Origin of the sequence: Streptomyces sp. NPDC096105 (assembly GCF_044763335.1) — a bacterium.
GTDB lineage: Bacteria > Actinomycetota > Actinomycetes > Streptomycetales > Streptomycetaceae > Streptomyces.
Genome location: NZ_JBIWGC010000023.1, coordinates 1 through 43336 on the forward strand (window position 1 = coordinate 1; position 43336 = coordinate 43336).

A 43336-nucleotide genomic window follows, 5' to 3' on the forward strand; every position below is an offset into this window, starting at 1 on the left:
ACGGCGTCGTTGACGTTGATCGCCGGGAAGAGCAGCGTGCCGTCACGCTGCATCTCGTACAGGCGGTGGACGCCCGTCGTGGTCTCCTCGGTCACGCCGCGGATCGCCGACGCGACGGCGGTCCAGTCGAGGCGACCGGCCTCCAGCAGGGAGCGCACCGCGACCAGTTCCTCGTTGTCCGCCGCGGGCAGCGCGCCGGTCTTCTGATATTCGACGCCCTTGTGGACCAGGAGGGTGGCGTCGCCGCCGTCGTCCAGGATCATGTTCGGGCCGCCCGTTGGGCTGTCCGGCCAGGTCAGCGCCTGCTCCGAGCACCACCAGTACTCCTCCAGGGTCTCGCCCTTCCAGGCGAAGACCGGTATCCCGGCGGCGGCGATGGCGGCGGCCGCGTGGTCCTGGGTGGAGTAGATGTTGCAGGACGCCCAGCGGACCCGCGCGCCGAGCGCGACGAGGGTCTCGATGAGGACGGCGGTCTGCACGGTCATGTGCAGGGAGCCGGTGATGCGGGCGCCCTTGAGGGGCTGGGCCTCGGCGTACTCCTTGCGGATCGCCATCAGGCCCGGCATCTCGTGTTCGGCGAGGGTGATCTCCTTGCGGCCGAACTCGGCGAGGGAGAGGTCGGCGACCTTGAAGTCCCTGGGATCAGCGGACACTGAGGCTCCTTGACGTCTGAAGGTTGCGGTGGATGTCGAGCGCGGCGGTGGAGCGGTTGAGCGTGATGTAGTGCAGCCCGGGAGCTCCCTCGGCGAGCAGCCGCTCCGCCATGGCGGTGGCGTGGTCGACGCCGATCCGGTGCCCGGCGGCGGGGTTGCCGCGTGCCTGCTCCAAGCGGTGCGCCAGCTCCTCGGGGAAGGCGGCACCGGAGAGTTCGGCGAAACGGCGGATCTGGCGGACATCCGTGGCAGGCATGATCTCCGGGATGATGGGAATGTCGCAGCCTGCGGCCGAGACCCGGTCGCGCAGCCGTAGGTAGTCCTCCACGTGGAAGAACATCTGCGTGATGGCGTAGTCGGCGCCGGCCCTGCACTTGTCGACGAAGTGCCGGATGTCGCTCTCCCAGTCGGGTGAGCGCGGATGCCGCTCCGGAAAAGCGGCCACCCCGATCGTGAAGTCACCCAGGGAACGGACCAGTTCCACCAGTTCGCGGGCGTAGGTGAACCCCTCCGGATGCGCGGTCCAGGGGCCGCGCGGATCACCGGGCGGGTCTCCGCGCAGTGCCAGCACGTCGCGGATCCCGGCGTCCGCGTACTGACCGATGATCCGGCGCAGTTCGGCGACCGAGTGGCCGACGGCGGTGAGGTGGGCCACCGGTCTCAGAGTGGTCTCGGCCGCGATGCACCGCGTGACGGCGACCGTGCGGTCACGCGACGAACCGCCCGCTCCGTAGGTGACGGAGACGAAGTCGGGGCGCAGCGCCTCCACTCGGCGGATCGCGTCCCAGAGGGTGCGCTCGCCTTGCTCGGTCTTCGGCGGAAAGAACTCGAAGGAGAAGGTCGTCATGCTCGCCCTCCCGCGTTGAAGTAGCCCGCTTCGGGGTGGTGGGTGACGATGGCGTCGGTGGACTGCTCGGGGTGCAGCTGGAACTCCTCCGACAGGTGCACGCCGATGCGTTCCGGCTGGAGCAGGTCGGCGATCTTGGCGCGGTCCTCCAGGTCGGGGCAGGCCGGGTAGCCGAGTGAGTACCGGCAGCCCTGGTACTCGGTGCGGAGCATGCCGTCGAGGGAGTCGGGGTCGGTGTGCCCGACACCCAGTTCGGAGCGGACCCGGGCGTGCCAGTACTCGGCCAGCGCCTCGGCCAACTGCACGGACAGGCCGTGCAGTTCAAGGTAGTCGCGGTAGGCGTTGGTCTCGAACAGCTTCGCGGTCTCCTCGCCGATGCGGGAGCCGACGGTGACGACCTGGAGCCCGACGACGTCCGTCTCGCCGGACTCCTCCGGGCGGAAGAAGTCGGCCAGACACAGCCGCCGGCCGCGGCGCTGGCGGGGGAAGGTGAACCGGGTGCGCTCGTTGCCGGACTCGTCGAGGATGATCAGGTCGTCGTTCTTCGATACGCACGGGAAGTAGCCGTAGACGACGGCCGCCTCCAGCAGGTTCTCCGACTGGAGCGTGTCCAGCAGGCCGCGCAGCCGCGGCCGGCCCTCGGTCTCGACGAGGTCCTTGGTCAGGCCCCACTGGCCGCGGAACAGTGCGGTCTCGTCGAGCCAGCTCGCGTACTCCTTGAGCTGGATGCCCTTGACGACGCGGGTGCCCCGGAACGGCGGGGTGGGCACGGGGTTGTCGGTGGCGACGTCGGAGCGGGCATGCCCCTCTTCAGAGGAGATCTCATCGGTCACGGTCCGGTCGACGGCCTTCACTCGCCGCTTTCTGAGCCCTGGAAGTGCGGCGCCCGGGACCCCGCGTTTGACGCCGATGAGGGCGTCCATCAGGCGCAGGCCCTCGAAGGCGTCGCGGGCGTAGCGGACCTCGCCCTCGTAGATCTCGTGGAGGTCCTGCTCGACGTAGGCGCGGGTGAGGGCGGCGCCGCCGAGGATGACCGGGTAGCGGGCGGCCAGGCCGCGGGCGTTCAGCTCCTCCAGGTTCTCCTTCATGATCACGGTGGACTTCACCAGGAGGCCGGACATGCCGATGACGTCGGCGCGGTGCTCCTCGGCGGCCTCCAGGATCGCGGAGACGGGCTGCTTGATGCCGAGGTTGACGACGTTGTAGCCGTTGTTGGACAGGATGATGTCGACGAGGTTCTTGCCGATGTCGTGGACGTCGCCGCGCACGGTGGCGAGGACGATGGTGCCCTTGCCGTCCTCGTCGGTCTTCTCCATGTGCGGCTCCAGATAGGCCACGGCGGTCTTCATGACCTCCGCGGACTGGAGCACGAACGGCAGCTGCATTTGGCCGGAGCCGAACAGCTCGCCGACGACCTTCATGCTGTCGAGCAGCGTCTCGTTGACGATCTCCAGCGCCGGGCGCTGGGTGAGCGCCTCGTCGAGGTCGGCTTCGAGCCCGTTGCGCTCGCCGTCGATGATGCGGCGCTTGAGACGCTCGTCCAGCGGCAGCGCGGCCAGCTCCTCGGCCTTGCCCGCCTTGAGCGACTTCGCCGTCGCGCCCTCGAAGAGCTGCATGAGCTTCTGGAGCGGGTCGTAACCCTCACGGCGGCGGTCGTAGATCAGGTCGAGGGCGGTGTTGACCTGCTCCTCGTCGAAGCGGGCGATGGGGAGGATCTTCGACGCGTGCACGATCGCCGAGTCCAGGCCGGCCTTGACGCACTCGTCGAGGAAGACGGAGTTCAGCAGGATGCGGGCGGCCGGGTTCAGACCGAAGGAGATGTTGGACAGACCGAGGGTGGTCTGCACGTCCGGGTGGCGGCGCTTGAGCTCTCGGATCGCCTCGATGGTGGCGATGCCGTCCTTGCGGGACTCCTCCTGACCGGTGCAGATGGTGAAGGTCAGGGTGTCGATGAGGATGTCCTCCTCGCGGATGCCCCAGTTGCCGGTCAGGTCGGCGATCAGGCGTTCGGCGATCTCGACCTTCTTCTCGGCGGTGCGGGCCTGGCCCTCCTCGTCGATGGTGAGGGCGATCAGTGCGGCGCCGTGTTCCCTCGCGAGCTGCGTGACCTTGGCGAACCGGGACTCGGGACCGTCGCCGTCCTCGTAGTTCACCGAGTTGATCACCGCGCGGCCGCCGAGCTTCTCCAGGCCCGCCCGGATCACGTCCACCTCGGTGGAGTCCAGCACGATCGGCAGGGTGGAGGCAGTGGCGAACCGGCCGGCCAGCTCCTCCATGTCGGCCACGCCGTCGCGGCCGACGTAGTCCACGCACAGGTCGAGCATGTGCGCGCCCTCGCGGATCTGCTCCCGGGCCATCTCCACGCAGTCGTCCCAGCGGCCCTCCAGCATGGCCTCGCGGAACTTCTTCGACCCGTTGGCGTTCGTCCGCTCGCCGATCGCCAGGTAGGAGGTGTCCTGGCGGAACGGCACCGACTGGTAGAGCGAGGCGGCGCCCGGCTCGGGGCGCGGGTCGCGCTCGACCGGGCGCAGGTCGCGGACGCGCTCGGCGACCTGGCGCAGGTGCTCGGGCGTGGTGCCGCAGCAGCCGCCGACCAGGGACAGGCCGTAGTCGCGGACGAAGTTCTCCTGCGCGTCCGCCAAGCCCTTGGGGCCGAGTGGGAAGTGGGCACCGTCCTGGGTGAGGATCGGCAGGCCGGCATTCGGCATGCACAGCAGGGGGACGCGGGCATGGCGGGACAGATGCCGCAGATGCTCGGTCATCTCGGCCGGGCCCGTGGAGCAGTTCAGGCCGATCATGTCGATGCCGAGCGGCTCCAGCGCGGTGAGCGCGGCGCCGATCTCCGAGCCGAGCAGCATCGTCCCGGTCGTCTCGAAGGCCATCGAGCACAGCAGCGGCACCTCGACTCCCATGGCGTGCATGGCGCGCCGCGCCCCGACGACGGAGGCCTTGGTCTGGAGAAGGTCCTGGGTGGTCTCGACGATCAGGGCGTCGGCGCCGCCGGCGAGCAGACCCTCTGCGTTGGCCTGGTAGCCGTCGCGGATCGTGGCGTACGAGATGTGGCCGAGCGTGGGCAGCTTGGTGCCGGGACCGATCGAGCCCAGCACCCAGCGTTGCCGTCCGGTCTTGCGGGTGAAGTCGTCGGCGACCTCGCGGGCGATCCGGGCGCCGGCCTCCGACAGCTCGTGCACCCGTTCGGCGATCTCGTACTCCGCCATGGCGGCGTGGTTGGCGCCGAAGGTGTTGGTCTCCACGCAGTCCACGCCGGCGTCGAAGTACGCGGCGTGCACCGAGCGGACGATGCCGGGGCGGGTGACGTTCAGGACCTCGTTGCAGCCCTCCAGGTTCTGGAAGTCCTCGAGCGTGGGGTCGTGGACCTGGAGCATCGTGCCCATCGCTCCGTCCGCGACCACCACCCGGGTCGCCAGCGCCTCACGGAAGGCTTCGACTCTCTGCTTCAGCCCGCTGCTCATGACGCGCTCGCCAGCAGAGGCTCGAGGTCGTCGGCCGCCGCCCGGCCGTAGGAGCGGTCGATGCGGGCCACCAGGTCGGCCGGCACCAGTTTGTACTCCTGGGTTCCGACCGACTCCAGGACCACCGTGGCGAACGCGCAGCCGAGCTGGGCCGCTCGCCGGTACGACAGTTCTCCCGCGATCCCCGCCAGAAAGCCGGCCCGGAAGGCGTCCCCGACTCCGGTGGGGTCGGCGATCGCCTCCGACGGCACCGCGGGGACGTCCACACGTGCGGTGTGGCCGGAGAACAGGGAGACCCCGTCCGCTCCACGGGTGACGATCCAGGTGCCCACGCGCCGCAGCACCTCCGCCTCGCTCCACCCGGTGCGCTCCTGGAGCAGGGCCGCCTCGTACTCATTGGTGAACAGCCAGCGTGCTCCGTCGACCAGGCGCTTGGTCTGCTCGGTGTCGAGGCGGGCGAGCTGCTGTGAGGGGTCGGCGGCGACGTCGATGTCGAGGTCGTGTGCCCTCCTGGTGTGCCGGAGCATGGCCTGCGGATCGTCCGCGCCGACCAGGACGAGGTCCAGACGGCCGACGGAGCGGCGGACCGCGCCGAGGTCGATGCGACGGGCCTCGGCCATGGCCCCCGCGTAGAAGGTGGCGATCTGGTTCTGGTCGGCGTCGGTCGTGCACACGAAGCGCGCCGTGTGCAGCGCCTCGCTGATCCGTACGGCCGATGTGTCGACACCGGCGGCGCGCAGCCGGTCGCCGTACTCGGTGAAATCCGCGCCTGCCGCGCCGACCAGCACGGGTCGCAGCCCGAGCCGGCCGAGAGCGAAGGCGATGTTGGCGCCCACACCGCCGCGCCGGATGTCGAGCCGGTCGGCGAGGAACGACAGGGACACCCGGTCGAGCTGTCCGGAGATGAGCTGGTCGGTGAAGCGGCCCGGGAAGACCATGAGATGGTCGGTCGCGATCGAGCCGGTCACGGCGATACGCACGGCGTTTCTCCCTGAGAGGTCGTGAGCCCGGAAGCGGGCCGGCGTCGGGCCGGCGCAGGGCGGCGTGGGGGGCCGCGTGGAGCGGCGTAGGGGCGGCCAGGGACCGCGTTGAGGGGTGACGGGGTGAAATCAGCCCGAAGGCTGCCATGTCGGACGTGGCGCGGACAGCCAGGCGCCCGCCGGGCGGTGGACTCCCTGGCGCAGTGCCCATCCGGCACCTGGCCGCTGGAGCGCGGTGCGCAGTGCGCCTTCGTCGCGGGCCGCGAGGGAGAGCAGGACCGCGGTGAGGGCGGCCAGTTCCTCCGGGCCGGGGTTGCCGCGCAGGACGCGGATGTCGGTGCTCATTGCGGCTGGTTCCCGTGCTTGCGGCTGGGCAGGGGTGCGTGCTTGGCCCGCAGGGCCGTGAGCGCGTCGATGAGGCGGGAGCGGGTCTCGGCGGGGTCGATGACGTCGTCGACGAGGCCGCGCTCCGCCGCGTAGTACGGGTGCATCAGCTCCCGCCGGTACTCGGCGATGCGTTCGGCGCGGATGCGGGCCGGGTCGTCGGAAGCGGCGATCTCACGGCGGAACACCACGTTGGCCGCGCCCTCGGCGCCCATGACGGCGATCTCGTTGGCCGGCCACGCCAAGGCCAGGTCCGTTCCGATGGAGCGGGAGTCCATCACGATGTAGGCGCCGCCGTAGGCCTTGCGGAGAACGACGGACACCCGGGGCACCGTCGCGTTGCAGTACGCGTACAGCAGCTTGGCGCCGTGCCGGATGACACCGCCGTGCTCCTGGTCGACGCCCGGCAGGAAGCCCGGGACATCCACCAGGGTCACCAGCGGTATGTTGAAGGCGTCGCACATCTGGACGAACCGTGCGGCCTTTTCCGACGCGTGGATGTCGAGCACGCCGGCCAGGCTCGACGGCTGGTTGGCGACCACACCGACCACCTCGCCGCCGAGCCGGGCCAAGGCGCAGACCACGTTCGTCGCCCAGCGCTCATGGACCTCGACGTACTCGCCGTCGTCGGTGATCTCCTCGATCACCCGCCGCATGTCGTACGACTGGTTCGGGTCGGCGGGGACGAGGTCGTACAGCGCCTCGCACCGCCGGTCCGAGGGATCGTCCGTCGGCGCGGGGGGCGGGAGTTCCCGGTTGTTCGACGGCAGCAGGGAGAGCAGGTACCGCACCTCGGCGAGACAACTCTCCTCGTCGTCGTGGACGAAGGAGGCCACACCGGAGGTGGCGGCGTGCACCTCGGCACCGCCTAGCCCGTCGTGGGAGATCCGCTCGCCGGTCACGGCCTGCACCACGTCCGGGCCGGTGATGAACATCTGGGAGGTGCCCCGGACCATGAAGACGAAGTCGGTCAGGGCGGGGGAGTAGGCCGCGCCGCCCGCGCACGGCCCCAGGACGACGCTGATCTGGGGGATCACCCCGGAGTTGCGGACGTTGCGCTGGAAGATGCCGCCGTATCCGGCGAGGGCGGTGACGCCTTCCTGGATCCGCGCGCCGGCCCCGTCGCACAGCCCCACCAGCGGTGCGCCGGCGGCCTCGGCCAGGTCCATGATCTTATGGATCTTCTGCGCGTGTGCCTCGCCCAGCGCTCCGCCGAAGACGCGGAAGTCATGCGCGTACGCGAAGACCCGGCGCCCGTCCACCAAGCCCCAGCCGGTGATCACACCATCCGTGTGCGGACGCTTCGCCTCCAGACCGAACCCGCTTGCCCGGTGCCGGCGCCAGGGCTCGATCTCCGTGAACGTCCCCCTGTCGAAAAGGAGTTCCAGGCGCTCGTGCGCCGTGAGTTTGCCCTTGGCGTGCTGGGCCGCGGTGGCCTCGGGGCTGGGGCCACGACGGATCCGTTCCCGCAGCCCGGTCAGTTCGGCGGTGCGCTCGCGCAGTGACGGCACGCGGGGCGGCTGCGACGAGGTCGCGGAACGCTGTCCCGGTACGGTGGCGGGCGCCGGTACGGCGGTGAAGCTGTGCAGAGGATGCGCCGAGTTCCTCTCCTCGACGATGCTCATCGGCTGTCCTTTCGGCGGTGGGGTGGACGTGACGGAGTGACGTCCTACAGCCCGGCCGCGGCGCGCAGCGCCTCCACGCGGTCGGTCGCCTCCCAGGTGAAGTCGGGCAGTTCACGGCCGAAGTGGCCGTAGGCGGCCGTCTGGGCGTAGACGGGGCGCAGCAGGTCGAGGTCGCGGATGATCGCGGCGGGGCGCAGGTCGAAGACCTCGGTGATGGCCCGCTCGATCAGGTGGTGGGCGATGGTGGCGGTGCCGAACGTCTCGACGAACAGACCGACGGGCTCGGCCTTGCCGATGGCGTAGGCGACCTGGACCTCGCAGCGTCGGGCGAGACCGGCGGCGACGACGTTCTTGGCGACCCAGCGCATGGCGTAGGCGGCGGAGCGGTCGACCTTGGAGGGGTCCTTGCCGGAGAAGGCGCCGCCGCCGTGGCGGGCCATGCCGCCGTAGGTGTCGATGATGATCTTGCGGCCGGTCAGGCCGGCGTCGCCCATCGGGCCGCCGATCTCGAAGCGGCCGGTCGGGTTGACCAGGAGTCGGTAGCCGTCCGTCTCCAGGTTGACACCGCTCTCGGCGAGCTCCTTCAGCGCGTACTCGACGACCTGCTCGCGGATGTCGGGGGTGAGCAACGAGTCGAGGGCGATGTCGCTCGCGTGCTGCGAGGAGACGACGACGGTGTCGAGGCGGACGGGCCTGCTGCCCTGGTACTCGATGGTGACCTGTGTCTTGCCGTCGGGGCGCAGATAGGGGACGTCGCCCTTCTTGCGCACCTCGGCCAGGCGGCGGGAGAGCCGGTGGGCGAGGCTGATGGGGAGCGGCATCAGCTCCGGGGTCTCGTCGGTGGCGTAACCGAACATCAGGCCCTGGTCGCCCGCGCCCTGCCGGCTCAGCTCGTCGTCCGTCCCCGCGGCGGCGTCGACACGGGCCTCGTAGGCGGTGTCGACGCCCTGGGCGATGTCGGGCGACTGGGCGCCGATCGAGACGGAGACACCGCAGGAGGCGCCGTCGAACCCCTTCGCGGAGGAGTCGTAGCCGATGTCGAGGACGGCCTCGCGGACCAGGGTGGGGATGTCCGCGTACGCGCTCGTCGTGACCTCCCCGGCCACGTGCACCTGGCCCGTGGTGATGAGGGTTTCCACCGCGACGCGCGCCGTGGGGTCTTGTGCCAGGAGTGCGTCGAGGACGGTGTCGCTGATCCGGTCGGCGATCTTGTCCGGATGGCCCTCGGTCACGGACTCCGAGGTGAAGAGCCGAGAAGACATGCGGTTCTCCCGTTCGGGCGTGGTTGGTTGCCGTCGCACTGATGGTCGAGAGGTCCACGGAAGCGGGGCAACGTACGACGGGTCCGCTGTCCCGAAAGGGGTACGCCACCCCCACCACCTTTGGCGTACATGCAGGTCAGGGCCGTATGGGCGGGGAATCGAGGCCCTAGCGTCGACGTCGCGCGCGATCCTGCGGAAGGTTTCGCACCCGCAGAATTGGTAGAACGGCTAGTACGTGCTGTTTGTTCAGTGTATTCTGAACAAACCAAAGGGGGTGAAGGTTGGTGACGGCAAGTACGGCCACCTCTCAGGAGCTGGAGTTCGTCGAGGCGGTCGCTCTGCAACTGGAGCAGCAGGGGCTGATCCGCATGTCCGGCCGGGCCATCGGCTGGCTGCTGATCTGCGATCCCGCCGAGCAGACACTCGGGCAGATCGCCGAGGCGCTGTCCGTCAGCGTCGGCTCGATCAGCACGGCGCTGCGGCACCTGGTGCCCAGCCAGCTGGTCGAACGCTTTCGCAGGCCGGGCGAGCGGGGTGACCGCTATCGCATCAACCCTCACGCCTGGATCGAGCACGCCATGACCCAGGCCTCGCGCTACGGCGAGTTCAAACGGGTCACCGCACGCGGGCTGGAGCTGCTGGCGGGCGAACCGCCGGTACGCAGCCGGCGGCTTCAGGAGATGTACGACTTCTACGAGTGGCTGGAACGCGAGATGCCCCTCGTCTGGAGTCGCTGGGAGCAAGAGAAGAAGGAGCGGATGCAGCATGACCCCTGTGGCGCTGGCCGAGGGACTCAGTAAGTCCTACGGGAAGCACAAAGCCCTGGAGGGACTGTCACTGAGTATCAACCAGGGGGAAGTCTTCGGTTATCTCGGCCCCAATGGTGCGGGCAAGACGACGACCATCCGGCTGCTGCTCGATCTCATCCGTCCCACGTCGGGCCGGATCGAACTCTTCGGCAAGAGTCCGCGCCAGGGCGGCAGCGAGCTGCGCCGGCGCGTCGGATACCTGCCGGGCGAACTGCCGCTCGCCGGGAGGGGCAGTGGCCTGGAGCTCCTGGAGTTCCTGGCCCGGGTCCGTGGCGGGGTGAAAAAGGCCACCATCCTGTCGCTCGCCGAACGGTTGAACGTGGACCTCAAGCGGCCCGTGCACAACCTGTCCAAGGGCAACAAGCAGAAGGTCGGCATCATCCAGGCCTTCATGCACAACCCCGACCTGCTCATCCTCGACGAGCCCACGACCGGACTCGACCCGCTGGTCCAGCAGGAGTTCCTGGCCATGGTCCGCGAGGCCAAGCGGAACGGGCAGACGGTCCTGATGTCCTCGCACATCCTGTCCGAGGTGCAGCACGTCGGCGACCGGGTGGCCATCATCCGAGGCGGAAAGCTCGTCTCCGTCTCGGATGTCGACACCCTGCTCGAACAGGCCCAGCGCCGGGTGGAGATCCGCTTCTCGGACCCGGTGGACCCCCGCCACTTCTCCGTCCTGCCCGGGGTACGCGACGTCAAGGTCCAGGCCAACACGCTCAGTTGCACGCTCGACGGCGCGGCCGACGCGCTCGTCAAGACGGCTGCTCAGCACACCGTGGTCAGCCTGGTGTGCGAGGAGCCGGATCTCGAAGAAATCTTCCTGCACGCCTACGCGCAGGAGCCCAAGGAGGAGATGCACGGTGTCCGCTGAACCACTCGCCGTCTTCGGACAGGCACTGCGCGACCAGCGTCGCGGCCTGGTCTTCTGGGCGGCCGGACTGGCTCTGGTCACCCTGATGTACACGTCGAGCTTCGACCCGGACAAGGCCACCGAGGACCCCAGCGGCTTCCAGAAGGCGCTCGCGTTCGACGACCTGGCGACCGGACCCGGCTTCCTGCGGGCCACCATCCTCGGCATGATCGTGCCGCTGCTGCTCCTGGTGTACGTCACGATCACCGGTTCGAAGTCGGTCGCCGGGGAGGAGGAGACGGGCCTGCTCGACCTCTACCTCGCCCAGCCGATCGAGCGTGGGCAGCTGCTGGTGCAGCGGTTCGCCGCGACCTGCGTCGCGGTCGCGGGCTTCTCGCTGATCGTCCTGCTCGAACTCGCGGTGCTCAACTCCGCGCTGGACATGCAGGTGGAGTTCGGCAACCTGCTCGTCACCGTCGTCGGACTTGCCTTTCTCGTCATCACCTTCGCGGCCGTGGCGTTCGCCACCGGTGCGATCACGGGCCGCCGCACACTCACCCTCGGAGTGACGGCCGGCTACGGGGCGTTCGCCTTCGTCGTCAACGCGCTGGCCAGCCAGTCGGATGCGATCGAGCCGCTGAAGTACCTGTCCGCCTTCCACTACTACCTGGGCGGCAACCCGCTCCGCGAGGGCTTCGACCCGGGGATGCTCGTGCTGCTGGTGGCTCCCGCGGTCCTCTTCGGCCTCGGGCTCGCCCGGTTCAGGAACCGCGACCTGAACGTCTGAGCGGCCCGACCACCGCTCACGACCATACGCCCATACGACCCTCCGCCGCGCCCCTGCCGGGCGCGGCGGAGTCACGGAGGGGGACGCCTTGACACACGGCACTGTGAGAAACGTCCCGGAGTCCGGAACCGCGACGAGGGGCTATCTGCCCGCCATGGACGGTCTGCGGGGGCTGGCCGCAGCGATGGTGTTCACCATCCACCTCGCCGGCTGGGCCGGAGTGGCCTTCGACCCCGACGGCAAGGGACCGCTCGCCACCCTGATCAACCGCTTCGGGGTGTCCGTGTACATCTTCTTCGTCATCTCCGGCTATCTGCTCTTCCGCCCGTTCGCGGCGGCTGCCCTGGACGGCCGCAAGGCACCGGACATGACGTCCTACTACCGGCACCGCTTCCTGCGCATCTATCCGGCGTTCTGGGTGCTCGCCCTCCTCTCGGTGCTCTTCTTCCACCGGAGCCTGGCCGAACAGCCGGCACGTCTGCTGCGCGTGCTCACGCTCCAGCACACCTACGCCGAGGGCGATTTCCCGCATACGCCGCAGTGGCCCTGGAGCGCCTTCTCCCAGACCTGGAGCCTGGCCACGGAGATCAGCTTCTATCTGCTGCTGCCGCTGCTGGCGCTCCTCTTCCGCCGGCTGCTCACAGGCGGCCGGGGACTCGGACCGGCACTGGCCTGCTTCGCTGTGCTGGAAGCGGTGAACGTGGTCTGGTGGGCCTCCCTGTGGGCGAGCGCGGACACCGCGGCCCATCCGACCCGATGGTGGTGGCTGCCGGGCTACATCGGCTTCTTCGCGGCGGGGATGGCTCTGGCGACGGTGTCCGTGTACGCCGCACGGCAGCCTGGTGAACCACCGGCGGTCGTACGGTTCGTCGTCCGCCGTCCCTGGCTGTGCTGGGCCGCCGCACTCGCGGCCTACGCCGTGATCTCCACACCGCTGGCCGGCGGGCACATGGAGCCGCCGACCCCGCGCACGGCCCTCATCGAGCACTTCGGCTACCTGGTGGTCTCCCTGGGACTCGCGCTCCCCGTGGCCCTCGCTCCCGGCAGCGGCCCGGAGCGGTTGCTGTCGGCCCGGGTGATGGCCTGGCTCGGCCGGATCTCGTACGGCATCTTCCTCTGGCACATGTTCGTGATGGCGGCTGCGCTGCGGGTCGCCGGCTGGGGCTGGGGCGAACCCGGCATGCGCGGCTTCCTGCTGCTGTTCCCGGTCACGGCCGCAGGGACCGTGCTTCTCGGATGGCTGAGTTACGTGCTGATCGAGCGACCGCTGCAACGGCGGTTCCGCCGAAGGGTCCGCCCGTCGGACCGGACGGACCGGGCGGATACGGGGACGAACGCCGACCTCGGTACATCGGGCACCAGGAACTGACGGCTGCCGCGTGCCCTGGTGCGAAGGCGCGCGCCGGGCTCATTCGGCGCGGGGCAGCACGGCGACCGCCCGGAGCCCGCCCGCGGGCGCGCGGCCCAGCTCGAGGCGGCCGCCCGACGCGGAGAGGAGGGCGCTCGCGATGGTCAGGCCCAGCCCGGTGCCCTGCCGGCCGCGCCCCGCGCTGCCCCGCCAGAACGGCTCGCAGGCATGAGCGATCTCCGTCTCCGTCATGCCCGGTCCCTGGTCGCAGACCTCTACGCGCACCTCGGCGGGTGACTCGTCGACGGTGACGACGACGCAACCCCCGTTCGGGGACACGTGCAGGGCGTTGTCCAGGAACACGTCGAGGCACTGCTCCAGGGACCCCCGGACCTGGAGACCCGTGGTGGCGATGCCGTCCAGGCTCAGTCGCACGCCCCGGACGGAGGCGAGGGCATGCCAGGAGTCGACGCGGGCCGCGGCCACGCCGAGGGCGTCGACGCTCTCCATGGGGGTGTCGCTCTCATGCTCGACGCTGCCCCAGGCCAGGACCTGCTCCAGCACCTGCGAAAGACGGTCCATCTCCCGCAGCACGCCATGGACTTCGCGCTGGGTGTCCGCGTCCGCCGTGGCGGCGAGTCGGTCGAGCAGCAGTTCCAGGCGCAGACGCACGGACGACAGGGGGCCGCGTACCTGGTGGGCGGCCACCGCGGCGACCGTGGGCGAATTCCCGCGGGGCAGGGCCGGAGCCGGCGCGGCGGCGGGGCTCATCATCATCGTCGTAGGTCCCGTCTCAGACGTGGGCGGTCATCGGTACCGCAAGCCGGTAACCGACACCGCGAACGGTCTCGATCCACTGCGTGTTGCCGAGCTTGGTGCGCAACGAGCCCACATGGACGTCGAGGGTGCGGGTGGATCCGTACCAGTTCTCGTCCCACACCCGGGACATGATCCGCTGGCGCTCCACCACCGTGCCGGGCTCCTGCAGAAGCATCGCCAGGAGGTCGAACTCCTTGCGGGTGACCCGTATCTCCTCCCCATGCACGAATACCTTGCGGGTACGCGGATCCAGCCGGACGGGGCCGGCCTGCAGGGGGGCCTGGGCAGGCCGGTGCGGTTGGCCGCCCATGTCGTCCGCGGTTGTTTGCGAACGCACGGTGGGGGCGGGCTCCAGGAGAGGCGGGGCGGCGGGTGAGGGTGTCGCCGTGGTCGGGGCGGCCATCACCGGAGCCGGTGTCTGGGCGGGAATCAAGGAAGGAAGCACCGGCTGGTACGGCGGTGCTCCGGCCGAGGCGGGTGCCTGACTCGCCCCGTGCAGGGCGCAGCCTCCGGCCCGCCGCAGCAGGGACCGGATCCGCGCCACCAGCTCATGCCGGCTGAAAGGCTTGGGGACGAAGTCGTCCGCCCCCATGTGCAGGGCCATGACCCGGTCGAGTTCCTCGGTCCTGCCGCTCAGCGTGATGACCGGTACGCACGACACCTCGCGGATCCGCCGGCAGACCTCGTGACCGTCGAGGTCGGGAAGCCCCAGGTCGAGCAGGACGAGGCCCACCTGCGCGAGGTGGTCCATGGCCTCGGCGCCGGTGGCGACACGACGGGTGCGGAAGCCGTGGACGCTCAGAGTCTCCTGGAGTGCCTCGGCCATCCCTTCGTCGTCCTCGACGATCAGAACGTTCATGGATCTGATGCCTCCCCGCAGGCAGAGCCCTGTCGCGATCTCGAAGAACGGTGGAACGGTCTCTGGGTGCCGCAAGTTAATCAATACTGGTCGACCGGTATCAACAACGCGCGACGGGATGGCGCCCAGTGAGGTACCCCGGATGTGTCTTTAGGGGTAGGGGTCGCGTCGCACCCGAACCGTAGAGGAGGATCTTGACGCTTCCTTAACGTCTCTCGATCAAGTGGTCGATGTAACCTCGAGGTTCGGACGCAGATGCAAACCGGAGGAACGTTCACCTGCTCAGCGGGGGTGTTTCGACGTGGAAGCTCAGCTGGGCGTGCGCGGCACCGCCGCAGGCGTGCTCGAACGCCGCATGGACGAGATCCTCGCGGCTTACGAGGCCGCCCTGCACAGCACCGATTCGTCCCTCCTGAGGGAAAAGCGGAACGCGGAGCCGTACGTCGCGGAGGCGCGGCGCATCCTCGCTCACGTCATCTCCGAGCTGCACCGCGGAACATACCTGCCGCACGGTACGGACTACCTGGGAGACGTAGTGCGTCCCGGCGGTCCGCGCACCCACCCGGTGGAGTCCGGGCGGGCCGCGACCGCGTTGTTCGACGCCGTGGTCGTCGTGCTGACGGACGAGCCGGAACCGAGCCGACCCGGCCCGACGGAGACGGCCGTGCTGTTCTCCCTGCTCCACCGTCAGATAGTCGCCCGGCACACGGCCCGGTCCGTGGCACACATCGGCTACCTGCTGGAACGCATCCGGAGCGCGCACAACGACGAACGCCGGCGCATCGCCAGGGAGCTGCACGACGAGGTGGCCGGCCAACTGGGCACCGCCCTCAATTGGTTCGAGCTGTACGAAGTGTACGAGGCCGAGCAGCCGGAACTTGCCCGCAGGAAACTCGACGCCGCCCGGACGACGGTACGCGAGTCCCTCAGCAGCCTGCGCGATGTCATGACGGGCCTGCGCCACCGGATCGACACCGCCTCCCTGCACACCGCCCTCACCCGGGACCTCGACGGCATGGGTGACCGCGGCGCCGAGGTGCGGGTCTCGGTGACCGGCGACGAAACCTGGCTGCCGGCCGGAGCGGCGGAGGAGCTCTTCCTGATCGTCCGGGAAGCGCAGCGCAACGCCGTACGCCACGCCCGGGCCTCGTTGATCACGGTCGAGGTTCATGTGGCACCCGGAGAGGCGCGCGCCGCCATCGAGGACGACGGCGTCGGATTCGACCCGGCGACCACCGCTCCGCGCGGCCACAGCGGAATGCTCTCCATGCGAGAGCGGGCCGAACTCCTGGGCGGCAGTGTCACGGTGGAGTCGCAGCCGGGCTGCGGTGCACGCATTTTGGTCTTCTTACCGTTGGAGGGGGAGAACGGTGGCGAGCCCGCGTAGACCGATCAGGGTCCTGATAGCCGACGACCACACGCTCTTCCGGGAAGGCGTCACGGAGATCCTCACCGCCGCCGGCGGCGTCGAGGTCGCCGGCGAGGCCCACAGCGGTAAGGACGCCTGCGAAAAGGCCGCCGCACTGCACCCGGACGTCATCGTCCTCGACGTCGAGATGCCCGGCCAGGGAATCCGGGAGACCCTCCCGCAGCTGCGCCGGGTTTCGCCCCGGTCACGTGTCGTCGTGCTGACGATGCACGACGACGTCGTCCTGGCCAGGGAACTGCTCGCCCTGGGCGCCAGCGCCTACCTCGTCAAGGGATCGACCCGGCACGAGCTGATCTCCGCGATCCACAGCGTGGTCGTCGACCGGGGGCCCGGCCATGTGATCCTCTCCGTGTCCCAGCAGGGCCTCGACCGTGTCAGCCAGGCACCTGGCGACCTGCTGTCGGAACGCGAGCGCGAGGTCCTCGCCCTCACCGCGGAGGCGCTCAGCAACTCCCAGATCGCCCGTCGGCTGAACATCGCCGAAGGCACCGTCAAGCGCCACCTGCGGAACGTGTTCCGCAAGCTCGGCGCGGTGTCCCGGCTGGACGCGGTGAACAAGGCGGTGGCCGCCGCACTCATTCCGGCGCCGCAGCCGAGGGAGGACTGAGCTCCGACGAGCCGCCGGATTTCCTCGGCCAGGCGAACGCGGCGACATCGGACCCGCGAGGAGTCTCGCCGCCGAAAGCCGGCGCGCCGTGGAGCTCGACGCCGACGACGTCACGGCCCGAGCGAGCGCGGCGGCAGCCGCTGCCTTCCTGTTCGAGTCCTCCCGCTGGGACACGCGAGAGCTCGAGGAGACACCGACCGCCGGGGACACGGCCTCGTCCTGGTGGCGTTCCCAGTCCGTCGCCTGGGCGCTCGCGGAGCACGACAAGACCGCCTTCCTCTCGTAGGCAGCGGAGGAGGAGGCCGGTTCGAGACCCGTGGACCGGGCCGAAGAGCGGCTGCAGGGCGTGTGGGCGCAGGCGTCCTTCAGCGGTGCCCGCCGCAGCGCGGCAGGCCCATTGGCACAGCACGCCTGCCACTCCGTGATGCACCACGAGGCCCGCTGGCGAGGCCGTTCGGCGACGGCCGGCCCCGAGACAGGCGTCCCGGAGCTGGCGGACGCGGTGGACATCCTGCGCCGCCACGGACACAGCAAGGAACTCGCCGCCGCGGTACGGCGCCTGTGGGCCGCAGGGCCGGTCGAGACGGTCTGGGCGGTGCGCTCGGTGATGTGACATGAGGCGGCGATGTCACGGACGCGTGTCGCGGGATCACGGGCGATGGTGAGTAACACGCGGGCATGGTTGGTCAGGAAGCTCCAACCGTCCGCCTGTTCCCTCATAGTGATCACCTGCTCCTCCACGCTGTGGCCGCCAGTGAACGAGGAAGCACCGGTGCTGCGTCCTCGCATCGTCTCAGGGGCATGTCGCACAGGGTGAGGACCCGGCATCGGACTGCTGCCGGTTCAGGGGATCATCGCGGCGTAGAGGTCCCCCATGAGGTCCGTGACGAGTTCGGCACGGCACGGGTTCAGGAAGAAGTGGCCTCCCGCGAACATCCGCAGGCGGAACGCTGACGCGGTGTGCCGCTGCCAGCCGTCCAGCTCGCCGGGGCCGAACTCCGGGTCGTCCTGGCCGCCGTACGCCGTGATGGAGCAGGGCAGAGGCGGAGCGGGGGAGTGCACGTACGTCTCGAGAAGGGTGACGTCCGCGCGGAGTACCGGCAGATACAGGGCGCGCATCTGGGGATCGTCCCGGACGGCCGGCGGGATCGCGTTGAAGCGCTGGTCCAGGGCCTCCAGCAGCAGGTCGTCGGGGAGCCGGTGGACCACGGCGTGCCGGAGGGGGAGGTGGGGGGCCGAGCGGGCGGAGACCGCCAGGTGGACGGGGTCCTTGCCGTGGGAGCGGCGCAGTTCACGGGCGAGCTCGAAAGCGATGAGCGCGCCGAGGCTGTGCCCGAACAGGGCGTACGGGCCGTCGAGGGCCGGAGCGAGGACGGAGGCCGCCTCCTTCACCAGCACCGGCACGTCGGTGCGTGGTTCCTCCCGGAAGCGGGCCTCGCGGCCGGGCAGCCTGAGGAACCAGGGTTCCACGGTGTCCGGCAGCAGGTCGCTCCAGCCCTGGAAGGCGGCGGTGCCCCCGCCGGCGTACGGCACGCAGATGAGCCTGAGGAGCGGGGCGGTGCGCGGTGCGGGGCGCAGGACCCAGCGGTCGACGTCGGACAGGGGCGTTGTCATGGTGGCACTCCAGGGGAGGAGGACGGTGCCGGCGGCGAGTTCGGTCCGCCGCCGGCACCGTTCTGTGCGGGGTGTCAGTTCCGGGCGTAGTACCAGGACAGGGCGTCGTCGTCCTGGGGCGGGGCGGCGGCCGGGGCAGGCGACGCGAAGGCGGCCCGCAGCTCGTTCAGCTTGGGCAGCATGCCCAGGACCGTGTCGAAGGGCACGCCGAAGTCGATCAGGCAGGCGATCTCGCCGACGCCGATGTCGCTGAGCCGCTGCACCACCTTGGCGCACTTGTCGGGCGTGCCGAGCAGCGAGCGGCGCTGGTAGAAGTCCTCCGCCGCGATATCGACGAGCGCCTTGTGCTCGGCGTCGCTCATGGCGGACGACTCGCCGTCGACGGCGGCGTCGTTGCGCTTCTGAGCGACGAAGGAGGACAGGTAGCTCCGCACCGGATCGTGCACGATCCGCTTGACCTCCGCCTCGTCGTCGCCCACGAAGGTGTGCAGCCCCACGGTCACGACGCCGGCCGCGGGGTCGAGCCCGGCCTCGGCCCGTGCCGCGCGGTAGGCGGAGATGTTCTCCTCCAGGCGCTCCCAGCTGTCCAGCAGGGTCAGCACGTTGAGCCCGGCGCGGCCCGCCTGGAGCCACGTCCGGGGGTTGGAGGTGTGTACCAGCCACAGCGGCAGCTCCGGCTGGTGCGGACGAGGATACGTACGCACGTTCAGGGCCTGACCGTCCGGGCCCGGGAACGCCACCTGCTCCCCGCGCCACAGGGCGCGCAGCGTCTCGATGTGCCCGAAGGTGTACTCCCGGCGCGTGTCGTAGAGCTCGGGGTGGAAGACGAAGTCGCCCTTGTGCCAGCCGGTGGCCAGGCAGATGCCCACGCGCCCGCCGGAGAGCTGGTCGACCAGGGCCCACTCCTCGGCGACCCGCACCGGGTGGTGGTGCGGCAGCACGACACTGCCGGCCCGCAGGTGCAGGTTCTTCGTGGTGGCGGCGAGGGCCGCACTCAGGACGGACGGGTTAGGGAAGCTGCCGCCGAACTCCTGGAAGTGGCGCTCCGGGGTCCAGATCGCCTTGAAGCCCTTGTCGTCGATGGTGCGGGCGACGTCGAGGATGAACCGGTAGCGGTCCCCGAAGCCGTTGCGGTCGTTGGAGGAGAAGAAGTACACGCTGAACTCGGTCATGAGCGCGGTCCGTTCGGGTTGAGGGCGGGCAAGGTGCGGGTCACGACCTCGGCGATGGCGCGCAGGTTGTCCTCCAGGACGATCGTGAAGTGGTCCGCGTCCAGGTCGTGGACGGTCACGTCGTCGCCGGCGAGCGAACCGAGCCCGTTGGTGGTGTCGGAGTCGTCCCGCCCGATGGCGGGCATGCCGTACGGGTTCTCCGCGGCGGAGAAGCCCTTCGTGGCGTGGAAGACCGTCGTCCGCACCGGCCGGGCGAACGGCCGGGCCTCGTAGTCGAGCAGCAGCTTGCCGTTGAGGTCCAGGAGGGCGAAGCGGGTGCGGACCAGCCGGTGCACCTCGTCCGCGGACAGCTGGGCGGGGGAGCCCTCCACCACGTGCCGGGTGACGTAGTCGATGGCCTCGTCGCTGGACATGCCGATCAGCTCGTCGATGGTCAGCGTCGGGTCGGCCTTCCACAGCTGCGAGGCCGAGTTGCCGATCAGCATCAGCGTCACCGCGTCCTGGTTCTCCTCGGTGATCACCGTGTTGTCGACGCCGTTCCAGGCACCGGTGCCCGGCAGCAGCGCGTCCACCAGGTACAGGTGCGACACCTCCTGGCCCGCCTCGACGAGCTGACGCGCCATCTCGAAGGCGAGGATGCCGCCGAAGGACGCCCCGCCGAGCACGTACGGGCCCTCCGGGTGCTCCTCGCGGATCTCCGCCACGTAGCGGGCCGCCATCGCCTCGATCGACGGGAACTCGGTGAACCGCAGGTCGGAGTCGAGCTGCTCCAGGCCGTACAGCGGGTGCTCCATGCCGAGGTAGCGGGACAGGTAGATGCAGTAGCTGACGTCACCGAACAGGTGGTGGACCCAGAACGAGGGCGTCTTGCTCCCGCTGCGGTTGATCGGCACCAGGAAGTGGCGGTCCTCCGCCGGGACGGTGCGGACCTCCCGGTCGGTGACCTCCAGCGGCGCGTGCCTCGCGGGCGCCGGCGCAGCGGGGCGCTCCGCCAGCCGGGCCGCGCCCTCGCGGGACACGACGCCGCCCGGCACCGGCACCGGCTCGAGCAGAGCCGGCGGCGGCACGAGCGCGCGGTCCCACGACAGCGCGTCAGGGGTGGCGAGGACGGAGGTCCGGCCGGCCAGGGCCAGCGGGCGGACGGCGGTGTCACCGGCTGTCCGGCGCAGCGCCCCCCGCCAGTCGGCGGCGAAGGCCAGGCGCTCGGTGAGTTCCGTGCCGCGCAGCGGAATCCCGGGGAGCGCGGAGAGGGACTCCGCGGCCGACCGCAGGGCGGACTCGCGGTCCGGACCGGTGCCGGTCGTGGTCAGCGGGCGGCCGGACCACACGGCGGCGAACTGCTCCGCGACAGCCCGTACGTCCGCGACGGCGTCCTCCGCGAGCGTGGCGTCGGGCTCCGGCGCGTCCAGGAGGACCAGCTGGGCGACCTCGTGACCGGCGTCGGTCAGGATCCGGGCGGTCTCGACCGCCAGCCGCGCGGCGATCGAGTGCCCGGCCAGCCGGAACGGCCCTTCGGAACGGTCCGCGAGGATGGCCTCGGCGCACGTCTCGGCGAGCTCGGTCAGACCGTGGCCGTTGTTCGTGCCGCGCGGCGCCGTGGAGGTGAACTCCACCCCGCGGACGGGGCCTTCGGCGGCGAACCAGGTCCGCAGGTGCAGCAGCCAGGTGAGTTCGCCGGTGGCTCCGGGCAGGCCGTACAGCGGGGTGCCCGGGCCGTCATCGCCGAAAGGGACGACGGTGGCCTCCGGGGCGGCGACGGCCGGCTCGGCGGGCACGTCCGACGTGCGCTGCGCGACCGCTTCGCTGCCGGTGGCGGCCGTGCCCTGCGGCGGGACGCCGTACTCGTCGATCAGGTGCTGGACCAGGCTGTTGAGCGTGGTGCACTCGAAGATCGCGGCCATGGGGATGTGGTCGCCGAACGCCGCCTGGATACGCTGCATGATCCGCAGCGCGGAGATCGAGTCGACGCCGTACGCGGCGAGGTCCCGGCCGGGGTCCACGGACTCGGGCGGGAGTCCGATGCCCTCCGCCAGCAGCACCCGCACCTGGGCGGCCAGGTCCCCCGAAGGACCGGCGGCCGGGCCCGTCGGGGCGGCGTCGGCGGCGCCGGCCGATGACGCGGCGGTGGGCCGTCCGGGGACGGACGGGGAGGCGGACCGAGGGGCGGTGCCGTTCAGCACAGCGGCGGTGCTCTTTCCGGGGGAGCCCGCCGCGAGCGGCGGGGCGGTACGGGAGACGGGGGCCACCGGGGCCGGGGCGGCCGGCCCCGCCGGGCTCGGGACGACCGCGCCGGCCGGAACCGGGGCGGACGCGGAGTCCGCCGGAGCAGGCGCGGGTGCCGTGGCCGGGGTGGGAGTGGACGTGACGAGGGTCGGGACCGGGGGCAGCCAGTGCCGCTCGCGGGCGAACGGGTACGTGGGAAGTCCGGCCACCCGGCGCCACGGGGCACCGGCGTGCAGCGCCGTCCAGTCGATGTCCGTACCGCGCACCCACAGCGCCGCGGCCTTGCCGAGATCGCCGGACCGTGCCAGTTCCAGCACACGGGTCCGGTCGTCCTCGTCGAGCAGGCCGGCGGCGGCCCGGTCGGGACCGGCCGGGGTGGTCTCGACGGCGAGGTCGCTCTTCTCCCCGGCCGCGAACGCCCGCAGCGCGTCCGCGAGCCGGGTGGCCGAGTCGGTGACCACGGCCAGGCGGCGCTCCAACGCGGGCCGGCCGATCTGCAGCGTGCGGGCCAGCGCCCGCAGGTCGACAGCGTCGCCGCCGCGCGCCGCGGCCCGCCCGAGGTGATCGGCGAGCAGCGCCGCGTACTCCTTGAGCCGGTCGTCGTTCCGGGCGCTCAGCACGAACAGCTCGGAGGTGCCGTCGTGGACCTGGACCGGACGTGGGTCGATGAACTCCTCGACGACCACGTGGGCGTTGACGCCGCCGAAGCCGAAGGAGCTGACCCCCGCGAGTCGCGGCGCCTCGCCCCCGGAGGCGGTGCGCGGGCGGTCCCACGGACGGGCTGAGTCCACCAGGTGGAACGGGCTGCCCGCCAGGTTCAGCAGCGGGTTGGGACGCTCGATGTGGAGGGTCGGAGGGAGCATGCGGTGACGCATCGACAGCACGATCTTGATGAGTCCGGCGATCCCCGCCGCCGTCTCCAGGTGGCCGACGTTGGTCTTGACGCTGCCGAGCCCGATGAACTGACCCCGCTCCGGGCCCACGCCGAGCTCACGGAACGCCTGGGTGAGCCCGTTCAGCTCGACCGGGTCGCCCAGTGCGGTACCGGTGCCGTGCGCCTCGACGTACCCGACGAGGGAGGCGTCGGTGCCGCCGCGCCGGTGAGCGGCGGTGATCACGGCCGCCTGCGAGTCGGAGTTGGGCGCGGTCAGGGACGCGGCCCGTCCGCCGTGGTTCACCGCCGTGCCGCGGACCAGCGCGTACACCGTGTCGCCGTCGCGCAGCGCCGCCGACAGCGGCTTCAGCAGGACCGCGCCGACGCCCTCGCCCCGCACATAGCCGTCGGCGCGGTGGTCGAAGGTCTTGCAGAGTCCGTCCGCGGCGAGCATTCCGGACTTGCCGAACGCCAGATAGCCGGTGGGAGTGAGGGTGAGGTTGACGCCGCCGGCGATCGCCGCCGAGCACTCGCCGTCCTGGATGGCCCGCACCGCGCGGTGCACGGCGACCAGGCTGGAGGAACAGGCGGTGTCGACCGGCTCGCTCGGGCCGCGCAGGTCCAGTAGGAAGGAGACCCGGTTGGCCAGCACGCTGTGCGCGTTTCCGGTGGCCAGCTGGCCGTCGATCTCGACGCCGGACTGGAGCAGCAGCGTCGCGTACTCCGTCGAGCCGCAGCCGACGAAGACACCGGTGTCGCTGCCGGCCAGCGAGGCCGGATCGTGACCGGCGTCCTCGATCGTCCGCCACACCGTCTGCAGGAACAGCCGGTGCTGCGGGTCCATCAGCTTCGCCTCACGCGGCGAGATGCGGAAGAAGGCCGGGTCGAAGAGATCGGCGTCGGCGAGGAAGCCGCCCCAGCGCGAGGGCACCTTCTCCGGGTCGGTGCGCGGGTCGCCGTAGATCTCGCGCCAGTCGAAACGCTCGGCGGGGATCTCCCCGACGAGGTCGCGTCCGGCCAGCAGGTTGGTCCAGTACGCCGGGAGGTCGGGGGAGCCGGGGAACGATCCGGCCATGCCGACGATGGCGACGGGCTCCTGCGGCCCTCCGGCCGGGAACTGTTCCTGCGCGGCCGCCACAGGCAGGGGCTCCTGCGACACGGCAGTGCGTTCTTCGCGTACGGCCGTGGGTATGGGTTCCTCCCGTACGGTGGCGGCTTCTTCGCGCACCGGGGACGGGGCCGTCGCTCCGGCGGTCTGCCGGGCCAGTACCTCCACCAGCGCTCCGACATTGCGGAACCCGTACAAGTCCGCCGGGTTGAGGGCGGTGCCCAGCTCCGCGTTGACCCGGTCGGTCAGGTCGACGACCGTGACCGAGTCGAAGCCGAAGTCGCTGAGGTGCTCGTCCAGGCCGATGTCGTCCGGCCGCACCCCCAGCACCGCCGCCACCGCGTCCACGACGGTGGTACGGATGTGCTCGACGGCCGCCGGTGCGAGGTGGCCGTTGGTCTCTGACACGTCGTTCTCCTCCAGGTCCGAGGGTTGCCGGGACGGTGCTGCCGGGGATGCGACGGTGGCGGGCGCCGCCGTCGGGTCAGCCGCCGTGTCCGCGCGGTCCCCGCCGGGGGTCCGTGCGGTGGTGGCGGGGGTCGGCTCGGCGGGCAGTCGGTGGGTGATCCGAGCGAAGGGATAGCCCGGCAGCGACACGATCCGGCCGTCAGTGAGGCCGAGCGCCGCGTCCGCGCCGGTCAGCCGGGCGCCCGTGACCCAGGCCGTCCCCGCCCCGACGAGCGCCGCCGTGTCGGCGCCGGCCGGGACGGTGTACTCCGCCTCAGCGTCGGCGGAGGCGCGACCGGCACCGACCCGCCGCGGCTGCTCACCCGCGAGGTGGCGGTCCAGCAGGGACACCAGGTCCGGGACGTCCCGTGCGACGACGGCCAGCCGGTGGCCGAGGGGTTCACGGCCCGCCGCGAGCGTGCGCGCGACATCCGCGAGAGCGGGTGCCGCATCGCCGAGCGCCGCCAGATGATCGCGCAACCGCCGGGTGTGGGCGCGCAGTTGCTCCTCGCGGCGGGCGGACAGGAGCACGAGCCGAGGCCCCTCCGCCGGCTCCGGTGCCCGGGACGCGGCCGGCGGGCCGGACACCACGACATGGGCGTTCGCGCCGCCCGCACCGAAGGAACTGATCGCGGCCACCCGCTCGGCCGTCGGTGCCTCGCCCGGCCACGGCTCCCGCTCGCGCACCAGGCGTAGCGCCCGGCCGTCGAACTCCCCGACCGGCCGCGAACAGTCGAGTGTCGCGGCCAGCTCGCCGTGCCGTATCTGGAGCAGTACCTTGGCCAGCTGCGCCATGCCGGAGGCCGCCTCCAGGTGACCCAGCGACGGCTTGACGGACCCGACTGCCGTGCCGCGCCCGCCGAACACCCGAGCCAGCGCCGTCGCCTCAACCGGGTCGGCCAGGGGGGAGCCGGTCGCCTGCGCCTCGACGTACTGCACCGCCTCGGGGCGCACGCCGGCGCGGGCGAGAGCCCTGCGGAGCAGTTCCTCCTGGGCGTCGGCGCTCGGTGTGACCATGCTGTCGGTCGCCCCGTTCGCGTTGACCGCGGTGCCGAGCACCAGCCCGTGGACGCGGTCGCCGTCGCGCCGGGCCGCCGACAGCGGCTTGAGGACCACGGCTCCCACGCCCTCACCCGGCACCATGCCGTCGGCGTCCTGGTCGAAGGACCGGCTGCGGCCGTCCGGCGAGAGCATCTTCATGCCGGCCAGCGCGGTGTGGTGCGAGGGGTCGAGGATCAGGTTGACCGCGCCCACGACGGCCGCGCCGCAGTCACCGCGACGCACGGCCTCGACCGCCAGATGCAGGGCCGTCAGGGCGGACGAGCACGCCGTGTCCACGGCGAGGCTCGGGCCGGTGAACCCGAAGACGTGCGAGACCCGGTTGGCCACGGACCAGTGCGCGGAATGGGCGTGCGCGTCGGATCCCGCGCCGCGCAGCTCGGCTGCCAGCACCTGATAAGGGCTGTGCATCAGGCCGGCGAAGACACCGACACCGGTGCCGGTCGTGGCCCGGGCGGAACGCTCCAGCCCGGCGCGGGTCGTCCCGGCGTCCTCCAGTGCCGTCCACACCGCCTCCAGGAACAGCCGCTCCTGCGGGTCGGTGCGCTCGGCGTCGCGCGGCGACATCCGGAACACCAGCGGGTCGAACGCCTCCACGTCATCGAGGAACGCGCCCCAGAGGCCGGCGCGGTCCGCGCCTTCCGGATCCCAGCGTTCGCCGGGCACCTCCGTGACGGACCGACGGCCCGCGCGCAGGTGTTCCCAGAGGCCGTCGAGCGTGTCGGCGCCGGGGAACCGGCCGGAGACCCCGACGATCGCGAGGGGTTCCTCGCCGGGCTGCGCGGGGGTGGCCTCGGCGGGTGCAGGGCCGGGGACGGGCGCCGGTGCCACGACCTGAGACGCCACGTCGGCCGACTCGGACGGGGTGGCGGGCGCCGTCACGGCGTCCCGTGCCGGTGCGGCCTGGGGCCGGCGCCGGGTCGGAACCGTCGGCGTGCTGCTGTCCACCAGCCGGACCAGCGGCTGCGCCGGATCGTCCAGCAGCGCCTCCACCACCCCCCGCAGCGAGGTCGATTCGTAGGGGATCGTGCGCGGGATCGGGCCGAGGTCCGCCTCGATACGGTCGACGACCTCCATGCTGACGAGGGAGTCGGTGCCGTAGGAGGCGAGGGGCGCGGTCGGGTCCAGCTCCGTCGCGTCGAGCTTGAGGACGTCGGCGAAGATCCGCCGCAGGTACGTCGTGGCCACGTCGGCCAGCTCGGCGGCGGGCGCCGCCGGCTCGGGATCCGATGGCACCGGCAGCGGCGAGGGTGCCGACGCTGCCACGGTGAACCGGGCGAACGGCTCGGCGGCCGACTCCAGTAGCGCCGCCACGACGCCGTCGAGGGTCGTCGACTCGAACGGCACGTGCCGGGGCGCGGTCCCCAGGTCCGCCTCGATACGGTCGGCCACCTCCATGCCGACGAGGGAGTCGGTGCCGTAGGCGGACAGCGGCGCGGACGGGGCCAGCTCCGCCTCGTCCAGCCTCAGGACGTCGGCGAACACCCGCCGGAGATACGCCGTAGCCGCCCCCGCCAGGCCGGCGGCCGGCGCCTCGGGCACCGCCGCCGGGGTCACCTGCGGCGAGGGCTCCGGCTGCTCGGCCGTGCTTCCGGGCGGCCTCCGCACCCGCGCGCGCACCGGCCACGCGTCGCGCTCGGCCAGCAGCACGTGCTGGCCCGCCGCCGTGTCGTCGGGCTCGGCCGCACCCACGATCCGCACCCCGCGCAGCCCGGCGTCCAGCAGCACCGACCGCCAGGTGCCCGGCGTGAGCAACGGCGAGTGGGGCTGCCGCAGTTCCCCGTCGTCGTACGCCCACCAGCCCTCGGTCAGACCGAAGATCATGGTGACGGCGTCCAGTACCCGCGTGCCCTCGTTGACCACCAGCAGCCCGCCCGGCCGCAGCAGCCGGGCCGCGGCGCGCACGTTGTGCCGCACGTCCTGGGTGGCGTGCAGCACGTTCGCCGCCAGGACGACGTCGTAGCCGCCCTCCTCGAAGCCCTGCGACGCGGGGTCCCGGGCGATGTCGAGGACGGAGAAACGGGCCTGCGGGTATGGCTCGGAGAACCGTTCGCGGGCCTTGCGGACCAGGCCGGGGGACAGGTCGGTGAACGCGTACTCGAAGCGGTCGCCGAAGGGCTGGAGCGCGTCGAGGACGGGACGGCTGGTGCCGCCGGTGCCCGCGCCGATCTCCAGCAGCCGCAGCCGTTCGTCACCTTTGCCGAACCGGTGCTCCGCATAGGCGGCGACGGCCGCCGCGCACACCGCGTTGAAGTGCTCCGAGCGCGGGTCGTCGTGGTACAGCGGTGCCAGCTTGTGATCGCTGCCGCCGGGGAAGAGCACCGACAGTCCGCTGCGCCGGCCGCACAGCACCTCCGGCAGCACCTCGGTGCACTCGCGCAGCAGCTCGGCCAGGGCGGCGGCGTGCGGATACGCGGAGAGCAGACGGTCGCGCAGGGCCGCGGCGGCCGCGGGGTCCGGAACCTCCGGCTCGGTGGCGGGCACGGTGAGCTTGCCGTCCGCGTTCCGCGCGAGGTGCCCGCCCCGGGTCAGCGCGTACAGCGCGGCGTCCAGCAGCCGCTCCTGGGCGGGCACGACGCCGAGGCGGCGGACCAGTTCGTCCCGCGTCACGGTCGCGCCCGGCTCCGGCCAGGAGCCGTGGCCGAGGAACGCGTCCCGCAACAGCAGCCGCGCATACGGCTCCAGGGCGGCGAAGAAGTCCGCCCCGGTCAGCCGCGCGTCGTCGGCGGTGCGCCCGCGCGCCGCGGCCTCCGCCGCGCGCACGGCTTCGGACCTGCCGGGAGCGGCCGCCAGCGGACGCACGGCGGGCTCGTCCGCCGCCCCGGCGAGCCGCACCGGCGCCACCTGCACGGCGGGACCGGCGAGCACTCGCCGGAAGGCGTCGAGGCCGGCCGCGTCGCCGATGGGCTCGACACCGAGCCGGGCGGTGACGCTGGCCCGGTAGTCATCGGTGGCGACCGACCCGCTCTCGCCCCACAGCCCCCAGTTGAAGATCCGCACCGGACAGCGCAACCGGGCGGCCAGGAAACGTCCGTAGGCGTCCTGGAGTGTGGACGCGGCCGCGTAGTTGGCCTGCCCCGCGTTGCCGTTGTGCGAGATGGCGGACGAGAACAGGGCGAAGAAGTCCAGCGGTTCGCCGGCCAGCACCCGCTGCAGGACCACAGTGCCGTACGCCTTCGGCCCGAACGACGAGCGCAGCGTCGCCTCGTCCATCCGCGACAGCGTGCGGTCGTTGAGGACGAACGCCGAGTGGACGACGCCGTCCACACCGCCCCACGTCTCGCGCATGCGCGACACCGCCCGCCGCAGCGCCGCCTCGTCCGTGACGTCGGCGACGACGTACGCCACCTGGTCCGGCCGGGCGGACAGCAGCGCCCGCGCGCGCTCGGGCAGATCCTCCTGCGGCCGGCGGCCGGTCAGCAGCACACGCGCGCCGTACCGTTCCGCCAGGTGCTCGGCGACGACCGTGCCGAGACCGCCGGCACCGCCGGTGATCAGATAACGGCCGCCCTCCCGCAGGGGCAGCTCGCCCTCGTCGCCGGACACGTCGACGCGCTCGAGTTCCTGGACGTACCGCACCCCGCCGCACAGGGCGACCGGATGCGCGGGACGGGCGGCGGGCTCGGACGCCAACTGCCCGGCCAGCGCGGCCCACTCGTCGAGCCGCGCACAGCGCAGCAGGTCGTCGCGGGCGACGTCGACGCAGCTGAGGGAGAGGAAGCCCAGCTCCCGCGACGCGGCGGCGACCAGCCCGGGCAGCCCGCCGGAGAACGGGTTGCGGGCCGGGACCGCCTCGTCGGTCGCCTGCACCCCGGACGTCACCACGCGCAGGCGCACACCGGTCCGTGCGCGCTGCGCGTCGAGGGCCTTGAGCAGATGGAACAGGGCCACCGGGCCGTGGTCCAGCGCCTCGGTGAGCTGGTCCAGGTCGTCGGCCGAGTACAGCCGTTCCTCGACACCGCCCAGGAACCAGATGGTGCCCGGGTCGCCGGCCTCGTCCAGCACCCGGCCGAACGCCTCGGCGGAGAGGGCGACGTTCTCCAGCAGCACGTGCCGGACCGGCAGTCCGGCCGCGCGGTGGTGGGCGGCGAGCGCGTCACCGAGGCCGTGGTCGTGAGCGGTGCCCAGGACGAGCACCGGACCGTCGTCGCCGGCCGGCACCGGGCCGCCCGGTGCCGACGGGCGCCACACCGGCCGGTACAGCGGGACGCTGTCCTCCGCCGTGGTCTCCTCCCGATGAGGAGCCTCGGACCGTCCGGCCGGGCGGGCGATGCGCAGCCCCTCGAACCGGGCGAGCACGGTGCCGTCCGCGGCGGCCAGGCCGACGTCCACCCGCGCGGTGCCGCGCTCGGCGTCGTGCGCCGTCAGCCGCACATGGGCGTAACGCGCCCGGACCGGCGACGCACCGACGGTGAGCCGGGAGACGGAGGCGGGCAGCGCGGCCCGGTCGTCGTCCTCGGGCAGCACCCCCTGTACGGCGTGCAGCGCGCTGTCCGTCATGGCGGCCTCGACCGCCCACTCCGGCGCGTCCGCCGCGGGCCGGGACAGCTCGGCCAGCGCCTCGCCGTCACCGCGGTGCAGTGCGACGAGCCCCCGGTACAGCGGTCCGTAGCGCAGCCCCGCGGCCTCGGCCCTGCCGTAGACCTCGGCGGCGTCGACGCGTCGCGGGCACCGGTCGCGGACCGCCGCCACGTCGAGCCGGCCGAGTGCCGTGCCGTCGTCGGCAGTGGTGAGCGTGCCGGTGGAGTGCACGGTGTCGCCCGCGTCGCGCACCTCGTACGACGTGCCGTCACCGGCGAAGCGGACGGTCACGTCCAGTGTGTCGCCCTCGACCTCCAGGGGGACCCGCCAGCCGACGTCCCGGAACACCACGGCCCCCTCGGTGAGTCCGGCCGCCTGCCGGGCCAGCCCCAGCTGAACGACCCCGGCGACCACGGCCCGGCCCAGCACCGTGTGGTCGGCGATCACCGCGTCGGTGCGGCGCAGCACCGGCAGCGCGCCGCCGGTGGCCCCGCCGGACGGTTCACCGACCAGATCCACCCAGTAACGCTTCCCACCGAACGGGTACGACGGCAGCGGCACGGGCGTGGGGCGGGGACCGTCGCGGAACGCCTCCCGCCAGTCGACGCGTGCCCCCGCCACCCAGGCGTCCGCGAGCCGCTCCCAGCGCTCCTCGGCCGCCGACGGCCGTACGTCCGTGAGTGCGTGGCCCTGGTCGGCGCGACCGGTGCGGACCGCCGGCGACACCTCGCCGTCGAGGTGGCCGCGCAGCCGGGCGCGCAGTTCGGCCACCGAGGAGGCGACGACCGCCAGCCGGTGGTCCCACTCGTCGCGGCCCGTCAGCAGGGTGAAGGCGATGTCGCGGAGCGCCCGGTCCGGATCGCGGGTGAGGTCGTCGACGAGCCGCTCGACGACCTGCCGCAACTGCTCGGGAGTCCGCGCCGACAGGCCTACGGCGTAGGGGCGCCCGTCGTCCTCGGAGCCCTGCGGAGCGGGCCATTCCTCCAGCACCACATGGCCGTTGGCGCCGCCCGCGCCGAAGGAGCTCACCGCGGCGCGGCGGGGGACACCGTCGGGAGCGGCCCACGGTTCGGTGGTCCGCTGCGGCCGGAACGGGGTGGTCTCCAGGTGCAACTTGGGGTTGACCGGCTCGCTGTGCAGCGTCGGCACCAGGGTGCGATGCGCGAACTGGAGCACGACCTTGGTGATGCCGCACACCCCGGCCGCCGCTTCCAGGTGACCGATGTTGGACTTCACGGAGCCGACCGCGCAGAAGCCGGTGTCGTCGGTGTACTCGGCGAACGCCCGCTTCAGCCCTTCGACCTCGACCGGGTCGCCCAGCGCGGTACCGGTCCCGTGCGCCTCGACGTAGCCGATGGTGCGCGCATCGACGCGGGCGGCCCGCAGGGCGTCGGCGACGACCGCACCCTGGGCGCGCGGGGTCGGCACGGTGTAGCCGTTGCTGCGGCCCCCGTGGTTGACGGCGGTGCCGCGCACCACGGCGTGGATACGGTCGCCGTCGGCCAGGGCGTCCGACAGCCGCTTCAGAACGAGCGCCCCGGCGCCCTCGCCCGGCACGAAGCCGTCACCGCCCTCGCCGAAGGCCCGGCAGCGGCCGTCGGAGGCCAGCAGCCGCATGTCGGTGAGCGTCGCGTACTTGATCGGGTGGATGTTGACGTTGACGCCGCCGGCGATCGCCATCCGCGTCTCGCCCGTCAGCAGGCTGCGGCAGGCCAGGTGCAGCGCGGTCAGCGAACCGGAGCAGGCCGTGTCGAGGACCATGCTCGGGCCGTGGACGTCCAGGACGTAGCTCAGCCGGTTGGCGATCGAGTAGTCCATGGAGTGCGCGAACACCTTGTTGCCGCGGCCCCATTGCTCGGCGCCGACGAGGCCGTACTGGGAGCCGGTCACGCCGACGAAGACCCCCACGGAGTGCGTGTCGCCGACGCGGGTGGTCTCGTGCAGCCTGCGCCGCGAGTATCCGGCGTGCTCCAGGGCGGACCAGGCGACCTCCAGGAAGATCCGCTCGTTCGGGTCCAGCTTGGCGGCCTCGCCCGGGGAGATGGCGAAGAACAGCGGGTCGAAGCGGGCCACGTCGTCGAGGAAGCCGCCCCACTTGCCGGTGATGGCGCCGGGCGTGCCCCGCCGGGCGGCCAGGTACCGGTCGTTGTCCCAGCGGTTTTTCGGCACCTCGCGTATCAGGTCGGCCCCGGTGGCCAGCGACTGCCAGAACTCCGTCAGGTCGGCACCGCCCGGGTACCGCGCGCCGATGCCCACGATCGCGACCGCCTGGTCATAGGGCAGGCCGCCTTCGAGTTCGCCCGGCGCGGTCCGTGCGGACCGCTGCCGGCTCGCGGAGACCGGAGGGGCGGCGGTCGGCGGTCCGGCCGGCTCCGCGGCCCGCGGCGCGTCGAGGCCCAGGACCGAGCGGAGGGCGTCCGGGTGCCGCTCGGCGAGGAACCGCGCCAGTTCGGCCACGGTCCGGTACTCGAACAGCAGGGTGACCGGAAGGTCCCCGAAACGGTCCTCCAGGGTGGCGGTGAGCTTCTTGATGAGGATCGAGTCGACACCGAACGTGGAGAACTCCTGGTCGGCGCGGAGCCGTCCGGGCGGAAGCTTCGCCGACTCGGTGACGAGATCCAGCAGGTACGACTCCGCGGAGGAGACCAGGTCCTCGTCGCTCACGGCGTCCGGTTCTCCGGCCTCGACTCCTTCGGCTTCGCCGGTCTCTTCGCCTCCCGCGGCCTCCTCGGCCGACACCCTCGCCACCCAGGTGCCGATGCGGTCCGCCCGCCCGTAGACCACCAGCGTCTCGGGTTCCCGACCGGTGATGGCGTCGGACAGGGCGCGCAGCCCCACCTCGGTCGGCATGGGGAGCATGCCCTGCATCTCCTCCAGCACCCGCCGGTCGTCCGCGGAGATCACCATGCCGCCCTCGGCCCACAGCGGCCAGGCGACCGCCACCGACGCGCCGTGCCGCGAACCCGCGGCGACCCGCCGGGAGCGGGCGGCGGCCAACTCGCCGAGCGCCCGGTTTGCGGCGGCGTAGTCGGCCTGCCCGGGGGCACCGAACCAGGCCGACGTCGACGAGAACAGGACGAAGAAGTCGAGCGCCAGGTTGGACGTCAGCCGGTCAAGGTGGGCCGCGCCGTCCAGCTTCACGGACAGCACCCGGCGCGCCGACACGGTGTCCTTGTTGACCAGGTAGGCGTCCTCGTTGAGCCCCGCCGAGTGCAGCACACCGTCCAGCCCGCCGAACTCGCGCCGGGCGGCGTCGACGGCCGCCCGCGCGTCCTCGTGGCGGGTGACGTCCCCGCGCACGTACACGACGCGGGCCCCCGCCTCCTCCAGGCGGCGGAACTCGGCTCGCTGCTCCGCGTTGAGTTCGGAGCGGCCGGTGAGCACCAGCCGGGCGCGGTGATCCCGGGCGAGCAGCGACGCCAGCCGCAGCCCGATGCCCTTGGCACCCCCGGTGATCAGATAGCGGCCGCCGTCCCGGAACGCGGACGGCCGGTCCGGGCGGGCCGGGGCGGGCCGCAGCACCCGGACCTCCCGGCCGGCGGCACCGTGGCGCACCTGAGCCAGACCCGGCAGGACGGTGGAGAGTTCGGCGAGAGCCACCTGGAAGGCGTCCTCGGCCCATGCGGGTACCTCGTCGACCTGGACGGACACCGCCCGCAGCCTGCGGTCCTCGGCACCCGCCACCTGGGCCAGCGCGCCGAGCGCGGCGCTCGCCTCCGGGCGGGACCGGCCGGTGAGGAAGACGACGGGCAGCGGGCCTGCCGCACGGTCGGCGATGAGGGCGCGCAGCGCCGGCAGCACCAGCTCGACCGCACGCTGGGGTCCGGTGTTCCCCGCCGACAGGTCGAAGATCACCCCGCGCGGTCGCCGGCCCCGCGCGGTCGCCTCGCGCAGGTACGCCGTCCACGACGCGGTGTCCCCGTCGACGTCGGTGCCGATCTGGACGACGTGGACCCCGCCCGGGGTGGGCGCGGGCGTGCCGTCCATCACCAGCAGCGCGTCGGCGGCTGTGACGGCGGGGTGTCCGGCCGGCCGGGCGGCCGCCGGCTCCCACACGGGCGTGTACCCGACGAGTTCCATGCCGCCCGCCGGGTCGGCGGTGGCGCCCGCCGGGTCGGCGGTGGCGCCCGCGCGGGCGAGCAGCCGGGCGGCCACCGCCGGGTCGAGGCGTCCGTCGCGGACTCGCTCCAGTACCAGGCGGCGGGCCGTTTCGGTGTTGGGTGTCATCGTTCCATCCCGTCGTTCCGGACCAGGCTCAGGTCCACGTCGTCAACGGTCAGTTCGCCCCTGCCCAGGGCGTCGAGCATGGCGACCAGCTCCTCGGGGACGTCGTCCTCGGCGGTCGCGGAAGGCGCGTCCCCTCGGCGGGCGCCGTCGGAGGGCGTGGGGCGCACGTCGTCCCCGGCGGCGGCCGTGTGCGCCGTCTCCTGCTGTGGGCCGTCCTCGGCACCGGCCCAGAAGGTGGTGGGCGCGAAGGGGTAGCCGGGCAGGCTGACCCGGCGCACACCGGCGGGAGCGAGGGCGGCGAGGGCTTCGGCCCCGGCCTTGCCCACGACCCACTGGCGGCCCAGCGCCCGCGGATCGTCCGTGGCCACGGCCACCGGTCCGGTGCTTGTGGCCGTGCCGGTGAACACGCGGTCGTCGGCACGTCCCGCGGTGTGCGCGCGCAGCGCCGCCACCAGCTCCGGCAGCGTCCCGGCGACCACGGCCAGCCGGTGCTCCATCGCGTTCCGTCCGGTCCGCAGCGTGTGGGCCACCTCGGCCGCCGAGACCGTACGGTCGCCGTCGAGGCGGTCCGCCAGCGCGCGGGCCGCTTCCCTCAGCCGGTCCTGGTCGCGTGCCGACAGGACGAACAGCTCGGGCAGGCCGGACCCGGCCGCGGTACCGGCGCGCGGGGCGTGCGGCGGATACTCCTCCAGGACCACGTGGGCGTTGGAGCCGCCGAACCCCATCGAGCTCACGGCGGCCCTGCGGGGCAGCGTCCGGCCCCGGCCGTCCACGGGGGCCGGCCAGTCCTGCCGGCGGTCCGCGACACGGAACGGGCTGCCGTCCAGGTCGAGGAGCGGGTTGGCCTCGTGGAAGTGGATGCTCGGCGGGATCACGCCGTGCCGCAGTGCGAGGACGGCCTTCACGACGCCGGCGAGACCGGCCGCGGCCTCCAGGTGTCCCATGTTGGACTTGATGGATCCCACGGCGCACCAGGCCTCCACCCGCTCGTCGTCACCGAGGCCCGCGCGCTCCGCGAACGCCCGGCGCAGGCCGTGCAGTTCGATCGGGTCGCCGACCTCCGTGCCCGTTCCGTGGGCCTCGACATAGCCGATGGTGCGCGGGTCGGTACCGGAGTCGCGCAGCACCCGGGAGATCAGCGCCGCCTGCGCGGCCGGGTTGGGCACCGGCAGCGACTGGGCGCGGCCGCCGTGGTTGACCCCGCTGCCGCGTACCAGCGCGTACACGGTGTCGCCGTCGGCCAGTGCACGGGACAGCGGCTTGAGGTACAGCGCGATGACGCCCTCACCCCGGCTGAAGCCGTTCGCGGACCGGTCGAAGGCGTGGCACTTGCCGTCGGGGGACAGCGCGCCCATCTGGCCCAGCGCCACATACATGTCGGGCGCCAGCAGCAGGTGCACCCCGCCGGCCAGGGCGGTGGAGCACTCGCCGTCCTCGATGGCGCGCACCGCGCGGTGCAGTGCGGTCAGCGAGCTGGAGCACGCGGTGTCCACGGCCTCACTGGGTCCGTGTAGCCCGAGCTCGAAGGAGATGCGGTTGGCCAGCACCGTCTTGGCGTTGCCGTTGACGGCGTACGGCTCCCGGTAGCGGCCCACCCGGGCCAGGTGCGCCGTGTAGTCGTGGGAGGTGGCGCCGACGAACACCCCCGTGTCGCTGCCTCGCAGTGACGACGGCGCGTGCCCGGCGTCCTCCACGGCGTGCCAGGCCGTCTGGAGCATCAGCCGCTGCTGAGGGTCCGTCACCTCGGCCTCGCGGCCGGAAATCCCGAAGAACTCGGCGTCGAACTCGGTGACCCCGTCGACGAAGGCACCCCACTTGCTGTTGGTCCTGCCGGCCTCACGGTGCGGATCGCCGAACAGCGGGCGCCAGTCCCAGCGGTCGGCGGGGATCTCGGTCATGTGGTCGGTGCCGGCCAGGAGGTTGCGCCACAGGGCGTCCGTGGTGCGCGCGCCGGGCATGCGGACCGCCATACCGACGATGGCCACGGGATCCCGCCGCTCTGTGCCGCCGGCCACGGCCTCGGGCTCAGCCTCGGCCACGGGCCGTCCCGTGCCGTCGGTCCCGGCCTCGGGTCGCTCCGCGACCGCGGGCGCCACGGATGTCTCGGTGGCCGGGGCCGGGGCGGCCTCCCGGGCGAAGCGGGCGCAGACCTCCGGGGCGCGGGCCAGGAGCTCCCGAGCGAGCGCGGCGATCGTCCCGGCCTCGTAGAGCAGGACCTTCGGAAGCTTGCCGAAATCCTCCTCCAGCTCCCGCACCAGCTGGATGGTGCCGAGCGAGTCGACACCGAGTGCGGTGAAGGGGGTCTCCTCGTCGACGCTGTCCGAGGGGACGGAGAGGAAGGAGGCGACGACCTCCCGCAGATGGGCGCGCACCCCGTCCTCCGGGCCGGTCGGGGCGACGGAGGCCGCCGACGGAGCCGGCACGGGCGGGGCATCGGACCGCGCGCCCTCGCCCTGCCCGGCGGCGGACGGGCGGGCACCCTCGGCGCGGGCCACGATCACGCACTGGTCGTCCTCGTCGGGAACGTCGTTGTCGTGTGTCTGCACCCAGCTCTGTGCGAAGCCGGCCCGCCGAAGGATGTCCTGCCAACGACCCTGCGCGAGCAGCGGGGCTCCCGGCATGCGCTCGGTGTCCCGGCAGGTCCACCAGCTGGGGATCATCCCGAACAGGAGGAACTGGTAGTCGATGTTGGAGGTGATCTCGTTCAGCAGCAGCAGGCCACCGTCGGCCAGGAGCCGGCGCAGATGGGCCGCGGACCTGGTGACGTCCTCCGTCGCGTGCACCACGTTCGATGCCACGACCAGGTCGTACGCGCCTTCCTCCACGCCCTGGGAGGCCGGGTCGTGCTCCAGGTTGAACGTCGTGAACACCATCGGCAGGCCCGCGTCGGCGAACTTGCGGCGCGCCTGGCGGAAGTACGAGGCGGAGATGTCCGTGAAGGTGTACTCCACGCTGGCCCCATGGCCCGCCAGCCGCTCCAGCACCGGTCCGGTGGTGCCCCCGGTGCCCGCGCCGACCTCCAGGATGCGCACCGGCCGGCCCGGCACGCGCCCGAGGCGGGCACGTACGTAGCCGTCGGCGAGGTGGGCCACCACGGCGTTGTAGTGGTCGGCGATGGCGTTGCCGTGGTACACGCGGCTCAGCAGGTCCGCGACTTCGCCGCCGAAGTACAGGTCGAGCGGTGAGGTGGCACCCGTGATGACGTCGGGTATGTGCGGGATCACAGCCCGGGCCAGCGCCACCAGGTCGCCGACCTCGGGGTGGTCGAGGGTCAGGTCGTCGAACTCCCGGTCGATCAATGCTCGTTCGGCGACGGGGTCGGGCAGCGGGCGGGGAGCGGCGGTCACCACGTCGGCGAGTCGCGCGACGTAGCGCCCGTACGGCTCGACGGGCGGCAACCCGGTGAGGACGTCCGCGCCGGAGAGTTCCCCGGTGATGCCCAAGTGCTCCCGCACGGCCAGGGCGGCGAGCCGGGAGCCGACCACCCCGAGCCGGTCGAGGCCGCGCCGTACACCGACGGCGTCGTACCCGGAGTTGTACATGAAGGACCGGGCGCCGGCGAGAGCCTGGGCGGCCGGGCCCTCCGCATCCGACGAGGCGGACGCGGCGGCGGTGGGAGCGGACCCGGCGGACCCAGCCGCGGCGTCGGTATCCGACGAGACGGACGGAGCCGTCTGGGCGACCGGGGGGCTCTGCTCGGCCTCGCGCAGCCAGAAGCGCTCGCCGCGGAACAGCCGGCCGGGCAGGTTCAGCCGGGGCGCGTCCGAGCCACCGGAGGCAGGCGTCCACACCACGGACTCCCCGCCGGCCCAGCGCCGCGCCGCCGCGACGGCCGCGGCATCCGAACCGGGAGCCACCCGGACCGTTCCGACATCGATCCGCCCCGCGAGCAACGCGTCCAGCTCCGCGCGCAGTTCGCCGTCGGTGGCGGCGACCACCGCGATCCGGGCGGGCAGCGGGTCACGACCCTGCTGGAGGGTAGCGGCCACCCCCGCCAGGCCGGGCCGCTCGTCCAGGACGGCACTGTGCCGGCGCAGCACCTCGGGCAGAGCCTTCGCGGACGACGCGGAGAACGGCACCACGAGGCTGCGCGCACCCTCACGCGCCGCTCGGGACCGCTGCGGCGCCTCCTCCAGGACGACGTGCGCGTTGGCGCCGCCGAACCCGAAGGAACTCACCCCGGCCCGGCGCGGCACACCCGGTCGCGTGGGCCAGTCGACGGTCTCGGCCGCGATGGTCAGTACGCCACCGTCCAGACCCAGATACGGGTTGGCGGTACGGAAGTCCGGCAGCGCCGGGATCCGGCCGTGCTCCAGCGACAGCACCGCCTTGACGACTCCCACGATGCCCGCCGCGCCCTCGGCGTGCCCCAGGTGGGCCTTGGCCGTGCCGACGACCACCGGCGGAGCGTCGGCGGGGCGGCCGGTGAGCGCGCCGCGCACCCCCTCGATCTCGATGGGGTCGCCGAGCTTCGTGCCGGTGCCGTGCGCCTCCAGCAAGCCCATCGTGTGCGCCGGAACACCGGCGTCCCGCCAGGCCCGCTCGATGAGTTCGGTCTGCCGCTGCGGGTCGGGCGCCGTGATCGTGCCCGTGTGCCCGCCGTGACCGACCGCGACGCCCTTGATGACGGCCCGGACCGGATCCCCGTCGGCCAGCGCGGCGCTCAGCGGCTTCAGCAGCACCGCGGCGACCGCCTCCGCCGGCACATAGCCGTCGGCGCGCTCGTCGAAGGCGTGGCAGCGGCCGCTCGGCGACAGCGCACCCGTCCCGGACAGGGACAGATAGTGGCGCGGTGTCAGCATCAGGTTGGCACCCGCGGCGAAGGCCATGGAGCACTCGCCGCGGCGTAGCGACTCCACCGCCAGCTGCAGCGCGTGCAGCGACGAGGAGCAGGCCGTGTCGACGGTGAGGCTCGGCCCCGACAGGTCGAAGTAGTGCGAGGGCCGGTTGGCGGCCATCGTGGTGGCGATGCCCGTCGCGTCGTACGGTCCGGGCTTGCGGCCGCGGGTGATCATCTCGCCCTCGTAGTCGCGGAAGCACTCGCCGACGAAGACACCGGTGTCGCTGCCGCGCAGGCCGGGCAGGACGGCCGCGTCCTCGGCCGCCTCGTACAGCACCTCCAGCAGCAGACGCAGCTGCGGGTCCATCGCCTCGGCCTCGGCGCGCGGGATGCCGAAGAACGCGGCGTCGAACCGGCTCACGTCGTCGAGGAAGCCACCGGCCGGACACTCGGTCGTGCCCGCCGCGCCGTCGGCGTCGAGGTACCGGCTGTGGTCCCAGCGGTCCGCCGGAACGTCGCCGACGAGGTCCCGCCCGGCGAGCAGGGCCTGCCACAGCTCGCGGACGTCCGACGCGCCGGGGAAGCGGCCGGCGAGGCCGATCACGGCGATGTCGCGGTCCGTCGGGCCGGACTCAGGGGCGGGTTCCGCCACGGGGACCCGGGCCTCCCGGGCCGGCGTGACGCCGGCGTTCTCCCGAGTGACCGGTGAACCCGTCTCGGCCACCGCGCCGTTGAAGGAGGCGTACCAGGAACGCACCGCGTCGGCGTGCTCCTCGGCGAGGTGAGCCGCCAGCTCGGGGACGCGTGTGCAGCGGAAGAAGACCGTGGGCACGATTTCGACGCCCAGCTGCTGCCCCAGCCGAGCACCGAGCGCGACCACGTCCACCGAGGTCAGGCCCAGCTCCATGAAGGTCCAGGCCGTCAGCTCCTCGAACAGGGGCGCGGCCTGCGGCAGCACCCCCGTCACCGTCTCGGCGATCATCGCCTCCAGTTCGGCCACGATCTCGGTGTCAACCGCGTCGGCCACCGGTTCGGCCGGTTCCGCCTGCTCGGCCTGCCCGGCCGGTTCGGCAGGACCCACCGGGGCGCCCCCCCTGCGGACGCGCTCCGGCCAGATGACCGCCAGCAGGCGCTCGACCTTGGCGCGGTTTCCCTCGAAGACCGCGAGCTGCGGACCGTCGTGGGCCAGACCGGCCTCCAGCGCGGCCAGGCCGTGCGCCGTCTTCAGCGGCACCAGACCGGTGCTCTCCAGCACCTGGGCCTCCACGGCCGGGTTGATCCGCATGCCGCCCTCGTCCCACAGCGGCCAGTTCACGGCGACGCTGCGGCCCCGGCGCTCGCCCCGGGCCACGAGCGTCTCCCGCCACGCTGCGAAGGAGTCCATGTAGGCGTTGGCGGCGGTGTAGTCGGTGGTACCGATGGAGCCGAGCACCGCCGAGGTGGAGGAGAACAGCACCAGGTAGTCCAGCGGCCGGTCGGCGGTGGCCAGGTCCAGGTTGCGGGCGCCGCCGAACTTCGGTGCCAGCACCCGCCGCACGGAGTCGGCCTTCTTGTTGATCAGCAGGCCGTCCTCCACCACGCCCGCGGTGTGGATCACGCCCGTCACGGTGCCGAACCGCTCCTCCGCGGTCGCCACCAGCCGCCGCACGTCGTCCAGCCGGGTGACGTCGGCCTGGACGTACGCGGCGCGCGAGCCCAGCGCGGCCAGGTCGTCCAGGAACTTCCGCTGCGCGGAGCCCTCCGGGGAGCGGCCGAACAGCACGATGTCGGGCTGCGCAGCGCGGGCCATGTGCCGCGCCACGTGCCGGGCGATACCGCCCGTGCCGCCGCTGATCAGATACGTGCCGCCCGGCCGGGCCAGCGGGGTGCCGGCGGGCAGCGGACGGGTGGGTGCGAAGCCGCGCACCTCGCGGACGCCGCCGACCGTGTGCCGGACCTCGAGGTCCCCGGGCGACGACGCCTCCGTGAGCAGTACTTCGGCCGTCCGCGCGGGATCGCCCGGGAGCGCGGCGAACCGGACGGTGCTCAGCGGCAGCTTGGGCTGCTCCAGCCGCAGACCGCGTGCCAGGCCGCCCACGGATGCGTCCGGCGGGCACTCGACGGGGGAGTGGTAGGCGTGCACGACCGGCAGCGCCACCCGGCGGCCTACCGCCCAGGCCTGGCACAGGGCGTACACCGACAGCAGCCCGGTGGGCCGCTCCGGCGGCCCGTCGGGGTCGGAGCCGTCGAGGTGCCACAGGTGCAGGATCGCGGCGGGCACCCGGCCCTCCCGCTCCAGAGCCTCGCGCAGCCGCCGGTGATCCTCCCGGGAGTCGGGGGCGATCGTGTAGTGGTCGGCGGACAGCCGGGCGAACCCGCCGCCCGGGGTGACGAGCACCGGTCGCACCCGGTCCCGCAGCGCCGCGCAGCGCACGTCGGAGGTGTCCAGCACCAGCACGGTCCTGCCGTCGAGCGCGACGGTGGCCTGCGGCGTCGGCCGCGGCGCCCAGGCGGGCTCGTACAGCATCACCTGGCGCAGGTCGTCCAGCGGGACGCTCCCGGTGCCGGGGAGCTCGATCCGCCGCTCCGGCGCGGGCCGCGGGCGGATCTCCTGTGGCTTGTCGACGGGGGTGACCCAGTGGCGCTCCCCGGCGAACGGGTAGGCCGGCAGGGCGATCCGCCGCCCGCCGGGCACCGGGGCGAGAGCGTCGAGGGCGCCGTTCGCCCAGGACTCGGCCACGGTCTCGGGCGCCGTCGACGGCCGTGCGGGGGAGACGGCCGCAGCCGTGGTCCGCCGGGCCGTGGCACGGGTGTGGGGAACCGAGGGGGTGCGGCCTGCCGCGAAGGCGTCGAGCGCGTCGACCAGTTCCGCGACGGAGGCGACGACAAGGGCGAGCCGCTCGCCCAGATGGCGTCGGCCGACGGCGAGTGTGTGAGCGACATCGGCGAGTCGCGTTTCGGGACGGGCGCGCAGGGCACCCGCGAGGTCGGCCGCCCGGCGGGTCAGCTGCTCTCCGGTCCGGGCCGACAGCGCGACGACCTGCCGGACCGACGCCTCCTGCGCCTCGGCGGGCGGGGGCTCGGGTGACACGTATTCCTCCAGGACGACATGGGCGTTGGCGCCGCCGAAGCCGAACGCGCTGACCGCCGCGCGCAGGGGCGCGAGACGCCCGGTGGCCGGGTCCGTGACCGGCGTCCACGGCTCCTCGGAGACCGGCAGCCGGAACGGGGACGCAGCGAAGTCGATGGCAGGGTTGGGGCGTTCGGCGTGCGGCGTCGGCACGAGGGTGCGGTGCCGCAGACACAGCAGGATTTTGGTGAGCGAGGCGAGGCCGGCGGCGGCCTCGGTGTGGCCGATGTTCGCCTTCACCGAGCCGATGGCGCAGAAGCCGACCGCGTCGGTCTCCTTGCGGAACGTCCGGGTCAGGGCGTCGACCTCGAGCTGGTCTCCCAGCGCGGTCGCCGCACCGTGCGCCTCCAGCAGTGTGACCGTCGACGCCGGTACACCGGCCCGCGCCAGGGCCTCCTCGACCACCCGGCTCTGCGCGTCCGGGCTGGTGATCGTGTAACCGGGGGTGCGGCCGGTGTGGTTCACGGCCGAGCCGCGCACGACGGCCAGGACGCGGTCGCCGTCCGCCTCGGCGTCCGCCAGCGGGCGCACGATCAGCGCGCCGACGCCGTCCGCCGGGACGTAACCGGAAGCGTCCGCGCCGAACGGGCGGCTCGTACCGTCCTTCGCCAGCAGGCCGTTCGCGGCCGAGCGCACGTACTTGTACGGATGCAGGGACAGGCTCACCCCGCCCACCAGGGCCGCACGGCACTCTCCGCGGCGGATCGCCTCGCACGCCTGGTGCAGTGCCGTGAGGGAGGACGAGCAGGCGGTGTCGACCAGGACGCTGGGGCCGCGGAAGTCGAAGGCGTGGCTGACCCGGTTCGGGATGCCGCCGAGCCAGCTCAGCGCGACGTCCGCGCCGCCGTCACGGACACTCTCCAGGCCGTGCAGGTGGTAGTCCGCCCACATCGACCCGGCGAACACGCCCACCGGGCCACGAGCCGCCGCCGACAGCGACTCCGGCGTGTATCCGGCGTCCTCCAGCGCCGACCAGGCGACCTCCAGGAACTGCCGCTCGTGCGGGTCCATCAGCTTCGCCTGCTGCGGGGGGATGTTGAAGAACAGCGAGTCGAACCGGTCGACGTCCTCGATGAAGCCCCCCCGCTTGAGGTACGAGCGGCCCGGTGTCCCCGGCTCGGGAGCGAACCAGGCCTCCGCGTCCCAGCGTTCGGCGGGCACGTCGGTCAGGCAGTCGAGTTTCGTGCGCAGCACCTCCCAGAACTCGTCGAGATTCCGGGCTCCCGGATAGCGGCCGGCCACGCCGACGATCGCCATCGGGGTGTCTGCGGCCCGCGGCGCGGCAGGGACGGACGCGGCCGGGTTGGGTTCGGCCGGGTCGGCCTCGGCCGTGGTGGACGCCGCGGATGCGGAGGTACCGGCTGCCGAGGTGGTCTCGGCGGGGGCCTGGATGCCTTCGTCGGTGAGGTGGGTGACGAGTTGGCCGATGGTGGGGTGTTCGAAGAGGAGGGTGGGGTAGAGCTCGGTGTT

The 43336-nt window shown here is 72.6% G+C and carries 21 protein-coding genes; 8 read left to right on the forward strand and 13 right to left on the reverse strand.

What is annotated here, in order from left to right:
• From ACIQ8B_RS27515 to metK, 7 genes are all read right to left on the reverse strand, one after another.
• A partial coding sequence (locus tag ACIQ8B_RS27515) for an adenosylhomocysteinase (protein WP_403550477.1) occupies positions 1–653 on the reverse strand: 653 nt, incomplete at its 3' end.
• Positions 643–1500, reverse strand: a complete 858-nt coding sequence (gene metF / locus ACIQ8B_RS27520; RefSeq protein WP_290005112.1) for a methylenetetrahydrofolate reductase [NAD(P)H] — start codon at positions 1498–1500, stop codon at positions 643–645. The genes ACIQ8B_RS27515 and metF, both read right to left, overlap by 11 nt.
• Positions 1497–4973 carry a methionine synthase gene (metH, locus tag ACIQ8B_RS27525; RefSeq protein ID WP_403550479.1) on the reverse strand — a complete coding sequence of 1159 codons (3477 nt, stop codon included), beginning with the start codon at positions 4971–4973 and terminating at the stop codon, positions 1497–1499. Before metH ends, metF begins: the two co-directional genes overlap by 4 nt.
• Positions 4970–5953 carry a carbohydrate kinase family protein gene (locus tag ACIQ8B_RS27530; protein WP_290005107.1) on the reverse strand — a complete coding sequence of 328 codons (984 nt, stop codon included), beginning with the start codon at positions 5951–5953 and terminating at the stop codon, positions 4970–4972. Before ACIQ8B_RS27530 ends, metH begins: the two co-directional genes overlap by 4 nt.
• Before the next feature lie 129 nt (positions 5954–6082).
• A complete protein-coding gene (locus ACIQ8B_RS27535) occupies positions 6083–6298 on the reverse strand; it encodes an acyl-CoA carboxylase subunit epsilon (RefSeq protein ID WP_290005106.1) in 216 nt (71 codons plus the stop codon).
• Complete coding sequence (locus tag ACIQ8B_RS27540) at positions 6295–7962, reverse strand: acyl-CoA carboxylase subunit beta (RefSeq protein ID WP_403550482.1); 1668 nt, start codon at positions 7960–7962, stop codon at positions 6295–6297. Before ACIQ8B_RS27540 ends, ACIQ8B_RS27535 begins: the two co-directional genes overlap by 4 nt.
• A gap of 44 nt (positions 7963–8006) precedes the next feature.
• The gene (gene metK / locus ACIQ8B_RS27545; RefSeq protein ID WP_290005103.1) at positions 8007–9224 is read right to left on the reverse strand and encodes a methionine adenosyltransferase; all 1218 of its coding nucleotides are present in this window, start codon (positions 9222–9224) and stop codon (positions 8007–8009) included.
• 284 nt (positions 9225–9508) lie between these two features.
• On the opposite strand from metK, the gene ACIQ8B_RS27550 reads away from it, so the two are divergent.
• The 4 genes from ACIQ8B_RS27550 (at position 9509) to ACIQ8B_RS27565 (ending at position 13039) form a co-directional block, all read left to right on the forward strand.
• The gene (locus ACIQ8B_RS27550; protein WP_403550484.1) at positions 9509–10024 is read left to right on the forward strand and encodes a GbsR/MarR family transcriptional regulator; all 516 of its coding nucleotides are present in this window, start codon (positions 9509–9511) and stop codon (positions 10022–10024) included.
• A complete protein-coding gene (locus ACIQ8B_RS27555) occupies positions 9990–10904 on the forward strand; it encodes an ABC transporter ATP-binding protein (protein WP_290005100.1) in 915 nt (304 codons plus the stop codon). The genes ACIQ8B_RS27550 and ACIQ8B_RS27555 overlap by 35 nt, the downstream gene beginning before the upstream one ends.
• Positions 10894–11670, forward strand: coding sequence for an ABC transporter permease subunit (locus ACIQ8B_RS27560; RefSeq protein ID WP_403550487.1), 777 nt, complete (start codon positions 10894–10896; stop codon positions 11668–11670). The genes ACIQ8B_RS27555 and ACIQ8B_RS27560 overlap by 11 nt, the downstream gene beginning before the upstream one ends.
• A 103-nt stretch (positions 11671–11773) precedes the next feature.
• Complete coding sequence (locus ACIQ8B_RS27565) at positions 11774–13039, forward strand: acyltransferase family protein (protein ID WP_403550489.1); 1266 nt, start codon at positions 11774–11776, stop codon at positions 13037–13039.
• A gap of 39 nt (positions 13040–13078) precedes the next feature.
• Here ACIQ8B_RS27565 and ACIQ8B_RS27570 read toward each other — a convergent pair whose 3' ends face one another.
• Both ACIQ8B_RS27570 and ACIQ8B_RS27575 read right to left on the reverse strand, forming a co-directional pair.
• Entirely contained in the window at positions 13079–13726 is a 648-nt protein-coding gene (locus tag ACIQ8B_RS27570) for a sensor histidine kinase (protein WP_403550491.1), read from the reverse strand.
• A gap of 85 nt (positions 13727–13811) precedes the next feature.
• Entirely contained in the window at positions 13812–14696 is an 885-nt protein-coding gene (locus tag ACIQ8B_RS27575) for a winged helix-turn-helix domain-containing protein (RefSeq protein WP_403550493.1), read from the reverse strand.
• A 301-nt stretch (positions 14697–14997) separates the two neighbouring features.
• Here ACIQ8B_RS27575 and ACIQ8B_RS27580 point away from each other — a divergent pair, with 301 nt between their 5' ends.
• The 4 genes from ACIQ8B_RS27580 to ACIQ8B_RS27595 all read left to right on the forward strand — a co-directional run bounded on the left by ACIQ8B_RS27580 (position 14998) and on the right by ACIQ8B_RS27595 (position 17345).
• Positions 14998–16083 carry a sensor histidine kinase gene (locus ACIQ8B_RS27580; RefSeq protein ID WP_403550495.1) on the forward strand — a complete coding sequence of 362 codons (1086 nt, stop codon included), beginning with the start codon at positions 14998–15000 and terminating at the stop codon, positions 16081–16083.
• Positions 16067–16732, forward strand: a complete 666-nt coding sequence (locus ACIQ8B_RS27585; protein ID WP_403550497.1) for a response regulator — start codon at positions 16067–16069, stop codon at positions 16730–16732. Before ACIQ8B_RS27580 ends, ACIQ8B_RS27585 begins: the two co-directional genes overlap by 17 nt.
• 88 nt (positions 16733–16820) lie before the next feature.
• Positions 16821–17018 carry a hypothetical protein gene (locus tag ACIQ8B_RS27590; RefSeq protein ID WP_403550499.1) on the forward strand — a complete coding sequence of 66 codons (198 nt, stop codon included), beginning with the start codon at positions 16821–16823 and terminating at the stop codon, positions 17016–17018.
• Positions 17019–17048: 30 nt separating this feature from the next.
• Positions 17049–17345: a hypothetical protein gene (locus tag ACIQ8B_RS27595; protein WP_403550501.1), complete on the forward strand. Its 297-nt coding sequence runs from the start codon at positions 17049–17051 to the stop codon at positions 17343–17345.
• Between the two features lie 230 nt (positions 17346–17575).
• On the opposite strand, the gene ACIQ8B_RS27600 is transcribed toward ACIQ8B_RS27595, so the two are convergent.
• The 4 genes from ACIQ8B_RS27600 to ACIQ8B_RS27615 form a co-directional block, all read right to left on the reverse strand.
• Positions 17576–18346 carry a thioesterase II family protein gene (locus tag ACIQ8B_RS27600; protein ID WP_403550503.1) on the reverse strand — a complete coding sequence of 257 codons (771 nt, stop codon included), beginning with the start codon at positions 18344–18346 and terminating at the stop codon, positions 17576–17578.
• Between the two features lie 74 nt (positions 18347–18420).
• The gene (locus ACIQ8B_RS27605) at positions 18421–19518 is read right to left on the reverse strand and encodes a MupA/Atu3671 family FMN-dependent luciferase-like monooxygenase (RefSeq protein ID WP_403550505.1); all 1098 of its coding nucleotides are present in this window, start codon (positions 19516–19518) and stop codon (positions 18421–18423) included.
• Positions 19515–33977: an SDR family NAD(P)-dependent oxidoreductase gene (locus ACIQ8B_RS27610; RefSeq protein ID WP_403550507.1), complete on the reverse strand. Its 14463-nt coding sequence runs from the start codon at positions 33975–33977 to the stop codon at positions 19515–19517. The genes ACIQ8B_RS27605 and ACIQ8B_RS27610 overlap by 4 nt, the downstream gene beginning before the upstream one ends.
• Positions 33974–43123 carry an SDR family NAD(P)-dependent oxidoreductase gene (locus ACIQ8B_RS27615; RefSeq protein ID WP_403550509.1) on the reverse strand — a complete coding sequence of 3050 codons (9150 nt, stop codon included), beginning with the start codon at positions 43121–43123 and terminating at the stop codon, positions 33974–33976. The genes ACIQ8B_RS27610 and ACIQ8B_RS27615 overlap by 4 nt, the downstream gene beginning before the upstream one ends.
• Positions 43124–43336 lie beyond the last annotated feature (213 nt).

Coding starts and splice junctions, on each gene's coding strand:
- metF (WP_290005112.1), bottom strand. CDS start 1,500: ATGACGACCTTCTCCTTCGAGTTCTTTCCGCCGAAGACCGAGCAAGGC.
- metH (WP_403550479.1), bottom strand. CDS start 4,973: ATGAGCAGCGGGCTGAAGCAGAGAGTCGAAGCCTTCCGTGAGGCGCTG.
- ACIQ8B_RS27535 (WP_290005106.1), bottom strand. CDS start 6,298: ATGAGCACCGACATCCGCGTCCTGCGCGGCAACCCCGGCCCGGAGGAA.
- ACIQ8B_RS27540 (WP_403550482.1), bottom strand. CDS start 7,962: ATGAGCATCGTCGAGGAGAGGAACTCGGCGCATCCTCTGCACAGCTTC.
- metK (WP_290005103.1), bottom strand. CDS start 9,224: ATGTCTTCTCGGCTCTTCACCTCGGAGTCCGTGACCGAGGGCCATCCG.
- ACIQ8B_RS27555 (WP_290005100.1), top strand. CDS start 9,990: ATGACCCCTGTGGCGCTGGCCGAGGGACTCAGTAAGTCCTACGGGAAG.
- ACIQ8B_RS27575 (WP_403550493.1), bottom strand. CDS start 14,696: ATGAACGTTCTGATCGTCGAGGACGACGAAGGGATGGCCGAGGCACTC.
- ACIQ8B_RS27600 (WP_403550503.1), bottom strand. CDS start 18,346: ATGACAACGCCCCTGTCCGACGTCGACCGCTGGGTCCTGCGCCCCGCA.
- ACIQ8B_RS27605 (WP_403550505.1), bottom strand. CDS start 19,518: ATGACCGAGTTCAGCGTGTACTTCTTCTCCTCCAACGACCGCAACGGC.
- ACIQ8B_RS27610 (WP_403550507.1), bottom strand. CDS start 33,977: ATGACACCCAACACCGAAACGGCCCGCCGCCTGGTACTGGAGCGAGTC.
- ACIQ8B_RS27615 (WP_403550509.1), bottom strand. CDS start 43,123: ATGGCGATCGTCGGCGTGGCCGGCCGCTATCCGGGAGCCCGGAATCTC.